Source organism: Nocardia sp. NPDC050412, assembly GCF_044458825.1.
In the GTDB taxonomy this organism is placed as follows: Bacteria; Actinomycetota; Actinomycetes; order Mycobacteriales; family Mycobacteriaceae; genus Nocardia.
Genome location: NZ_JBITIJ010000028.1, coordinates 1 through 48,132 on the forward strand (window position 1 = coordinate 1; position 48,132 = coordinate 48,132).

Consider the following 48,132-nt stretch of genomic DNA (forward strand, 5'->3'; position numbering starts at 1 on the left):
GGATCTCCGGAAGCGTGATCGACCGCGGTGGCCACGCCTTTGCGGAAGGTGCGAGGGGTCACCCAGGCGAATTCGCTGCCGCGTGCGGCGCGCCAGATGCGGCCGAAGTTGTTGGGGTTGCGCACCGACCCGTTGCGCGCAGGAAACAACAGCCGGTCAGGGTTGGGGCAATCGGTGACCTCGAGGTCCTTGATCGCCTCGCGCACGGCTTCGACGGTGTGCTCGGGCAATAGGATCCGCCGCCATCCGTTGTCGGACTTCGGTGCGGGTTTTCGCACCCAGCCGCCCGCACCGGCACCCTTGACTTCCACTAGGGTGCCAGTGACATCGAGGTAGGGGTCGCTGGCATCGAGGTCTATGTCATCGAGCAGTAGCGCGAACACCTCGTGCGGGCGCATCCCGGTTCCGGTGATCACATCCACCACTCAGACCACCGTCCAATCCCGCGCCGGTCCGCGCGTATAGGCGGGTGTGCCGGGGATGGCCTCACCGCGTGCCCACGCCCGTACCTGGGCTCGGAACTGCGGCAGCGCGGTGTGGTCTTGTACCTTGGCCTCGGGCCGGGTTCCGACGGCGCACGAAGGCGCCGACCCCATCCACAGGGTTTGTCTCCAGTGCGCCGTGACGGACTGCGATCTGCATCATTGCCCGCAGAATGATCTTGTGCTGCTTGGCCTTCCGTCGCAGCCCGAGCGCGACCAGCCGTTTGAGGTGCCGGTCGATCTCCCCGGAAGTGGCCTGCCATACCTGCAGGTTCCCGACCGAGTTCTCGATCTTGATCGTTGCCCGGTTGGCGCGGCGATCCCTGGACACATAGACCTCGCGGCGATAATCCTCGATGTTGCCCTCGGTGTAGGCGTCGTCGTTGCTCAGCTCGAGCAGTAGTTCCGCGGCCAGGTCGATCAGCTTGGTTGTTCGGGTGATCCGTCCGTAGCCGATCTGTTCCCGATGATCTCGCATCGCCTCGGCCAGGCGATTGCGCGCTTCGTCGCGACGAACACCGATCCTGTCAGCCAGCCCCGGGCCAGCCATCTCCAACACTTACAGGCGATTCAATCGCAATGCTGCGTGCCGCTCTGATTGCTGCGGGCTTGAATGTCGTCGTCGTGGCGCCATCTGCCAATCAGAGTGGAATATCCCGGGCAGCAACCTACAAGAACCCCATCCGCGCAGCATTGATCGAGTCCGAGGGGGGCAAGGTGTACTCGGTTGCGGGCACGCCAGTCGATTGTGTGCGTATAGCCCTGGGCGGCGGTTTGGTGGCGGATGCCGACCTGGTGATTTCAGGCATCAACCATGGTGCCAATGTTGGTGACGACATCTACAATTCGGGCACTGTAGGGGCTGCAGTCGAGGCGGCGCTGTTCGACGTGGCTGCCATGGCGGTGTCGCAGCAGTCTCTTGTCGATCATTTCAACATCCTCGACCCCGTCGGGGTACCCACAGTCGGGTTCGAGCAGTCCGCTCGCTATGGTGTCGCAGTCGCTCGCGCGCTACTCGACAAGTCGGCGGCGACACGCACGGTCGTGAACGTCAACGTCCCGGCGGTGGTGCCATCGGGTATCGCTGTCACCCGGCTGGGAAAGCGCTTCTACCAACGCAATTCGCTCGAGCCGCTGGGGGAGCACGGCCCGTCGACCTACTATCTGGTGTACGGCAGCTCCGAGGGACAGGCGGCGCCCTTCGAGACAGCTGGCGGTACCGACTTCGCCGCGCTGCAGGAGGGGCTCGTCAGCGTTAGCCCGGTCGATTACGAACACGGTCTGGACGCGTCGTTCGAACTCGCCGATTGGGCCCAGGGCCTCGTTGGGCGTGCCGAAGAACATTTGGCGCTCTAGCCTCGATCGGTCACGGCAATTCCGGTGCTCCGCACCGGAATTGAAGAAAGGCGCCCCTACCTGCGACAATTCGACTTGTCTAGGATCGAATCGCAGGAACAGGAAGCACCTTTCTGGTGGCCAAGTCTACGTTGTCGTACCCGTCGCTGAAAGTTGACGGGCAAGGAACCGGTCTCGTCTCTCACGCCGGCACCACCGCACTGCTGGCCGTCGCCGAGAAAACAGGCCTCGAACCTGAGTTAGGACATTTGGCTTAGTGTGTCGGTCCCGCCGTCGATGGCGGCGAGTATTTCGGCTCGAGCTGCGGGAATGTCGGGTGGGAACGTTTGGCTGGTGCCGTTGATCGTGATCGTCGCCGACCGCAACGGCCGCAGTTGCTTGACCGCGTTCGCGATGGACAGGCCCGTGAGGGCCTGGACCCGGCGGGCGACCGCGAGCGCGGTGAACACGATGGTCAGGTGGGCCTCGATCGCATCCCGGGTCCGGTGGAACATCGGCCGCGCCTGCAGATCAGTCTTCGACATGCGAAAAGACTGCTCCACATGCCAAAGCTCGTGATATTTCGCCATCACTTCCGCGGCCGGCATCACCCCGACCGCGACGTTGGTGACGTAGCCTTTCAACCCGACCAGCGACCGCGCCCGCTGCAACGCCTTGTCGTCGAGAGCCCGGTCCTTGCCTGCGATTTTCACGAATCGCGTTGCCTTCACAGCCTTGTCGCCGGCGACCACGGCCCGGGCTTTGGCTTCCTGGGCGTTGAGCGTGATCGTGTCGCGTTTCGCCCGGGCCGCCGAGTAGTGCCAGATAGCCCGCCAAGCCCGCGTGTTGTCGGGGGACCAGACCGGTTCGGCACGTTTCTTGCGGTCGTTGACGTGGGTGTTGGAATGGCGCGGGGAGACAGTGTCGATGATCTGCCGGTCGTGGAAAAGGTCTCCGTGCCAATGGAAATGCGACGCCAGATCACCGGGCGCCTTCAGGGTGCGTGAGCCGACGATGAACGACATCCCGGCCGTGTCGAGCTCGGTCAGGTTGCCCACCGACAGCCTCCCGGCGTCGGCGGCGATCACCATCGGGGTATCGGCGAGGCCGTGGCGGGTGCGGAATGCCTCGATCACCGGCAAGATCGTGGTCGTTTCGGCTCGGTTCCCCTCGAAACAGGCGATCTCGAGGGGAAACCCGAACCTGTCCACCAGCAACCCGACCACGATCTGCGGATCAACCCGCCGCTCCTTCGAGTACCCCACTTTCCGCAGGCCGTCTTCTTTCTCGGCCTCGAAATACAGGGTCGTCACGTCGTAGAGCAGCAGACCCAACCCGCCACTGCCAGCGGCGTGGGCCAAGCACTTCCCGGCGATCAGGTCCCGATACCCGCCAGTCTGGACCTTGGCAAGGCGGCGTTGAATTGTCTTGTAGGACACCGGATCTGCACCCAGATCCGTCAAGACTCTCGCGGCGTCGGCTTTCGAGGTCGGCTCGACGATCCGGGCGATCACCAAGTCCGCCGAACACCGGATCGCTGACGACACCGAACCCGAGCCCATCGAACACCAAACCCAACGCGTCATACAGCAGTCTGGAACTGGTCCCGGTTGTCCGCCCCGACTCGACGCAAGCGACCGGTGATTTCGGGCGCGGTCCCAGCATGCCGGCCGTCCAGTCCGCGACCTCGTCGATCCGCGCGACCGGCGTCGGGACCTCGAAGTCCAGGGTCTGCTGACCAGCAGCGATGATGTCTTCCGCGCGCGCCAGCAGAACACCGAGCTCGGCGTCGGTATGCGCCGAACCGAGGTGCTGCACAACCACATCGCGGCCACCGGACCGGCGCCCGAGCTGGACCGCCACCGCACCCGACGCCGTCCGCACTTTCCGCACGAACACGGAGGCGACCTTACCCGGTTAGTGTGTCAACCAGCACCCACCAGGAAGAGAATCAGCAGGTCACGCGATCGCCGACCCAAATTCTCGAGAAAGGTGTCCCAACTCAGGAGCAGCTCTTCGGGGGTGTAGTCGGCCATCGCCTGAAACAGCACCGCGCGGTCTTCGGCACCGATCGCCTCGCCCCGACCGGTACGCGACTTCACCGGGGCGGCAAGCGATTCCCGCGCACCGGCCTGGTATTTACGCCACCACGTACCCACCGACCGCTGCGAAACACCGAACATCTCGGCGGCCTCGCGGTAGCCGCTCACCCACCCCGACTCCAGCGCAGCCACCACCCGCAACCGCACCACCTCCTGCGCCGCAGGCGACAACCGCCGCAGGTCCACATCACTCACACACCCTCAACGACCAAGGCAACCAAGAAGTTTCGGTTCAATATTTAAATAACTGCTTGTAGCCGACCGCGATGTCCTCGGCCGACAGCTTCGGATCTGAGCAGCTCAGCAGGTTTCTGCCTTGATCTCGGCTGGTCGCCGCGCAGCTTCCCAGCCGGTGTGACGCGCAGTAACCGCGCCAGGCCGGGCATGCCGGAGATCTTCCCGCGCAGCTCCTCGCGTTCGAAGTCGGTCAGCGAATCCGAGCTGGCGATCAGTTCATCCAGCTGGGCAACGAAGCGTTCGCCGGTGAGCCGGTCGCGATCGGCGGCTTCGGGGTTGTGGCAGATCACGAACCGTTCCGGCACCGAGACACGGACTTCCTCGACCCGCATGTTCTCGGTGATCTCCAGGTAGCGGCCCTGGCGCGCGGTTCCGTCAGGGGCCGAGCAGATCGTCCCGATGGGCCGAGAGCCATTCCCGAACGCTCGTGGGCCGGCGTCCGATCGTCCGTTCGACGAAGTCGTTGCGCGCCCATACGACTTCGTTGTCCTGCTCGTACTGGAAGAATTCCCACAGATAAGCGAGTCGGACTTCCCCCATTGCGGCATACTCTGCAAAGAATCCGGCCCTGCTTCCGTCATAGGTGATCGGCTCACACCAGACTTCGGACATCAATTCGGCAACCTCACCGAACCGGAGGATATCCTGTCCGTTATTCATCGTGTGGAATTGTCCGATGTGGCGCTGATTGTCCGACAGGAACAGGCGTGCGGCCACTTCGGCTATGTCGGATGGATCGATATAAGGGATCAGCCGATCGGGCCATACGAGCGTCCGTCGATCGCGCAATCCGTTCGCCATCCACCGGAAATTGTCGATGAATGTGGCGCCGCTGTTGAGGAAGGTGACCGGAAGGCCGCTGTCGCTGAGCACCGCCTTTGCGATCGGGTGCTGGATCGGCAGGCCCAATCCGTGATCGCGCAGGGATCGCGGGATGCGACGCGGGTCAGCTTCCGGCTGCATCCCGACCAGGCGTATCACATGCGGGCTGACACGGGACGATCGGCATGCCTCGACGAGACTCGTCATCGCCGGCCCTTCGTCCGTACCGCTCGGCGTCAGGACGAAAATTCCCTCTATGTCGCGCACCGCCGCCTCGAGCGATGCGGGATCGGTATAGTCCGCCTGCACGACCTCGGCTCGCGGGAACTGCGCCTGAAGCGTGGCAGCCCTTGCCGTATCGCTCGAGGCGAGGCGCAGGCGGATCATCGGTGCCTCCCGCGCCATGAAGCGGGCGAGCGGCCCGCCGATATGGCCGCTCGCGCCGAAGATCAGGACGCTGCTGGGGACCGGCTTGCGATTGTAGGACACCTATTCTCCTCTACTCGACTTTCGAACATGATCAGCGGCCTCCGGCCCACCTCGGCGCCGGCCTTGCCGCGCGGAAGTCGAGCACGTTGGGTCCGCGCAACTGTGCGCAGCACTGATCCCCTTGCACGCCAGGTGCTTTCGGAGAAATATCGGAATACGGTCCCGACGAAAGGCGACGTCGACGATCCTTCTGATCCTCGCGCTCCGGCTGCAGACCCGCAACATCACCGGCCCACCCGGCTTTCGAGCACTGGCCGACCCGCTGATCGCTCCCGCCATCACCCTGATCCATGCCGACCCCGGGCATTCCTGGTCGGTCGCTTCGCTCGCGTCGGCCTGCGGCCTGTCACGATCGGCCTTCGCCGCCCGGTTCGCCGAGGTGGTCGGCGAAACCCCGCACTCCTATCTCATCCGATGGCGAATGGCGACCGCCGCGAAACTCCTCGCCACGACCGACATGGCCGTCGCCCGTGTCGCGGCTACTGTCGGGTACATCAGCGAGGCTGCCTTCCGACGCGCTTTCGCCGATCATCTCGGTAGTACCCCACGCGAATATCACAAACGTCACCGGTGAGCAGCCTGGCCGCCGATGCTTTGCACCGGTGGTCCGCCCGCCCATCGATGATGTCCAGTGGTCGGCGACAGCCCGAAGCTCGCTACTGTCCAGCACCGAACTCTGCGCCGGACCCGATGTCGCCGGCGAGCATGGTGAGCGCGGCCTCATGAGTCTCCCGCCTGTGGCGCGCGAGGATCCGCAGGCACAGGGCCCGGTCTCGAGCAGCGAGTGCGTCAATGAGCTGATCGTGTTCATCGGTGGCGATCGCGGCATCCGTGGTGGCTACGTGCAGCAGGCGGTACGGCTCGGACATGGTCCAAAACTTCTCCGCCTCAGCGAGATACACCCCCATCGGTGACAGCCGGAAGATCTCGCGGTGCAGGGCCCCGTTGAGCCGGTTGACCGCCGAGATATCACGCGCCACTGCGGCCATGGCGATCTCGCGGTTGATGCCCCGCAACAGCGCCACCTCGTCGTCGGTGGGCCAGCGAACCGTCCGGATCAGCTCCGTCTCCAGGAACGCGAGCATATTGCCGATCTGACCGAGCTCCTCGGCGTTCAGCCTCGTGACGAAATAGCCCTGGTGCGGCCGATGTACCAACAAGCCTTCTGTTGTGAGCACCCGGAGCGCTTCCCGCAGCGGCACCCGGCTGATCCCCAGCACGCGTGCCATTTCCTCCTGGCGGATCTGCTGCCCCGGAAGGAGGGCGCGATTGATGATCATGTCCCGTAACCGGTTGATCACGCTCGCGACGCTCCGGTTCTCGACACTGGACGCGGACGCGATCGTAACCACCTTCCTCGGCGTGCCCGGCCCCTGCTCGCTGTGCGTCACCGCTCGCACTATAGCAGCGGTAGGCTTCCCCACTGACGGACGAGAGCTCATGGCAGACCGTAGATCGCTACGGTGGTCTCGCCATCACGCAGCCGCTGGATGTACTCGGTCTCGGTTCGTTCGCGCTCGATGGACCTGGTCCTGATGTCGTCGGCACTCGCCGCCGGAATGCACACGACTCCGTCGGCGTCGGCGACGACGAGGTCGCCGAGACCGACGATGACGTCGCCCAACTGGACGGGTTCGCCCAGTTCGCCGTCGCCGCGAGGGTTCTTCGCGGTCCCACGGACGCAGAGGCGTTCAGCGAAGACAGGCCAGCCGAGCTCGATGAGCCGCCGGGAGTCGCGGACACCGCCATTGATCACCAGGCCCGCGAGCCCGCGGGCGATCGCGGCCTCGGCCAGGATCTCACCCCAGTAGCCGTACTCGAGGCCGCCACCCGTGTCGACGACCAGCACCTCACCACGGCGGGCCGCGTACACCGCGCGGTGCAGCCAGAGGTTGTCCCCCGGTGGCACCCGGACGGGAAACGCCGGTGCCTCTAGGTGCATGTCCGGTGACAACGGCTTGATCACCGACGGCAACGCACCGATACGGTCGGCCGCCTCGTGCACGGTGGCCGAAGTCAACTCGGGACCGCTCCCGCCGATCGGTGTCATGACGTCCGCCCCGTCAGGTACTGCAGGTCGTGATAGCCATGGGCACGGCGAGCTTCCCGCAGTGATGCTCCGGCCTCGACGGCCCGGCGAATGCCGTCTTCCGCGCGCTCGATCTCCTCCGCTGCCGCCAGCACCTCCTCGGCACGGGCGACGGGGATCGCCACCAATCCGTCACCGTCGCCGAGCAGCAGGTCACCCGGCTCGACGCGGACACCGCCGACGGACACCGCCACCCGAGTGGCTTCGACACGGACGCGATCCTTGCCGGTGCGCATCCAATTGCCCCGGGAGAAGAGCGGGTAGCCGAGCGTGAGGCTGCGGTCCACGTCACGGCAGACACCGTCGATAACCGTTCCGGCGACGCCCCGGCTATGGGCAGTTGCCGTCAGCAAGTCACCCCACACGGTGGCGTCGAGGCGACCCTGGTTGTCGAGCACGACGACATCGTCTGGGCCGAGGTCGTCGATATAGTCACCGACCGTGCCACGATCCTGCCCGACGGGCCCGTATCGTACCGTCCAGGCGTGCCCGACCAGCCGGAACGACCGGTCGAGGGGCACGATGCCCAGCGCCTGACCGGCGATGCCGAGGCGATCCAGTGCGTCGGAGACCGCGGAGGTCGACAATGCGGCCAACCGGGTTTTCAGCGTCTGCTCAGCGGTCCCCATCGGTCAGCTCCTCGTATCTCGTGCCCATCACGGTGGACACCGGTGTCCCCGCCTGGATCGCGGTGGCCATAGCCGACTCTGTGGCCGCGATCCGCTCCGCAGTGGCCAGCACGTCCTGCGCCCGGTCCGCCGGGACTATCACTACGCCGCCGGTATCACCGAGGACCAGGTCACCGGGGGCGACGGGTACTCCGCCAATCTCGACCGGCTCGCCCCAGGCCAGCTCGACTGCCCGCCCCCGGGCGGTGACGGGGGAAGCGGCATGCGCGAACACCGGCAATCCCACCTCGCTCGCCTCGGTCAGGTCGCGGGCCGCCCCATCGACCACTACGCCCTCGACGCCACGTACTGCGGCGGCACGTGACAACAGGCCACCCCAGCCCGCGCAGTCGATCCGCCCCTGGTGGGCAACCACGACGACCTCATCCGGGCCGGAAGCGTCGACGGCGGCGGTTCCGAGATGTCGCCGCGGCGATCCGGCGTGATGAGCGGGTGGCGGGCCCAGCAGGACGGTGACCGCCCGGCCCGCCAGGGGCCGGTCGGCGGCGAGCGACCGCACCCCGTGGACAACGCCGGTGAGACCGTGCCGGTCCAGAGCGTCGGACACGGCGCAGGTATCCAACGCGCGGAGTCGTTTCACCAGGTTGTTCATGGGCGACCCGCCACGTTCTTCAGGGCGGGGAACACCAGCCGCGCGTTGCCCTCGAATATCGCGCTGCGATCGGTGTCCGAAAGGAATCCGAAGCCCTCGATGACGGGTTTGATGTCGTCGAAGTCGCGGCCCGTGTCCGGGTTGGGGGCGCTGCCGCTGCCCGGCTTCTCGGTCCCGAACAGCACACGATCGGCACCGACGGTGCGCAACAGCAACTCCAGCGACGGTGGGTGGTGCAGCACGCTGTCGAACCAGAATCTGCGCAACGAGGTCTCGAACCGCTCCGACTCGGGGCTGCCGCCCAGCGCCGGGTGCAGGACCTCGGCCTGCCAGCGCCCGATCTGGTACGGCACGGAGCCGCCGCCATGGGAAATCATCACACGCAGCGAAGGAAAGTCGGCGAAGACTGAGCTGCGCAGCATGGACAGGATCGCGATGGATTCCTCGGTGACGAAATGCTCGCTGTATGTCTCGCGCTCGCTGTAGCAACCCGCGGAATGGATGTGCATGGGGAGGTCGCGCTCAACGAGCTTCTCGTACAACCCATACCAGTACCGGTCCCCGAGTGTCGGTGTAGTGCCACGGCCCTCGTGCAGATCGGGGTTGATCAGCACGCCGACGAAGCCCAGGTCCACCACGCGGTCGAGCTCGGCGAAGGCGACATCCACGGAGCGGTCCGGTACGAGTGGAAGCGCGCCGACTCCAGCGAACCGGTCCGGGTACAGGGCGACGGTCCGGGCGATGGTGTCGTTGTTCGCGCGGACCCACGGGTCCACCAGCCGATCCGGCTGCATCGAGCTGCCGAGATGGAAGGGGCGGGGCGACAGGAGCTGCAGGTCGGTCCCTACCGAATCCATCACGGCCACATTGCCCGCGGCCGTCTGCGCCAGCACGTCGTCGGGGATCTTGGGCTGGCCGGCATGGTAGCCGCCGTCAGCGATCAGGGCCGCTCGGTAGGCGTAGAGCCCGTCCGGGGCGACGAGATGGGCGTGTGCGTCGATGATCATAGGTGTCAGCCTTTGTTCAGCAGGGCGAGGATCTCGAGTTGGATCTGCAGCGGCTCGGCCAGGTCGATCCGCAGTGTGTGCCGGGCCGGCCTGCTCGCCTCGTCGGGAAACATCTCGATCCAGTACTTGTCGATGACAGGGCGAATTGCCTTGTCGCGCACGAAGACCGTGCACTTGGCCATGTCCTCCGGGCCGCCGCCGGCGGCCTCGAGGATTCGGCGGGCGTTCGCGAACACCAGCTGCACCTGCGCCTCGGTGTCATCCGGCACCGCTCCGGTCGCCGGGTCGAGCGGAGAGATCCCGCTGGAGGCCAGCAGATTGCCTACCATGCAGGCCTGCGGGATCGGCAGACCACCGTGATGCAGGCCGGGTACCTCGATCGAATGTCGCGCCACGTTATGTCTCTCCTTCTAGTGCCAGCTCAGAAAGCCCATGCCGCAGCCGGTTCCAGCGGCCGACCGCACGATGGGCACGTACTCGGACCAGTCGACTGCCCGGCCCTCCATGGCGCCGGCCACGGTGATCCAGTTCCGGATCTCGGAGGAACCGCTGTTGAGCAGAGCGGCCGGTAACCCGCACAGCGCCTCGCTGTCCTTGTTCGTGATCGCGTCGAGTACCCGCCGATCCAGGTCTTCGTTCACGACGAAGTGACTCATGCCACCGGAGGCGAGAACGGCGATCCGGGTATCGATCGGTGACGCCGCGGCAGCCGCACGCACAGCACGCCCGAGTTCGAAGCATCGCTTGGGGCTCGGCTGGTTGGGCGGGTAGTAGGTGTTGAGCATGAAGGGAATCACCGGAATGGGGTCCGGTTGCAGGAACTTGTGAATCGGAAAGCCGTAGGCATGACCGAAGCCGGTTCCGGGCGGCGCGGCGGCCATCCAGCCGATATCGAAGCCCTCGGTCATCAAACCCCGGACCAGATCCTCCGCCAGCGCCGCATGCCCGGCGAAGGTGAACTCGGCGTCCATCAGGTAGCTACGGGCCGCCTCCTGGAGGAATTCCGAGTCGTGGTCGTCGAGCACTCCGGTTGTCATCGTCGCGGCCGCGGAGATCGCCATGGCCGGCTGGTTGGTTTCGGTGAACAGCTCACGCTGGTCGTCGCCGACGATCAGGACGACGTCCGGGGCGACGCGGCGGAAATCCGCCCGCAACCTCTCGAGCGCCGCCTCACAACGCCGCCAGTTCTCCTCCCAGACGGCGGGTGTGCCACTGAATGCGAACCGGTCCCCGGCTGCGGCCGCGAGGTCATCGAAGCTCCGGATGACCCCCGAGGCATCGTAGAGTTCGGGGTTCGCGCGATCCTGATCTGCGCGCTCGGCCCACATATTCGGTGGCACGGCCAGCAGCGGACTGTGTGAAGTCGCCGCACCGAAAACGATTTCTGCCATGGAAATTCCTCCTGATAGGCCTCATTCGAGGACAGTGAACAAGCGCGGATCATGTGCGGACCCCACTCGAAGTGCCTCACCGGCATCGGTGATCCCGGCCAGGTCGCGACGGACTCCTACCAGGGCCGACACGGGGCGTACCAGTAGCCGCAGAGCGGCGGCCAGCTCGGTGGCGGGATCGGCGGGAACCGTCGCGACGCGCCATGCGACGTGCCGATCCGGGCGCACGAGCAGGGCCCCGTCTGGGGCGGTGCCGCGCACGGACGTCCACGCCCCCGACGGGTCGGCCAGTGCGCCGCCCACCTCGACGAGGGTGAGCCGGACCCCGTCGACGGTCTCGGCCGCACGCCGCCAAGCCGCCGCGTGCGCCACATCGACGAACAGTGTCATCCCCTCGGGCGCCACGAGATCCGATGTGGAGACTCGCTGACCATCTCGGTCCAGCCAGACATGCGGAATGTGGTGCCCCGGCCTCGCCGTCGGGTGGAACTCGGTCGCGGAATCGTGCCCAGGGGGTGGCGGCGTGCCGTCGGGGATGACAGCACCAGCCTCGTAGGCGAACCCGGCTTCGATATTGAGCTGGCCGTAGTCCTCCGCGTTATGCGCCACCGCCGACTCCGCGGCGACTCGCCGCCGCGCACCCTCAGGCGTATCGGCGGCCCATACAGCGATCTGCGCCCAGCCTTCCTCTTCCGACTGCCCCTTCACCAGGCCCAGTGCGGCGGCCACCGGCGCGTGCCGTCCCGCGTTGCGCAGCGAGTGCTCCACGTTCCGAGCCGCGACCGGCATCCGTTCGCTCTCGTAGCTGTCCAGCAGCGTCTCGTCGGCCTCACCCTTCAGGACCGCCGCGACCTTCCACGCCAGATTCGTCACGTCACCGATCGCGGTGTTCAATCCCAGGCCCCCGGTAGGGGGATGGCGGTGCGCGGCATCGCCGACCAGGAACACCGGGCCGACCCGGAAACGGTCGGCGACCACACCCTCGAACTGCCAGTGACTGATCGCGTGCACGTCGATATCCAGGTCGGGAAGGCCGAGGATGCCCCGTGCCTGCCGGAGGATCGCGTCCGTGTCGTGCGCCGTCGGGTCGCCGATGCGGTACGTCATGCTCAGCGACCATTCCGGCGACTGCGCACCCCACCGGCCCGGGCCGAGCGCCAGCAGCGCCCCGGCGAAACTCCCCTGACCGGACGGTGAGACGAAGTAGGTGAGCAGCGCCTCCGGGTCGGCGTAGGAGGAGAGGTCGGCGGCGAAGTACACGCTGACGACATCCAGGAGAGCCCGCGGCCCGGTGACCCCGACACCCAGCAGCCCCGCACACGTCCGCCCACCGTCGGCGGCGATCACGAAACGGGCGCGGACCCGGTACGAGCGGCCGCTGTCACGGTCGACGACCGTCGCCGTCGCGCCGGTGTCGTCGAGGTCCAAGCCGATGAGTTCCTGCTGCGATCGGACTTGCCCCGGCCAGGCGCGCGCAGCATGGTCGGCGAGGATCATGTCGAGCCGCAACTGGGGCAGATTCGCGAACCTCCGTGGGCTCGCGGCGGCGTAACGAGCCGCGTCCTTTCCACCGCCCCATGCCGGGACCTCGCCGACCTTGCGGCCGTGCAAGGGGCTTGGGCCGGCGAGCGAGGTGTACCAGGCGCACTTGTGCCATTGATCCTCGGGCGGCGACTCCTGGTAGACCTGCTCGGCCACTCCCACGTCATGGAATGTCTCCATCGTACGAACGTTGAGCAAGTGGGCCCGCGGAAAGTGGGCCGTGAAGGCGCGCCGCTCCACCAGTAGACCATCAATCCCGCGTCTGGCCAGCTCCAGCGCGGCCGTGAGCCCGGCCGGGCCTCCGCCGACGATCAGGACCGGGACGTCGAGGTCGGCGCCACCCTGCGCCACGGGTTGGTTCATCTGCATCCTCCGGTGACAGCTGCATATTCATAGGCAAGATTGGTAGCCAATATGCCGCCTAGAGACTATCTGCGCAAGAGGTCGACGAAAACAAATTTGCCCATCTACCCGGATAATCCGCCAGCAGAGGCGAGCCGGACCGAATCGATCAACTCTTGACTCGTCCAATTGGCTCCAATATTGTCTTCCAATATCGGTGACTTGAATCACCAGATGAGTCGGGCGGCCCCTCGGTGCGGCCCGTCCCCAACCCGAGGAGGGGTAGATGGCGATGTCGCCATTCGTACGAGACTCCCCAAACCGCGCTACGTCGCGCTGCCGAGAGATCTCGGCGCGACGATCGAGTTCCGCGGTGTCCTCCGGCACGGCATGGTCGCGACCCCTGATTCCGACGAGCCTCTCCCGCAGAGGAGGATCCGACCGAACTCTCCAGTCCGCCGCCGGAGCCGATGGCCCAGCGTGCTCGGCCGTTTCGCGTACCCGCCGGCTACCACCGGCCGAGTACGCGGTCTTCGCCGACTGATCCTCGACACCCCAGCGGCAAGATCCCGAAGAACGAACTGCGCCGACCAATACGGAATCGGCCGAGGAGTCATGATGAAAACCAGCTTCCGGATGGATGACGTACCGACACTCGACATCGACCCGTACGACCACGATGTTCTTCGTGAGCCGCACGAGTTCCATGAGCGGCTCCGTGAGGCGGGGCCGTTGGTGTGGCTTCCCCGATACGGAGTCTATGCGTGCGGCAGGTTCGACCAGGTGCACGCCGGCCTGCGGCAGTGGCAGGATCTGATATCCAGTGCAGGAGTCGGACTCGGGGACCTGAGAAGCGGTCAGTACTGGCGCACACCGAGTGTGCTGATCGAGGCCGATCCGCCCGCCCACACGCCGCGCCGCGCGGTGGTCAACAAGATCCTGTCCCAGCGAGCATTGCGGAACTTGCAGGAGGACTTCACGATAGCTGCGAACCGAATGGTCGACGAACTCCTCGAGCGTGGGACCGTCGACGCGGTAGCAGAACTGGCCGAGGCGTTCCCGCTGACCGTGTTCCCGGCAGCAGTCGGACTCGGTGAGCAGGTCCGGCCACACCTGCTCGTCTACGGCGACCTCGTCTTCAACAGCGGCGGACCCGAGAACGACCTGTTTGCCAACGCGATGGCAAAAGCACCCGAGGCCATAGCAGCCATCACACAACAAACCCGCAGGGAGACTTTGCGGCCAGGTGGGCTCGGCGCGCAGATCTGGGATGCCGTCGACCGCGGCGAGCTTCCCGAAGACGAGGCGCCCCTGCTCGTCCGCTCGCTGCTCACCGCGGGTGTTGACACGACCGTCGCAGCTATCGCGGCGGCGATCCACTGCCTGGCCACCAATCCGGAGCAGTGGCAGCTACTCAAGCAGGAGCCGACGCGCGCACGTATGGCGTTCGAGGAGGCGATCCGGTTCGAGTCACCTGTCCAAACCTTCTACCGCACAGCGGTGTCCGACACCGACATCGCCGGCGTCACAGTACCGGCTGATGCGAAGGTGCTGCTCCAACTCGCCGCGGCCAACCGCGACCCTCGCCGATTCGACCAACCGCACCGCTACGACCTGAACCGGCGAGTCTCCGGCCACGTCGGTTTCGGTATGGGCATGCACCAGTGTGTGGGGCAACACCTAGCGCGGATGGAGGGCGAGGCCGTGCTGTCGGCACTTGCGACGAAAGTCGGCGCGGTTGAACTCGCCGGGACACCGACCCGACGGCTGAACAACACCCTCCGGTCCTGGGAACGAATCCCGGTGCACCTCACGCCGGCCTGAAGTGCCGTGTGCCATCAGTTACGAATCCTCCATTCAGCCACTGGCCCGCCGCCCATATCCCGTAGCCCATGGCCCGGGCGGAGATGCCGTGACGGACCTGAACGCGCGTACCAACTCATGGTCGGACAAGTGGCCGTTCCGGTCCCTGCCCGCCGAGCTCGCCGACGTGATGCGCACCGACACGGCCTCCGCGGACTCCCCATCGTCAGCACGTTATCTCCACCTCCAGGAAGGAATCCCGATGACCAGCGACGCCGTTACCCAGGCCCGCCAGCACTCCGTGGGCGATCTGTTGCGCCGGACCGCGTCGCGTTATCCGGCCAAAGTCGCCGTCATCGACGGGGAGCGATCCATGACGTACGCGGAGTTCGACGCGAGCGTAACCCGGTGTGCGCACGCGTTGGCCGACCGCGGGCTGGGCAAGGGCGACCGATTGGCGTTGCTGTCGCACAACTGCCGGCACTACGTAGTGCTGGCCTTCGCGACCGCTCGCCTCGGCGCAGTGCTCGTGCCCATCAACTTCATGCTCGGCGCGGAGGAAGTGGCCTATATTCTGTCCCACTCCGGAGCGAGCGGCCTGGTCACCGAAGACACCCTCGCCCCGATCGCGGAGAAGGCTATCGCTGCTGCGGGCCTCACCGGCGGAATCCGTGGCTGGATCGGGTTGTCCCCGACAGCAGCGACCGGCGAGTGGGAGAACATCGATAGCTGGATCGACACCGGCGACCCGGCCCCGGTCGAAGTCCTGGTCGCCGACGACGATCCGCTGCGGCTCATGTACACCTCCGGCACCGAATCCCGGCCCAAAGGCGTCATGCTGTCCAGCCGCTCGCTGATCGCCCAGTATGTGTCCTGCGCCATCGACGGCGGGATGAGCGCCGACGACATCGAAGTGCATGCGCTGCCGATGTACCACTGTGCCCAGTTGGACTGTTTCTTCTCCGTCGACGTCTATCTCGGCGCCACCAGCATCATCCTGCCTGGGCCGGAACCGGCCGCGCTGCTGGCGACCATCGAGCGGGAAAAGGCAACAAAGCTGTTCTGCCCACCGACGGTCTGGATCTCCCTGCTACGTCATCCCGACTTCGACTCGACGGATCTGTCCAGCCTGCGCAAGGGCTACTACGGCGCCTCCCCCATGCCGGTGGAGGTACTGCGGGAGCTGCGAGAGCGCCTGCCCGAAGTTCGTCTGTGGAATTTCTACGGCCAGACGGAGATGGCGCCGGTCGCCACGATCCTTCGCCCGCATGAGCAGTTGGAGCGTGCGGGCAGTGCCGGCAAGGCCGCAATCAACGTCGAGACAATGGTCGTCGACGACGGTGGTAACCCGGTGCCGCCCGGTGAGATCGGGGAGATCGTCCACCGCAGCCCGCACGCCGCGCTCGGCTACTACCGCGACGAGGCCAGAACCGCCGAGGCCTTTCGCGGTGGCTGGTTCCACTCAGGCGATCTGGGCCTCATAACCGAGGACGGCTATCTGTCCGTTGTGGACCGTAAGAAGGACATGATCAAAACCGGCGGCGAGAACGTCGCGTCTCGCGAGGTCGAGGAGGCCATCTACCAGCTTGACGGTGTCGCCGAGGTCGCCGTTTTCGGAATCAACCACCCTCGATGGATCGAAGCCGTCACCGCGGTGATCGTCCCCAAACCCGGTAGCACACTCACCGTTGACCGGGTCGACGCCCACGCGCGCAAACTCCTGGCAGGCTACAAGCGACCGAAATACGTGGTGCTCGTGGAGCAGCTGCCCAAGAACCCCAGCGGCAAGATCCTCAAGAAAGATCTGAGGACCGCCTATGCGGGACTGGCCAAGGGCCATCATGACACCCGATAGGTTCCGCTCAACCCGAATGCCTGTGGCCGTAGCGCTGCAGGTGCTCGCGATGCGCACTGGTCAACCGCCGCACAAGGAACTTTCCCAGCCCCTGCGTAGACAACCCCGAGACCCAAACTTCATCCACAAGCGGACTCTCACCAGGTACATCCTGACGGGATCGGGGCACTACCCAGCTCTGGAATCGAACTCCACGCAGTCATACCGGTCCATGCTGGACTGGGTCGGCTCGGTACTCAGCCGCGGACGCCGCTCGCCAGTTTCGCATCGCAGCCACCAAGGAATCGCATCGTGAACACCCCCTCTCGAGCCGAGTTAGCGCTCGTCGTCGCGGATCGCCGTGAGGCCGCAAACGAGGTCGTCACGCTCATCCTCGAGCACCCCGCGCGCCGCGACCTGTCGGCATGGGCGCCAGGTGCCCACATAGACCTCGTGCTGCCTGACAAGACGACACGCCAGTACTCCCTCTGCGGCGACATCGCCGACAGGACGCACTGGCGGGTCGCCGTACTCCGAGAACCCGATGGGCGCGGCGGCTCGGCCTATATCCATGACAAGCTCGATCTCGGCGATACCGTGCGGGTACGCGGTCCGCGCAACCACTTCGCGCTCGAGCCCGCGCGCCGCTACCGGTTCATCGCCGGGGGCATCGGAATCACCCCGATCCTGCCGATGCTGGCAGCCGTGACCACTGCCGGTGTCGAGTGGACACTCACCTACGGCGGCCGCGCGCGCGAATCGATGGCGTTCCTCGACGAACTCGCCACCTATGGTGACCGCGTGACGATCCATCCCCAGGACGAGGGCGGCTTGCTCGACCTCGATGCCCTGCTCGCCGACCCGGACGAAGATACGCTCGTTTACTGTTGCGGCCCAGGATCGCTGCTCGACGCAGTCGAGCAGCGCTGCTCCACATGGCCGCGTGGAGCATTGCACGTGGAGCGGTTCACACCCAGGGAGCAGGGTGCGCCTGTTCTCTCCAGTTCCTTCGAGGTCGAACTCGCCACCACCGGGACAATTTTGACTGTCCCGCCCGACCGCTCGATCCTCGACGTCATCGAGGACGTCGGCGTCCAGGTACTCTCGTCCTGCCAGGAAGGAACGTGCGGAACGTGCGAAACCCGCGTTCTCGCAGGAACCGTCGACCACCGTGATTCCTTGCTCACCGACGAGGAGAAGGCCGCCAACGACACCATGCTCATCTGCGTCTCACGTGCCGCCTGTCCCCGACTCGTCCTCGACCTATGACACCGTGATCCCATCACGTGCTCGCCAACCCCAGCGACCCCGAGTGCGGAGATGCTGCTGCACATCGGGGCCTACGCCGGTGTGCCCGCCGCCAACGTTGCGTTCGCGATCGGGCAGCAGGTGCTGGCCGAGGACCAGCCATCCGATCCACAAGGCCGTGGTCTGTCTCACCCGATGCTCCTCGGCGTAAGCCGCCGCGGCAGCGCCCGTCCACTGCGCGCTCTGCACGCGCTGAAATCTTTGCTGCTACTACGTATTACGACGGTCCGAGCTTGCCGCTCATCGTGAGAATCTACCGAGTCGCCCCACATCTACTCCCCGCACAGTCGATGATGGCACGGTCTAGCGAGTCTCGCGGCGGTTCAGCGGGGTGGGCGGAGGAACTTCAGGGCGCCCACCCGAAAACCGCAGTTCATCCAGTTCCCATGTTCGATACGCCCCGCCCGGGGCACGAACCTGCGGCAACCGGACCAGAACCGTCACGCCATCGCTATTTGCCGATGACCAGCAGTTTTCGGTGTCGTAGGAGGTTGGCGTACTGGTCGATACCCCCTCCGGACACCAGTGTCAGCGGCCATGAAATCCTGGCTGGCCATTGACACACCAGTGCTAACCACACAGGGGTTAGTACTGCAACTGGTGCGCCCAGAGATCAGGAGGTGATCGTTTTGCGGTCATGACCTGTGTCGGAAGCTCGTCGTCGCCTGCCGGTGTGAGTCCGGTCCGGGTAGCTGCCAGGAGGCCCGGTAGCAGGCTGGCGGCTCGGTCTGGAAACGGGTCGGGTCGAAGCCCAGCGTCGAAAGCCCTTGTAGGGGAAGCGACTGAGCGGTCCGTAGCGGAAGCGAAGCCTGCCGCGTCGTTAGACATTGAGGGAGAGCCGAGCCGGGCTGTTCACGGTGAAGGCCATGGAAGCGGTGAAGAGCCTGGATGCGCAGCCGTGAAGGACTCCCCGGCGTAGAGGGCGCGGAACGTTCAGAAGGTGACGGCGGGAACTGGGGAGGCCCTCCCCGGCCGAAATGCACTGCGAATTGTGTGGAAAGGCTTGTCCTATAACCGGTGTGGAGCCGGGAAGTGGATCGGGTGCCGGGAGGGAGTCGGAGGCGGTCGTAGTACCGATCGAGCCGGGCGGACAACATAACCGCCGGTGAGGGAAGGGCCGCTGCTTCGTTCACGCGTTGTGTCTGGAAAGGATGGGCCCGGTGAGTGCCGGTCAGGCTAATTCCACCGCTGTGGGGTCGTTGGACCCGGTTCGAGCCTTGCAGCACACGCTTTACCGGTCGGCCAAGGCTGATCCGGGACGACGGTTTCATGCGTTGCGGGACAAGGTCTATCGCAGAGACGTCCTGTGGCGTGCGTGGGTGGCGGTGCGCCGCAACAATGGTGCGCCGGGTGTCGATGAGACCACCCTGGGGCAGATCGAGGACTACGGTGTCGAGAGATTCCTCGACGAGCTGGCCGAGGACTTGCAGAACGAGCGGTGGCGGCCGTTGCCCGCGCGTCGGGTGCTCATCCCCAAGTCGGGGTCTAGTGAGAAGCGGCCGTTGTCGATTCCTGTGGTTGGTGATCGTGTGGTGCAGGCTGCGGTGAAGATCGTGCTCGAGCCGATCTTCGAGGCGCAGTTCCTGCCGTGCAGTTTCGGGTTCCGCCCGAAGCGGTCGACACACGATGCGCTGCAGGTGCTCGTCGACGAGTCCTGGCGAGGCAACCGATGGGTGGTGGAAACTGATATCGCCAACTGCTTCTCGGCGATTGGGCACGAGAAGCTGATGGCAGCGGTCGAGGAACGCGTCAGTGACCAGGGCATGCTGAAGCTGCTGCGCGCGGTGTTGCGCGCGGGAGTGATGGCCGGCGGTTCGGTGCGCCGTGAGGTGACCGGAGCCGCGCAAGGCGGACCGCTTTCGCCGTTGTTGTGCAACGTGTATCTGCACCGGCTCGACCGGGCATGGGACACGAATGCGCACGGAGTGCTGGTCCGATACTGCGATGACCTGGTGGTGATGTGCCGATCGCGTCGGCAGGCCGAGGCCGCGCTTGCGCGGCTGGTAGTTCTGCTGGGTGAGCTCGGGCTCGAGGTCAAGGAGTCCAAGACCCGGATCGTGCATCTGGTCGAGGGCGGCAAGGGAGTGGACTTCCTGGGCTTCCACAATCGGCTGGTGCGCGGGTGGACTCCCCGGTCGGCGCATCTGGTGTTCCTTGCTCGTTGGCCCTCACGCAAGGCGGTGCAGCATGCTCGGGACCGGATCCGGTCGATCACGGCCCGGCACCGGATGCTGCTGCCGACCGAACACATCGTGGGAGAGCTGAACCTGTTCCTGCGGGGATGGGCCGGATACTTCCGTTATGGGAACTCGGCTCTGCTGTTCGGTCAGATCAGAAACTATGCCCTCTCGCGTCTGGCGTTGCTGTTGTCCAAGCGGGGCAACCGGCGACACGCATGGGGATGGGGCATGGCCCAGGTGCTGGCGTCGCCGGACCACCTCGGGCTGATCAGCCTCGATGGAATCGTCGTGCCGCCCAGGCCCTTTCGGACCTGGAAGGGTTGAATGCCGCCGGTGAAGAACGTCGGTAAGCCGTGTGCGGGAGAACCGCATGCACGGTTTGACGGGCGGGAGCTGGAAACGGATCGAATGGCCGGTCATGGTGGGGCAGAAGAACGATCAAGCGGGAAAACCGTTCGGTCACAGTGGCTTCCACACCTACAACCGCTCACGACACCGCGCCAGTTCCCGACCCAACCCACTCAGGTGAGTGGGTGGCCGCGTCGCCGGTAGTGCGACAGACGGGCTTGGTGTTGTCGGCGTCGTCGCCAGCGTGACCAGGCCCAGATGTGGTCGGCGGCGTGTAGTGGGGTGAGCACGAACGCGATGAGTAAGCGGCGGATCTCCGGTAGCGTGAGAGCGATCATGCCTTCTTCGCTGGCGGCGAGTCCCCCTTTGCAGCAAGGGTTTTCGTGGCGGCGAGCCAGGCCAGGGCGAGCATCGACAGGGTGATGTGGGCATACCAGGCGCGCCATTTGCGGGCCTGGTAGTGATCCAGCCCGGCCTCGCCTTTGGCCTGCTGAAACGCTTCTTCCACGTGCCAGCGTGACCCGGCGGTCCAGGCCAGATCGACCAGCCGCGCGGTGGCCGGGCCATAGCAGATGTAGTAGGCGATCTCGGTGGGGTCGCTGATCGAGCGGCGCGCCAGCAGCCAGTGCCCGCGTCCGGTCTTCCATGTGCCGTCGATCTGGCGGCGTGCCCAGTCGTATTCGCGGGGGCCGTGCGCGCCGGCACCGACCGACAACCGTTGCCAGGTGCGGTCGCCGAACTCCGTGACCAGCTCGTCGGCGCGGGCGATGCGGTCGGCGCGTGTGGTCAACTGGTGGTCGCAGCGGGTGGCCATCACGTAGAACACGTCGTGGTCTTCGCACCAAGCCCGCAGGTAGCCGGCCTGACCGTAGGCTTCGTCGGCGGTGAACCACGCGAACGGTACCTTCGCCGCCAGCGCGCGCTCCAGCATGGCGATCATCTGCCGCGGCTTTGTCGCGAACTCGACCTCGTCGGGAATCCCAGCGTCACGGCACCGCTCACGATCGCAGGTCCACGACTGCGGGACGTAGAGCTCCCGGTCGATCAGGGCGTGCCCGCGGGAGGACGCATACGCCAGAAACACACCGATCTGACAATTCTCCGTACGCCCGGCCGTTCCGGAGTACTGCCGTTGCACACCAGCGGATCTGGTTGAGTATGTGTCGGGGCTGGTCGCGGGCCTGGAACGCAAGAACGGGTGGACGTTGGCGGAACGCGCTGGTGAGAGCACTCCGGATGGGATGCAGCGGCTGCTGCGCGCCGCCGACTGGGATGTCGACGGGGTGCGTGACGACGTGCGCGACTACGTGGTCGAACACCTCGGCGACCCAGCCGCCGTGCTGGCCGGTGATGAGACCGGTTTCCTGAAGAAGGGCACCGCCCGCCCCCGCGGCTCAGCGCGGGTGAACCGTTCCCCGATCCTCGCCATCAACGAATCCAGTTCGGCCACAGCACGATCCAACACCACGCAACAGGTCTACCAGGAACGAACCACGCGAGTGCAGTTGCAGTACTAAGCGACGTCTCGTTCTGCTCCGACGAGGCACGGCCGCGAGGGTGGCCGGGCGATCACTCCTGTTGCGCCAGGCGTGGCGGCCCGCTCCCTGAACGACGACGTCGTGCTGCTCGAGCAGGAGCTCCTGATCGTCGTCGAGGACGAGGCGGGATCTGGAGTGTCCTGGACGGAGGTTTTGGAGCAGGCTCAGGCGGAGGCGGATGCCGCGCGGTAGCGGGCCGAGCGGGCTCGGGTGGGGCGTGAGGAGTTGGCGTTGCCGTCTGGTACCGGGAGGACGGAGATCTGTCGGAGAAATCAGGTGGCCTGGCAGTACGGCGAGTTCACAGTGCGTCTGGTGGGAGTCGAAGCCGCGCTTGGCTCAGGGTGCGCACCTCGGCTCTTCGCGAGGCACTACTGCGCGGCTATCGAGCGCCGTCGTGCGATGGTGTACTGGGAACCCACAAGCCCACCTGCACGTCAGGTGACGTCCGGCACTGACCGTGTCAGGTGGTGTTGACACCCCAGGTGTGGGCGAGTGCAGCGGCCTCCCCTCGCGTGTCCACTCCCAGCTTGTCGAGGATGTTCGCCACGTGGAACTTCACGGTGGACTCACTGATGTGCAACTCTTCGGCGATGTGCCGGTTGCGTCTGCCGCGCGCGAGGTGTCCGAGGACTTCGAGTTCTCGGTCTCCCAGTACGGTGAGCGGGTCGTTGCGCGGCCCCTGCGGCGGCTCCAGTGGGACCGTGGCGGTGACTGTCGTTCCCCAGCCGGGGACGGCGTCCACTTCCAGCCGCCCGTCCAGGGCTGCCAGTCGTTCGACGACCCGGCGGTTCTGCAATGCGGCGCGTGACAGGACACCGGAACCGTCGTCCCGTACGGTCGCCCGCAGCTCGTTCTCTGCGATTTTCCAGCTGATGTGTACTCGGCTGATCGAATCCGATCCTGGGCCCTGTTCGTTCAGCAGGGCGGACACTACGGATCGCACGGCCGCCCGCGCGGCATGGGCGACGTCGGCGGGCAGGTGCCGGTCGGCGCCTTCCTCCGTGCCGGGAGGGCCCAGATCCAGCCGCACGCCCCGCCCGAGAAACATCGGTTGTAGCGAGTCGGCGAGCCGGGCGAAGCCGTCGCCGGCGGCTTCCTCGGCGAGCGCTCTGTCCTGGTCGGCGCCGGCCCGCAACTCCGCCAGCGCGGAGAGGGCCAGATCGATGGCCCGCTCCCTGGCCCTGTGATCGTCGAGGTCGCGGCGTCGCAGTACGCCGAGCAGCCCGGACAGGACGCCACCGTGGGTGTCCACGAGTTCGGTGATGGCTGCGGCCCGGGCACCGGCTGCCACCCGCGAGAGCGCCAGCGGCCCGGGTACTGCTTCGGAGACGATGCGTGCGCTGTATGCGGTCACCAGATCCCACAGGGTCTGGACGGCGGTGAGGTCGGGGCCCGCGATTGCTGCCTCGTCGGAGCGCAGGAGGACGAGGAGAGCGCCGCGCTCGGCCGCGTCGCTGGCAACGGCGAGCACCGGATTCTCGGTTCCGGCGACCAGGGCTTGTCCCTGCCACGGCTGACCCGGCCGCGCCTGCTTGGTGAGGGCGGCCAGTTCGGCGGTGGTTACCGCCCAGCCGCCTGCTCCGACGGTGTGGATCTTGACGGGTGAGTGCGCACAACTGCCGGACAGCTGCGCGAGCGCCCGGTGCGGGACGGTATCGGCCAAGGCTGCGGACAACCGTGGCAGGATCTCGCGCAGAGGTGCCCGAATGATGTCGGCCGCTGCCGTGAGGTTCATACCATCAGCGTAAACGGCTGCCCGGAACCACCTCCCCCTCCGTTCGGATAGGCGGAACCAGCCGAAAGGCCGGCTGCGATTCGGGGAGCGCCGCGCGACTGTGCCCCAGCCGCAGCTCAGGACCTGTCGCTAGCGAAGCCACTCCCAGGCAATCCGCTCGTCGCTGCCGGCGGCCGGACGAGTGAGCACCGCTGCCGTTACCGTCACTGTCCGGCTGGCTAGGAGAAACTGTCCGAGAGGCCAGGCTCTTGGCGCGGTCAACCGCGCGATCCTGGTTAAGACGGGCCGGGCCGACAGCCCCCGGCGACCTTCGTCGACGGAGCCTGAGCGGTTGCTCGGGCCAGTTCGGACAACGATCAGCACCTGGAGGTGGGCTATGAAAGCCGTGAAGTTCGATGGGCACGGAGACCTTGACGTCCTGGAGGTCCGCAAGGTCGATGACCCCATCGCCGAGCCGGGAGGCGTCGTGGTCCGAGTCGAGGCTGCGGCGATCAACCCGGGCGATATCAAGGTCATCGCAGGAAAGTCGAAGCATTGGGGTGAGCTGACGTTCCCTTCCGGGGTGGGGGCGAGCTTCGCCGGCACGATCGACGCTGTGGGTGTCGGCGTGACCGACTGGGCGGTCGGCGATGGGGTGTACGGCTGGAGTGCCCGCAAGGAGGCCCTGGCCGAGCTTGTGTCCGTGCCCGCCGAGCACTTGGTGGCCAAGCCGGCCGACCTGTCCTGGGAGGTCGCCGGCACGCTGTTCGGCGCGCCGTCGGCCGCCTGGTCCGCCGTCCAAGCCGTGGGCGCGGCCCCAGGGGACACGATCGTCGTCTCCGCTGCTGCCGGGGGCGCTGGCGGCTTCGCCGCTCAGTTTGCGCGCACCAAGGGCGCGACGGTGATCGGGCTCGCGAGCGAGCACAACCACGAGTGGCTGCGTTCGCGCGGGGTCGTTCCGGTGCAGTACGGCCAGGGGCAGCTCGAGCGCATTCGTGATGCCGCACCCGGCGGTGTCGACGCGTTCGTAGACACCTTCGGCGGCGGCTACATCGACCTGGCGGTCGAGCTGGGGGTCGACGTCGACCGGATCAACACGATCGTTGACTTCGCCGGCGCCGCACGACTGGGCGTCAAGACCAAGGGCAGCGGCTCGCCTGCGGATCCGCGGGGAGCCCTCGCCGAGATCGCAGCGGCCATCGCGGACGGCTCCATCGAACTCCCGATCGCGCGCACCTACCCACTCGAGCAGGTCCGCGAAGCGTACGAGGAGCTGGGCAAGCGCCACACGCGTGGCAAGATCGTCCTCCACCCCTGAGCCGGGCATCTTCCCGAGCAGCAGCTAACCACCGACGCACTATTACCCCCAAGCCAGTGCCGGGTTGTGAGGCCGGCCCCGGGTGGCGTCTCGGCGACTGCCTTGCCGAAAACCGTCAAGGAGTTCCAGGCAGGCAAACCTCGTTCTCAGCCGCCGCGGTCCGACCCTGATCATCCGGCCCGGACCGGCTCGATCCGTCCCGTGTGACCGTTTCGACGCCGCGGCCGGTCTTCTCTCAGCGTCCCGGCTGCCCGCCCACTGAAGACCCTCTGCCACAGAACCACCCTTGGGGTGCGGGCCAAAAGGGTCATCCCGTTATGTCCAGCCGAGCAGGCTTCCGACAGGTAGCCGATTGAGTCATTACATGAAAGGCACTTCATGAGCACGCACGGTCCTGCCGTTTTCCTTCACGGTGGCCCAGAGGTCTCGGCCGTCTGGGGTCTCCTGCTCGAGCACCTGGAGCGAGACGACGTCTTCCTCCTGTCACCTCCCGGGTTCGGCACGCCCCTACCGGACGGCTTCGACGCGACCTTGGACGGCTACCTCGCCTGGCTGACCGCCCGCCTGGAAGCATTCGGACAGCCCGTCGACCTCGTGGGCCACGACTGGGGCGGAGTACACACCTTCAACCTCGCCATGAACCGCCCCGATCTGATCCGCAGCTGGGTCTGTGACGTGGTCGGCATCTTCCACCCCGACTACGAGTGGCACCACATCGCCCAGACCGTCCAGACCCCGGAACTCGGCGAGCTCTGGGCGGACGAGCTGGCCAACGCACCGATGGAGAAGCGTCTGGAGAGATGGCATGAGTGGGGAGCTTCCGATCCTCTGGCCACGCGGCTGGCCGCCGGACAGGACGCACACATGGGGCAGGCGATCCTCTCCCTCTACCGCTCTTGCGCACAGCCCGTGCTGGCAAAGACCGGGCGGAACGCCTCGGCCGCCTCGGCCTGGCCATCTCCGTGACGGAGATCTGGCCACCGGCACTTACGAGACGCGGCGTGAAGTGGCCACTGAAGCCGGCGCCTCGATCGCCGTCCTGGACGGGCCCGGCCACTTCTGGATGACTCAGGAACCCGCCGCGGGTGCACGCATCCTGAACGACTTCTGGGCAGGACTGCCGTAGCGGGATTAGCACTCACGTCAGCCGCAGATAGCTTCGTCGAGTATCGCTGTCGTCGGAGTTGTACGCCTCCACCAGAATCTCGATGATCTGCCGACGATTCTCCTTACTGAACTGAGCTGCGAGCCAACGATTCAACGGCCCAGCGACATGCGATTCTCTGAGGTTCACAGTCTTCGGATGATCGGCTAGCGCCTCGCTTCCGGGCGCAAGAGTGCGCGCGATGCACCGATAGTAGACATTGCCGTGCGGCATCGCGGGCTGCATCTTCCGACCACAGCCCGTGCAGCGGATTCTGCCCCGCGGTGGCTTGACTGTGGGAGTGTGGTTACCGGTGAGCTTTCCAGGTGTCTGAGCTGTGCCCGTGCCGACTGTGGAGCAGTTGCTGCTGATGCTGGCGGAGCGGGATCGGGTGATCGAGGAGTTGCGTGCCGAGGTCGCGGAGTTGAAGCGGCAGCTGGGGCAGAACTCGGGGAATTCGTCCCGACCGCTATCGGGAGATCGGTTGCAGCGCAGTCCTTCTCGTGTGGAGCGGGGTAAGGCTGGCCGGAAGCCGGGCAAGCAGCCTGGCGGTGAGGGTTTCGCGTTGTGGCGCGAGGCGATTGCTGACCGCATCGAAGAGTATCGGCCGTCGGCGTGTGGTGGGTGTGGCGGTGATCTCGCCGGTGGTCGGACGGTGAAAATCGTTGCCTGGCAGGTGTGTGACCTGCCCGAGGTCATCGCTGCGGAGTTCATCGAGCACAGGGTGCATTCGGTTCGGTGCGGATGCGGGCATGTCACCGCTGCCGCAGCGCCGGCCGGGGTGGGTGCGCCGGTGTCCTATGGGCCCCGGCTGCGGGCACTGGCGTCGGATCTCGTTTTGTCGTTGCAGCAGAACAGATTTCAACAGGCCGCGAGTTTCGGGAGCACGACCTCGGCGGCCTTGCGGCCGGGGACGGTGACCGTCTGTTCGGGCAGGGCGGCCCAGATTTCCTCGGCCAAGCGTGCGCCCATGCGAGGTGCGTGCTTGACGGCGAGGGCGGTGAGCTTGCGTTTCCCGGTGGCGCGGATGCCTTCGGGGCCGCCGCAGCGGGACAGGATTTCCAGCACGGCCGGATGCGCGACGCGGGGGCCGAGGACTCGTTCGAGGGCAGGATGGATGCTGGTGAGCAGGCCGCGGATGCGGTTGCTGGTGCGGGTGGCTTCCACGCTTCGTCGCCGACATCGACCCGGCGCAGCGTGTGCGGCATGGCGCGGGCAGTGTCGGCGATGATGAACGCATCCAGGGCATCGGTTTCGCCTGTCCCGGATAGAGATCGGCGATGCGGCACATCGACAGGCCGGGCAGATAGGCCACGTCGTGGCCGCAGGCACGGGCGACGGTGACCGGCAGTACGCCGATTCCGCGCGTCCAGCGGCATGGGTACATGCACAACGGCGAGACTTCCCATGCTCAATGCGGTGTCCAGAAGCCCCCGGGCTCCGACCGGATTATCCTGCGGCGAGTCCGGACAGATCCCCCTGGTCACGGGCGAGCATGGTCAGCGCGGCCGCATGCGTCTCGCGCCGGTGGTGTGCCAGGAGGCGCAGGCACAGACCTCGGTCCTGGGCGGCGAGCGCGTCGATGAGCTGCTCGTGTTGCTCGATGGCGACCGTGGCGTCGGTGGTGGCAACATGCAGGAGGCGGTAGGGCTCCGACAGTGTCCAGAACTTCTCGGCCTCGGTGAGGTAGATGCCCAGCGACGAGAGGCGGAAGATCTGTGTGTGAAGCTGGCGATTGAGGGTGTTGACCGCCGAGACGTCGGCGTCGTGCGCCGCTTTCACGATCTTCCGGTTGATCGCGTGTAACTGCGCGAGCTCGTCCTCATTGGGCCAGCGGACCGTCCGGAGCAACTCGGTCTCGAGGAATTCGAGCAAGTTCCCGATCTGTTCGAGTTCCTCGGCACTCAGTCTCGTGATGAAGTAGCCCTGGTGTGGCCGGTGCGTCAACAGCCCTTCCGTTGTGAGCACACGGAGCGCTTCGCGCAGCGGCACGCGGCTGATGCCGAGGACGCGCGCCATTTCCTCCTGGCGGATCTGCTGTCCGGGAAGGAGGCGACGATTGATGATCATGTCGCGCAGTTGGTTGATCACGCTCGCGACGCTTCGGCTTCGCATCGCGGACGTGACCAGCTCCGTTGGCCTCACCGGCCGTTGTTCGTCGTCCGCCACCGCTCCGAATATAGCAGCGGGCTGTGTGTCGCCCGCCTGGTCGCGGATCACGGCAGCTGGTAGATCGCGAGGGTGGTCTCGCCGGCTCGCAAGCGCCGGATATGGTCGGCCTCATCCTGTTCTCGCCGATCGGCCTTGTCTCGGACGTCGTCGGCGACAGCCGCGGGAACGCACACCACCCCGTCGGCATCGCCGACGACGAGGTCCCCGAGGCGTACCGTGACGTCGCCCAGCCGGACCGGCTCGCCCAGATCACCGTCGCCGTTCGGGTCCTTGGCGGTGCCCCGAACGCAGAGACGTTCGGCGAAAACCGGCCAGCCGAGTTCGACGAGCCGCCGCGAATCGCGAACGCCGCCGTGGATCACGAGGCCGACGAGGCCGCGGGCGATCGCGGCTTCGGCGAGGATCTCACCCCAGTAGCCGTACTCGAAGCCGCCGCCCGTCTCGACCACGAGCACCTCGCCACGGCTGGCGGCGTACACGGCGCGGTGCAGCCAGAGGTTGTCGCCGGATGGCACCCGGACCGGGAAGGCCGGACCCGCAATGTGCATCTCGGGGGAGAGCGGCTTGATCTGCGCGGGCAATGCGCCGATCCGGCCGGCCGCCTCGTGCACAGTGGCCGAGCTGAGCCGCATGCCGGTCGCCGTCATGACGTCCTCCCCGATCGGGTCTGCAGGTCGTGGTAGCCGACGGCGCGGCGTGCCTCGAGTAGGGTGGCGCCGTTCTCAATGGCCGCCCGGATGGCGTCCTCGGCGCGCTCGATCTCCTCGGCGGCCGTCAGGACGTCGTCGGCCCGGGAAGCGGGAAGGACGACCAGGCCGTCGCCGTCACCGAGGAGCAGATCGCCCGGTTCGACGCGAATCCCGCCGATGGACACCGGAACCTGCGTGGCCTCGACGCGGACCCGGTCCTTGCCGGTACGCATCCAATTGCCGCGGGAGAAGATCGGGTAGCGGAGGGTGAGGCTGCGGTCGACGTCTCGGCAGACGCCGTCGATGACCGTCCCGGCGACGCCGCGGTGGTGGGCGGTGGTGGTGAGCAGGTCGCCCCACACCGTGGCGTCGAGACGTCCTTGGTTGTCGAGTACGACGACGTCGTTGGGGCCGAGGTCGTCGATGTAGTCGCCGACACTGCCCCGGTCCTGTCCGACCGGTCCGTAGCGCAGCGTCCAGGCTCGGCCTACGAGGCGGAAATTTCGGTCGAGTGGGGCGATACCCAGAGCTTGTCCGGCGATTCCGAGGCGGTCGAGCGCGTCGGAGACCGCAGAGGTGGAAAGCGCCGCCACCCGGGCTTGATATGTCTGCTCAGTGGTGACCATAGGTCAGCTCCTCGTAGGTCTTGCCCATGACTTCGGATACCGGCGTGCCGGCCTCGATCGCGGTTGCCATGGCCGCCTCGGTCGCGGCGATCCGTTCGGCGGTGGCCAGCACTTCGTCCGCATGCGCCGCCGGAATGACGACGACCCCGCCTGAATCGCCGAGGACGAGGTCGCCGGGAATGACGGTCACCCCGCCGAGTTCGACCGGCTGGCCCCAGGAGTGTTCGGTCGTCCGCCCGCGCGCGGTGACCGGCGTTGCGGCACGGGCCATCACGGGCAGTCCGGCCTCGGCCGCCTCGGCCAGGTCCCGGGCGGCGCCGTCGACCACCACGCCTTCGACACCACGGCCCGCGGCGGCCCGCGACAGCAGACCACCCCACCCGGCGCAGTCGGTCCGGCCCTGGTGGGCGACGGCGATGACGTCGCCCGGCCCGGCGGACTCGACAGCCGCGGTGCCGAGATGCCGCTTCGTGGGCGCGGCCGACTGGCCGGATGGCGGGCCGAGTAACACCGTGACGGCGCGACCGGCGAGCGGCCGCTGAGCCGCGAGCGGGCGGAGCCCGTCGACAACGCCGGTGAGACCGTGCCGGTCAAGGGCATCAGACACCGCGCAGGTGTCGAGCGCCCGTAACCGTTTCACGAGATCGCTCACTAGGGCACCATCCTTTCTGCAGCCGGGGAAACACGAGACGTGCGTTGTCCTCGAACACTGCGTGCCGGTCGGTGTCCGATTAGGAACCCGAAGCCTTCGATGACGGGTTTGAGGTCGTCGAAGTCGCGGCCGGTGTCCGGGTTGGGGGCGCTGCCGCTGCCCGGTTTCTCGGTGCCGAACAGCACCCGGTCCGCGCCCACGGTGCGCAGCAGGAGTTCCAGCGACGGCGGATGGTGCAGCACGGTGTCGAACCAGAACCTGCGCAACGAGGTCTCGAACCGCTCCGTCGCGGGGCCGCCGCCGAGCGCCGGGTGCAGGACTTCGGCCTGCCAGCGGCCGATCTGGTAGGGCACGGAGCCGCCGCCGTGCGAGATCAACACGCGAAGCGTGGGGAAGTCGGTGAACATCGGGCTGCGCAGCATCGACAGGATCGCGATGGATTCCTCGGTGATGAAATGCTCGCTGTAGGTCTCGCGCTCGCTGTAGCAGCCCGCGGAGTGGACGTGCATCGGCAGGTCGTAGTCGACCAGTTTCTCATACAGCGGGTACCAGTACCGGTCGCCGAGCGGGGGAGTGGCGCCCCGGCCCTCGTGCAAGTCGGGGTTGACCAGCACACCGACGAAGCCGAGGTCCACGGTGCGGTCGAGTTCGGCGAAGGCCACCTCGACGGGCTGGTCGGGCACCAGCGGCAGCGCGCCGACCCCGGCGAACCGGTCCGGGTGCAGCGCGACGGTTCGGGCGATGGTGTCGTTGTTCGCGCGGATCCACGGTGCCACCAGCCTGGCGGGGCTCATGGAGGTGCCCAGGTGGAATGGGCGCGGGGACAACAGCTGCAGATCGGTCCCCACCGAGTCCATGATGGACACGTTGCCCGCGGCGGCCTGTGCCAGCGCGTCATCGGGAACCTTGGGTTTGCCCGCGTGATAGCCGCCGTCGGCGATCAGCGCGGCACGGTAGGCGTAGAGCCCGTCCGGCGCGACGACGTGGGCGTGTGAGTCAATGATCATGAATGGTCAGCCTTCTCCCAGCACGGCGATGATTTCGAGTTGGATCTGCAGCGGATCGGCCAGGTCGATGCGCAGCGTGTGCCGCGCCGGTCTGCTGGCCTCGTCGGGAAACGTCTCGGTCCAGTACTTGTCGATCACCGGGCGGATCGCCTTGTCCCGCACGAAGACCGTGCACTTGGCCACATCTTCGGGTCGGCCACCGGCTGCCTCCAGCACCCGCCGCAGGTTCGCGAACACCAGTTCCACTTGTTCCTCGGTGCCTTCCGGCACGGAACCGGTGGCCGGGTCGAGCGGGGAGATCCCGCTGGAGGTCAGCAGGTTGCCCACCACGCACGCCTGCGGGATCGGCAGACCGCCGTGATGCAGACCGGGCACTTCGATCGAACGTCGAGCCATGATGTTGTCCTTCCTCCCTAACGCCAGCTGAGAAAGCCCATGCCGCACCCGGTTCCGGCGGCGGACCGCACGATGGGCACGTACTCGGACCAGTCGACCGGCCTGCCTCCATCGCGCCGGCGGCGGTGATCCAGTTCCGGATCTCCGACGATCCGCTGTTGAGCAGGGCGGCCGGCAGGGCGCACAGGGCTTCGGCGTCCTTGCTCACGATCGCGCTGAGCACCTGCCGGTCCAGTGCCTCGTCGACGACGAAATGGCTCAGTCCCCCGGACGCGAGGACGGCGATGCGGGCATCGATGGGCGAGGCGGCGGCCGCCGCGCGCAGGGCACGCCCGAGCTCGAAGCAGCGGCGCGGACTCGGCTGGTTGGGCGGGTAGTAGGTGTTGAGCATGAACGGGATGACCGCGACCGGATCAGGTTGCAGGAACTTGTGAATCGGGAAGCCATAAGCGTGCCCGAACCCGGTCCCGGGCGGCGCGGCGTTCATCCAGGCGATGTCGAAGCCCTCGTTCGTCAGGCCACGAGCCAGGTCATCGGCGAGCGCCGCGTGCCCGGCGAAGGCGAACTCGTCGTCCATCAGGTAACTGCGCGCCGCATCCTTGAGGAACTCCGAATCGTGGTCGTCGAGCAAACCTGTCGACATCGCCGGGGCCGCCGAGATGGCCATCGCCGGCTGGTTGCTCTCGCTGAACAGCTCGCGTTGGTCGTCGCCGACGATCAGCACGACGTCCGGGGCGACGCGCCGGAAGTCCTCGCGCAACCTCGTCAGCGCCGCCTGACAACGCCGCCAGTCGTCCTCCCAGACTTCGGGCGTGCAGCGCTCGTCGAACCGACTCCCTGCCGCTTCCGCGAGCTCGTCGAAGCTGCGAATCACCCCGGTGCTGTCGTAGAGCTCAGGATTGGCGCGATCGTGCTCGGCTCGTTCGGCCCACCAGTGCGGCGGCGCGGCCAGCAGCACACTGTGCGAGGTCGCCGCCCCGAAAACGATCTCTGCCATGGCAATACCCTTCCGTTAGAGTCTGTTTCGACGTGGCTTGCGTGTCACTCGACCACGGTGAACAGCTGCGGATCGCGTGTCGGGGTCGTTCGCAGGGCCTCGCCGGCATCGGTGATCCCCCCGAGATCACCGCCGGCCCCCGACGGCGCCGGCCCGGAATGCAGCAGATGACGCAGGACCTCGGTCAGTTCGGCGCCCAGAGCGGCGGCGGCGCGCCACGCGACATGACGGTCGGGCCGCACGAGCAGCGCACCATCGCTGCCGGTGCCGCGTACGGACGCCCACTCGCCCGACAGGTCGGCTAGCTCGCCGCCGACCTCGACAACGGTGAGCCGGACATCTGTGACGGTCTCGGCCGCGCGCCGCCAGACCGGCCCGCCCGCCGCATCCACGAACAATGTCATGCCCAACGGCGCAACCAGGTCCGATGTGGACACTCGCTGACCGCCGCGGTCCAGCCAGACGTGCGGGATGTGGTGCCCGGGCCGGGCAGTCGGGTGGAATTCGGTGGCGGAGTTGTGTCCGGGCGGTGGTGAGCTGCCGTCAGGGATGACGGCGCCGACTTCGTATGCGAAGCCGGCCTCGATGTTGAGCTGGCTGTAGTCCTCGGCGTTGTGCGCCACCGCGACTGCTGCGGCGTCCCGTCGCCGTGTGCCCTCGGGGGTGTCACTCGCCCATACCGAGATCTGCGCCCAACCGTCCTGTTCGGACTGCCCGTTCTCGAGGCCGAGCGCGGCGGCGACCGGCGCGTGCCGGCCCGCGTTGCGCAGCGAGTGCTCCACGTTGCGCGCGGCGACCGGCATGCGCTCGGACTCGTAGCTGTCCAGCAACGCATCGGAGGCCTCACCGGCGAGGACGGCCGCGATCTTCCAAGCCGGGTTCGCCACATCGCCGATTGCCGTGTTCAGCCCGAAGCCGCCGGTCGGTGGGTGGCGGTGCGCGGCATCGCCGACCAGGAACCGCACTTGTGCCACCGATCCTCCGAAGGGGATTCCCGGTAGATCTGTTCAGCCACTCCGATGTCGTGGAAGGTCTCCATGGTGCGGACGTTGAGCAGATGCGCCCGTGGGAAGTGGGTGGTGAACGCCCGCCGCTCGACCAGTAGGCCACCGACGCCACGCCGCGCTAGCTCCAGAGCGGCAGTCAGCCCGGCCGGGCCCCCGCCGACGATCAGAACCGGGACGTCCACATCGGCGTCGCCGTGCGGCGCGGATCCGCTCATGCGTGAGCTCCACTCAATGACTCTGCCTAGCACGACAGTTGTATTTCGTTGTTTCATAATCGGTTTCGTTGATGTCGGAGGTTGCGGACGTAGGTCTGGTGGCGTCGGCGCCATCGGCAGACAGCGAGTGCGTGGGTGAGGGTGCGGGCTGGGTGAAGGACTATCGCCAGGAGACGGCGGATGTCGGCGACTGTGATTCGGCCCAGCCCGCGTGAGCTTTTGGGTCGGTGGCGGCGGTGACGGCGAGGAAGGCGTGGGCGAGCATGGCCAGGGTGATGTGGCGGTACCAGGGGTGCCATTTGCGGACCTGGTAGTGGTCCAGGCCGCATTGGTCCTTGGCGGCTTGGAAGCATTCTTCGACCGCCCACCTGGCGCCTGCGACGGCCACGACTTGCTCACGGGTGACGGTGGCGGGGTGAAAACACAGGTAGTAGGTGATATCGGTGGGGTCCTCGAGGCTGCGACGGGCCAGCAGGGTCCGCGCGAATCCGGCGGGTAGATCACCGAAGGACGGCAGGGTGGCCCACGCTCAGTCGTATACGCGTTCACCCCGCTCACCGAGCCCGGCCGACACCCTGTGCCATGCTTCGGCGGGTGCGCGGCCGACGAGGGTGTCGACGCGGCGGCGGCCGTCCAGATCGTCCACCGTCTGCCGGATTGGAACTTCCAGGACGTAGGACAGTCGGCGGGTTTCGCAGAAGGCCCGGAACTTCCCGTCGCGCCCGTAGGCCGCATCGGCGGCGACCCATCCGGCGGCCACACCGGCGTCCAGGGTGCGGGCGATCATTGCCTCTGCCAGTCGCGGTTTCGTCAAAACCCCTTGATTGCAACGGGTTTCGGGTATTCCAGCTTCTCGACATCGATCCGGATCACCGATCCACGCCTCGGGGAGATAAAGCTCTCGATCGATCAGGGCACGCCCGGACTTGCCGGCGTAAGCCAGGAACACACCGAGCTGAGAATTTTCCACACGTCCCGCTGTGCCGGAGTATTGCCGCTGGACACCGGCCGATTTCACACCCTTCTTGAGGAATCCCGTCTCGTCCGGCACCAGGACGCCATCCGGGCAGGCCAGCGCCTCGGCCACATACGAGCGCAGACGATCACGCAACTCGTCGGCCTCCCACCGGGCACGGTTCAGCAAATGCTGCAGCCCGTCCGGCCCCACCGCGCCCGCAGCATCGGCCAGCTGCCAGGAGTTCTTGCGCTCCACCGGCGCTAGCAAACCGGTCAGATACGACCGCGCCCACCGCCGCGGCTCGGACCGGAAGAACACTCCCGCCACCCGCGCGAACAGCTCGTCGAACGCCGCCCGCCACGCCGAAACATCCTCGGCTACAACATCATCCAGCACAGACCGACAAACTACCGCAGGATCGAACATCCTGCATCACAACGAAATACAACTGTCGTGCTAGGACTATTGGTAGCCAATATGCCTCTTCTGCGAGGGGTGCGCAAGGGTGAAGTTCCGATCTACCTTGGACAGAAGCTCTTGACAACCGCGGATTGGATACCAATCATGGCTTCCATACTTGCGTTTTGAGATCTCGCCCACATTTGAGAGGAGATTCGATGGCAGTGTCGCCATCCGACCACGATCCGCGCCGTGTGGCCGTACCGAGTTATGCAGGCGATCTGACATGGTCGACGCGATTTCTCTTCCTGGGAGAGGAAAGGACTTCCCGATGACTCCCACTGCCCATGCGACGGAACGTTCCGCGTCGGCCAAGGCGCGGGCACCCGGCGCGCTCGCCCCGCTGGTGCGCGAGGCGTGGTACGTCCTGGCTGCGCGAAACGAGTTCGACCGGTCCCTCAAGCAGCGCTGGATACTGGGTGAGCCGGTCTGCTTCTTCGAGGCCACCGACGGGCAGCTTGTCGTGCTCGACGATCGCTGTGCGCATCGGCGCTTCCCGCTGTCGCGTAGCCATTTGGAAGGCGACGTGATCCGGTGCGGCTATCACGGTTTCGCCTACGGTCCGGACGGGCGATGCCGGTCCGTTCCCGGCGCCGACCCAGGGTCGATCAGCGTGCGCCGCTACCCGACGCTCCAGCGTGGTCCGTGGTCCGTGGGTCTGGATCTGGACCGGTGGCGATCCCGATGCGGCCGACCCCGGCCTGATCCCGTGGCCAGAGCGGGAACTCGACGGCGGCGACTTCGTCACCGGGTACATCCTGAACGCGGCCAACTATGCGATGGTTCACGAGAATCTGCTCGATCTGACGCACCTGGAACACCTGCATGGGATCGGTGAGTCGGAGTTCACCGAGACGGTGCCGGAGCTGTTGCCTGCCGACGAGTTCCCAGCGAGGTTCGCGGACCTGTCCGTGGGGTACTGCAAGGACCTCGAGACCACGCTCAACGCGTTCGCCGCGCCCGCTGGGTGCAACCCCTTGGTGCCGATCCGGCGATCCGGCCGCATGATGTCGGTCACCCCCGCGCTGGACTACGCCATCGAGCGGCTCGAGCCATACGATCCGGCCGCCGCCGACATCCGCAAGGTCGTGATCGCCCACTGTGTCACGCCGGCGGATGAGTCCTCGGCACAACCAGTTCTGGATGTGGTGGCAGGATGTGCCCTTCGCCATCGAGCATGCCGAGATGATCGCGTACGTCCAGCGAGTGTTCGACGAAGACGTCGAGGCTCTGGAATGGATTCAGCAGTACGTGGAGCGCGACGCCAGGCCGGGTGTCGTCGAGCAGAGCGTTCCGGCCGACGTGCCCGGGCTGCGGTTTCGCCGCCTACTTCACCGGCTGGCGACGGCCGAGCAGCGCTGAGCGCAAATCCCAGGCGACAAGGAGCCCCTGATGTCATTGCCCGCCGAGTTCCCGCGTGAGTCCTGGTACGTCGCCGCCCACTCGGAGGAGATCGGGCCGCACCTGCTTGCCCGGACCGTCATGGACGAGCCGATCGTCTTCTACCGCACCGCGAACGGCGAGGTCACGGCGCTGGCCGACCGGTGCGTGCACCGCCGGTACCCGCTCAGCAAGGGCACGCTGTCCGGCGACAGCATTGTCTGCGGCTACCACGGGTTCACCTACGACCCGGCCGGCCGGTGCACAGCCGTCCCGGCGCAGCAGCGGATTCCCCGGACGGCTCGGGTACCGCGATACCCACTCGTGGAACAGGACATGCTGGTCTGGGTGTGGATCGGCGATCCGGAACGAGCGGATCCCGCCGACATTCCGCGGGCGCCCTGGCTCGGTGCCCCCGGGTGGGCTGTCGTGCGCGGGATGGCCCCGCTCGCGGCGCGCGCGGGCCTGTTGCTGGACAACCTGATGGACCTGTCACACGAGACGTACCTGCACGCCGACTACATCGGTAGTGCCGAGGTCGCCGAGACCCCGATCCTGACGACCGTCGACGAGGGCACCGGCGTCGTCCGGGTCGGCCGCCACATGGACGATGCCGAATGTCCGCCCGCCTACCGAGCGACAACGGGGCTACCCGACCGCATTACGCGCTGGCAAGACATCGAGTACCACGCCCCCGGCCTGTACCTGCTGCACTCCCGCGTTGCGCCCATCGGCACCAGCCCGGAACCCGACGGCACGGACCCGGCCGGGTTCCACAACGAGATCGTCTACGCGATCACGCCTGAGACCCGGCGCAGTGCACACGACTTCTGGGCGGTGGCGCGGGATTTTGCGGTCGACAACGACGAGCTGTCGCGCAAGATCGCCGCCGCGCAGACGGCTGTCGTGCAGCAGGATGTGGACGCGCTCGAACTCCTGGAACAGGTAATCAGCGACGAGGCAGCGGGCTACCGGGAACTCAGTGTCAACCTCGACACCGGTGGTCTGGCCGCGCGCCGCCGGCTGGCCCAGCTGACGGTGGGTCGCGAGCGAGGAGCGCCCCGGTGAGTGGGCGCACCTGCCGCGTCCGGTGGGTTCCGGGGACCGACACCCTGCTCGGCACATGTCACTGCTCGGCCCAGCACATCACCGAAGACCCGGTCGACCTGTGGCAGTGGATGGACAGCCATCACCACAATCCCCCCGGCCCGCCACAGGGCGCCGAACCCACCGGCTGGGATCAAGACCTACTCCTTGCAACGAACGGACTCCCGACATGACCGCACTACGGCCCACCCTCATTTTCGTACACGGCGCCTGGCACGGCCCCTGGGCCTGGGACAGGCTCCGCACCGAACTCGGCGACTTCACCACGACCGGCGTCTCCCTCCCCTCCTCCGGACCCGATCCGAGCGCACTCGGCAGCTTCTCCGACGACGTCGCCGCGGTCCGGGCGGCCGTCTCGGCAGTGAACGGTCCCGCGGTCGTGATCGCCCACTCCTACGGTGGAGTACCCGCAACCGAGGCCGCCTGCGGTCTGGAGAACGTCGCCGGAGTGATCTACGTGGCCGCGTTCGTCCTGGACGTCGGCCAGCCCGCGGCTGCGGTGGCGGCCGGCGGGGGCATCCCGGAGTGGTGGGACGTGCATCCCGACGAGGGGTATGTCGATGCCCGGCGGGCAGAGGAGATCTTCTACGGTGATCTCCCCGCGCCCAGCGCCACGGAATATGCCGCGCGGCTCACGCACCAGAGCCTCGCCTCAGGAGCCCAGCCCCTGACCGACGCGGCCTGGAAGTACGTCCCGACGAGCTACGTCGTGTGCGACCTCGACGCCAGCCTGCCGCCCGCGGCCCAGGACGAGATGGCGCAGCGGACCGGGCGCGTGCACCACCTCGCGGCCGGGCACTCGCCGTTCCTGTCCCGACCCGCTGAACTCGCCGAACTGATCCGCGCGGACGTGGCGGACTTCGCGGACTCCCCCATCGTCAACTCATGACCCGCGCCGACAGGAAGGATATCCCGATGACCAGCGACGCCATCGCCCGGGCCTGCCAGCACTCCGTGGGCGATCTCTTGCGCCGCACCGCTTCGCGCTATCCGAGCAAGGTCGCCGTCATCGCCGGGGAACGGCGCGTGACGTACGCGGAGTTCGACGCGAGCGTGAACCGGTGCGCGCACGCATTGGCCGACCGCGGGCTGGGCAAGGGCGACCGGTTGGCGTTGCTGTCGCACAGGGTGGCTCCGGTTCAGCTGCGGCGCTTCTCGGCCACCTCGGTCATGCCGTGCATGAGCTTCTCCAATAGGCCGATGAAGATCGTCTGCTCGGGTTTGGTCAGGGTTCCGGCCCAGGCGCTTTCGCGCCGATTGTGCTCGCGGAAGGCGTCGGTGATGGCGTCGAGGCCGCGATCGGTCAGTGTGATCTGTACCGCCCTCCGATCGTGCTCAGCCTTTTCCCGGGTCACCAGGCCGTCGCGTTCCAGGGTGTTGACCAGCGCCGACACCGTGGCCCGGCTGTTGCCGGAAAGTTCGGCCACGCGCTTGGCCTCGGTGGGACCGGCCAGCCACAGCACGAAGAGGATGCGGAAGCCGGGCCAGCTCCAGCCGCGCGGCCGGTGCACCGAGGATTCCAGGTCGTAGACCAGCGCGCTGGTCACCCGGTGCAGCGTCAGCACCATCCGCATCGCCGTCGGGTCGACCTGGGGGAGTTCCCGATTGGCCTTGTCCACCGCGTAGTCGACGAAGGTCAGGTAGTCGAGGTCGCTGGGGGATTCCGGAGCGGTGGTCATGAGCACAGGGTAATGACGTCTGCCTGGTGCGCGGTGTGACGGGGAGCAGGTCTTGCCATCGGTGTGGTTGGGGCTACACTCGACCCAAATTAATCAAACCATTGACTAATAGAGGGCTGATGACCACGAAGGCTTTCGCCTCGTCGGCGGATCTCGGCGAGAAGGTGCAGACGCTCGAGGTGCTCGCCAACGGTGTGTACGCGCTGACCGCCGAGGGTGACCCCAATATCGGCGCGATCGAGGGCGAGGATTTCGTCGTCTGCTTCGAGGCACTGGCCACCCCGGTCGCGGCGCGCCAGTGGCTGGCCAAGCTGCGTGAGCACACCGATAAGCCGGTCAAATATCTGATCCTGTCGCACTATCACGCGGTGCGAACGCTCGGTGCGAGTGCCTATGACGCGGAAGTGGTCATCGCGCACGACAAGCTCGTCAATCGGTGCCTGCCGTTCGAGACCTTCGCTGGTGTCGTGTACGTGCTCTTCAAATCCGAGAAGGCCAAATGGGCCGCGTAAACTTACCCGCGACCACCTGATGGTGGCGGGGATGCCGCATCGACCTGCCGTTGTGGGCCCGGCCCGAGCACTACGGGCCGGGCTGGCGGCGCATTGTGGGTCAATGACCCACGACATTGCGGTCCGGTTCCTCCCGCCCGGTCGAGTCGAGCAGTCCATCCGTTGTTCGACGACCGGTGACGGTGTTCCTGATTGATGACCGGGAACCCGGACGGCCACCCCGCGCTGCGATACGCTGGGCGTTGTTGAAAGGTGAGCGCACCTGTTGCCTGTGTCCGAGCCTGTGCTGAGTGGATTGCACACAGCTGATGACCGACGATGATTTGTTCCGGACACGCCGCGACGTCATGACTCCGGTCGCGGCGGAATTGAACCTGGCTGGTTTCGAGGACGCAGAAGAGATCGGTCACGGTGGATTCGGCGTGGTCTATCGCTGCGTGCAGGTGGCCCTCGACCGTACGGTCGCGGTGAAGTTGCTGACCGCCGAGTTGGACGAGGAGAACCAGGCGCGGTTCTTCCGCGAGCAGCGGGCGATGGGCCAGCTGACCGGACATCCGAACATCGTCACCGTGCTCCAAACCGGTCTCACCGCGAGCGGCCGTCCCTATCTCGTCATGCCTTACCACCCATTGGATTCGCTGGATGCTTGGATCCGTCGGCAGGGTCCGCTGCGAGCGGAGGAGGTGTTGCGGATCGGAGTGAAGATCGCCGGCGCGCTCGATAGCGCGCACCGGCTCGGGATCGTGCACCGGGATGTGAAGCCGGGAAATATTCTGATCACCGAATACGGCGAGCCGGCTCTCACCGATTTCGGTATCGCACGCATTGCCAGCGGGTTCCAAACAGCTGGCGACAAGTTGACCGGGTCACCGGCGTTCACGGCCCCGGAAGTGCTCGAGGGCGAGGCCCCGGTCCCGGCCGCGGACGTCTACGGGCTCGGCGCCACCCTGTTCTGTGCACTCACCGGACATGCCGCGTTCGAACGGCGTAGCGGAGAGAACGTGGTGGCCCAGTTCGTGCGAATCACCACGCAGCCGGTTCCGCACCTGCGCGCGAGCGGCATTCCCGACGACCTGTCGGCAGCTGTAGCGACGGCAATGAGCCGGGATCCACGCGAGCGGCCCTCGGCCGCGGCGTTCGGGCAAGCCCTCCAGCAAATACAACTGCGCCACGAGTTCAAGATCGACGAGATGGCGTTGCACCTGAAATCTACCGACGAGCAGCAAGACCACCCATCATCAATCCGGGTATGGGCGCCGCCGTCTACGGCGGGAGATTTCGGTAGCATCGCCGAGCTGCCGCTGGAGCTGACCAGTTTCGTCGACCGCCGCGCCGAGATGGCGGAGGTGAAAAGTCTGTTGTCCACCCATCGACTGGTGACGTTGGCCGGGATCGGTGGCGTCGGCAAGACCCGGCTGGCGCTGCGAGCGGCGGCGAACGCTCGACGCGATTTCGCCGATGGGGTGTCGATGATCGAGCTGGCCGACGTGCGCGACCCGTCGATGCTGGTCGAAATCGTGGCGGCCACCTTGGGCCTGAGAGACGATTCGGACGAGCCGATCCATGCGGTTCTGCTCCAGCACCTGTCCTCGCGGGAAATGCTGCTGGTTCTCGACAACTGCGAACAAGTGGTGGCGGCCTCGGCGGAGTTGGTCGAGAAGCTGTTGCTGGCCTGTCCGAATCTGCGGATTCTCGTCACCAGCCGCGAGCCGCTGGATATCGCCGGGGAAGCGACCGTGCGGGTCTCGCCGCTGACGGTCCCGGATCCCGACCACGAGCCCGCATTTCGGGGACTGCCCAAATACGACGCCGTGACATTGTTCGCCGACCGCGCCGCCGCAGTGGTGCCGGGCTTCGAACTCTCCGAGGACAACAAGACCACCGTGGCTCGGATCTGTTCCCGGCTGGACGGATTGCCGCTGGCGATCGAACTCGCGGCGGCTCGGATGCGCGCCATGTCGCCCGAACAGATCCTGCAGCGGCTCACCGACCGGTACGCGCTGCTCACCCGCGGTAGCCGCACCGCGCCGACGCGACAGCAGACGCTGCGGTGGTGCATCGACTGGAGCTACCAGCTGTGCACACCGGTCGAGCAGCGGATATGGGCCCAGTTATCGGTATTCACGAGCGGCTTCGAACTCGATGCCGTCGAGCAGGTGTGCGGTGCCGACTTGGCGCCGGAAAGCCTGCTCGATGCGCTGTCCTCCCTGGTGGACAAGTCGATCGTGATCCGGGAGGAACTCGATGGCGTCGTGCGCTTCCGGATGTTCGAGACCATGCGCGACTACGGTCGGGAGAAGCTGCAGGAGAGCGGCGAGTACCGGGATCTGCGTCGACGCCACCGCGACTGGTACGAGCGATTGGCCCTGGATTCGGAGGCGGGGTGGATCGGCGACCGGCAGCTGGGCTGGCTCGCGCGGCTCGACCGTGAACAACCGAATTTCCGGGAAATGCTCGAGTTCTGCCTTGCCGAAGACAGTGCGGAGGCCGCCGAAGCCGGGCTGCGCACGGCCAACGCCCTACACCTGTATTGGGGCTATCTGGGCCAGTACGGCGAAGGGCGACGTTGGCTCGACCGCATCCTGTCCCATCCCGCCGCGCATTCGATACCCGATCGCGTCAAAGCACTCCATGCGAGCGCAATCATGGCGGCGGTCCAGGGGAACCTAGAACGCGCAGGCGCCCTCGTGGAGCAGGCACACGAGTACGCCGACCACGATTCCAGTCCAATGGTCAAGGCGCTGGTCGACTATGCCGAGGGTGCCACGGCGTTATATCGAGGTGAACCTGCTCGCGCAGTCTCCTTCCTCGAGGCTGTAGTCGAGGTGGCCGGTTCGAACCCGCGAGAGTATCTGTACTTAGCAGCGTCGATCTCGCTCGCTTGGGCGTACGCACTTCAGGGCGATATAGCGCGTGCAATAGAGCATCACGAGCGAGTACTTTCCATCACCGAAGCGTGCGGCGAATCGCTGTTTCGATCGACCACGCTGTGGGGGATCGGCATTACCAGGTGGCAGCAAAGTCGGCGGTCCGACGCACAAGATTTGCTGCTGGAATCGCTGCGAGTCAGCCGGGGGTTGCACAGCCCTTTCGTTGCGTCGCTCGCCCTTGAGGGGCTGGCCTGGACGGTCGCCGACGATAATGGTGAGCGCGCGGCCATTCTGATGGGCGCTGTGCAAAATCTATCGCGGTCCACCTCAGGCACCAAGCTTTTTGCCAACGAGCTATCCCGCTATCACGAGGCATGCGAGCGCACGGTGCGCCGCGCACTGAGTGACCGAGGATTCGATGCGGCATTCCGGCGCGGCCGGACCATGGGGATGAACGCTGCGGTGTCCTATGCCCTGGGTGAACCGCCAACCGCCACACCACACGATTCGGGAATGGCATTGACCAAGCGCGAACTGGAGGTTGCGCACCTCGTCGCCCAAGGACTCACCAACAAACAGATCGCCGCGAAATTGGTGCTCTCCCAACGTACCGCCCAGCACCACGTCGAACACATCCTGAGCAAACTCGGATTCACGTCCCGCACCCAGATCGCGGCCTGGATCGTGGACGACGCCAGACACGACAATCCTTGATCGTCAGACCCGCAATGCTGTTTCGTGCGCAAGCGATCGACGGATTCGGCACACGGCAGGCCTAACGCGCGCCGCGCCGACGGAATTGACTGCGCTGGAACGGTCCGACGTGTTCACCGAAGCCTCGGTATCAAGAATCGGCGATCGGCGAGCTCGCGAGAAGCCGAGTTAGTGCCGTTCCTGGCGGATCGAGGGGCTTCAGCGGTGGTGTGTGCTGCCGCTCCTGGGTCCGCTGCCTGGCGGCTGGGGCAGAGTTTCGAGTGGTCGAGCACATGCTGCCGCGCGCCAAGCGGTCTTGCTTGGCGCGATAGAGCTGCCGGTCCGCCGCGTCCAGCAGCTGTTCGGGTCCCGAGCCGGCGATGCTTGCCACGACCGTGCCGACACTGGCCGAGACCGCGATCTCGCATCCTTCGACGACGACGGGCGCTGACAGTGCTGTCAGGAGCGCGTCGGCTGCGGTGGCGACGCAGTCTTCGTCGACCGGTGATGGTACGAGCACGACGAACTCGTCGCCGCCGAGGCGGGCGATCGTGCAATCCTGGCGGATCCGGGCACTATGAAGGCGATCGGCAACGATGCGCAAGACCTCGTCGCCGATGCGGTGGCCGTAGTGGTCATTGATTTGTTTGAAGTGATCCAGGTCCGCGAAACACAGGCCGATGAGGTCTGCGCTGGTAGCGGTGTCGGCGAGCGCGTCCATCCGTTCGAGTAGATGGCGACGGTTGGGCAGGCCGGTGAGCGGGTCGTGCCGGGCCTGCTTGTGCAGCTCTTCCTCAAGCAGGTGGCGTTCGGTCACGTCCTCGCCAACAGCCAGCAGATAATCGGCCTGCGTACCGGATCCCCGGACATAGGAGATGGTGAACGCTACCCATTTCGTGCTGCCGTCCGGGTTGAGCGCGCGGCTCTCGATCTTCACCATGCCGCCCCGCGCCCGAACCAGCTTGTCGTACACCAATGTGTTGATCTTGGCGGTATCCAAGGGATGTGCGAAGTGACGTACCGAAATCCCTCTCAGTTTCTCGACGGGGACGCCGATCATCTGCGCCAGGCCACGGTTGGCGTCGATCAGGGTGCCACGAATATCGCCAACAGCAATCGCTACGGCCGTGTTGTCGAGTAGGAGGCGCAGGAAATCGCCGGCACTGTGGCGGTCGCGCCAGACATCGTCGCGCTTCCCTGCGGTCGGCGCCTGCTGGAACCGCTCCTGGAAGCCGCACCCGACAGCGGCGAGCAGGGCAGCTACGCGGGCTACGGCATCGGGCCGTCCGCTGTCGTCGGCCACTTGGCACAGTACCCGCGCGGATGCGACGGGCACGGCCGGATCGAGCAGTCCCGCCGCGGCCAGTGCGTATCCGACTGCCGCGCCGATCCTCTCGTCGAAGGGATCGGCCTCTACCCCCGCTGTGAACACATCGTATAGCTGTCCCAGCAACGTTGCGGCATCCGATGTCGGACCGGGCGCACCGGCGATGTCGAGAGCACGCTGCCATTGCGCGATCAGCGCGGAACGTCGCTGTTCCTGCATGGTGGTTCCTTGCTTGTAGCCGCTGAGGGCATAAACCGCTGGTGAGAGAACCCACGATAAAGGTCGGCGGTGCGCGGAGATGGGATTTCGGTGAGCTTGCAAACCGATGGGTCGGATCGGCACTGGACTTAAGGTCGAGGCGGCGTGGCCCTCTTCGGCCTCGGCGAGCTCGGCCTCGACAAGCGGAATGTTGACGGTCACGTGACTTCGCTTGCAGCAGTGGGCTTTTGCTCGATTCCTTGGTGCGTCGAGGTCGCAAGAACGCAGGCCATGCCGTGCCGACATTGATCGAAGAAGGTGTAGGTGCTGAATCTGACCGAGGTCATATTGCTGCCAAGGTGCGCGCGCTCGGTGATGCACTCACCGCACGCTATGCCACCTCCGAGACCCGGGCAGCCGCGCGCGGCGAGTGCGAAACGCTGGCGCGTGCGATGACCGCGGAGAATTCAGAGCACCGGAAGACCAGGAACGAACCTGAGAGATCCGGAGGTTCCTTAACGAGATCTGGCGATGATCCCGCCCTCGTCACAGCGCACATCGATGTCATGGGCGACTTCATGACCCAGGTCTGTCGGCTTCGCCGACTGTGGCACAGGATTCGGCGGATCCATTCGGATAGCCGCTCGCACTCAGCGCATTCCCCAAGCGATTTGGAGCACATCGAATATCGCTGAATTTCGACGCAAAGCCGGCACATCGAGTATCTGAGACTCACGCTTCGTATGTCATAAGTCGACCGGCGGCATTCTTGAGTATGCAATTCCGGCGTTCGGGGGTGTCGGGTGATCTCGTAGGGAACGAACATCTCGAATTCTTAGGGTTCAGGCGCAGCGTGGCCGAGAAAGTGCTCGTCGACGATGTTGCGTTGAAGTTCGGATGTTTCGCCCGCGATCATGCCGAGTTGCGGCCTCCGGATCGGCACCCACGAACGTTGACAGCGCATCACGCTTCGTGGGTTTCGGCGCCGCACTAGGTTGTGTCTCCCAATGAGATGGATCGGTCGGCCCCATGTTCGGGGTCGATCGTGCATCATGTTCGCCGTGGCGACCGCGATCAGTGATCGATGCCGGGTTCTGACCGACAAACAGTGGGAATTGCTGGAGTTGCTGCTGCCGAAATCCGAAGGCCACGTGGGCCGTAACTTCGCCAACAACCGCCTGGTGGTCGAGGGAATGCTGTACCGGCTGCGCACCCGCCTGCCGTGGCGGGACCTGCCCGAGCACTTCGGGCCCTGGCAGACAGTGTGGAAACGACACGGCCGCTATGCCGCCGACGGCACCTGGGACCGGGTGCTGACAGCGCTGGTCGCGTCGGCTGATACCACCGGCGACCTGGACTGGGTGGTGTCGGTCGACTCGACGATCGTGCGGGCGCACCAGCACGCCGCCGGCGCGGCCGCCGACTCGGTGAGCGGGCTATGAACCGACCGACCACGCGATCGGGCGCTCCCGCGGCGGGTTGAGCACCAAAGTGCATCTGGCCACCGACGGCGCTGGTCGCGGCCTGGCCGTGCTGCTCACGCCCGGCCAAACCAACGACTCGCCGTTGCTGCCGCCACTGCTGGACGCGATCGCGGTGCCGCGCCCTGCAGGGCGGGCCGCCGCGACACAATCCGGATGTGGTGATCGCCGACCGTGCCTACTCCGCGGCGTCGAACCGAACCCTGCTGCGGCGCACGCGCGTCCAGACCCGTGATACCCGAACGCTGCGATCAGGTCGCCAATCGCAAGCGCAAGGGCCGCAACGGTGGTCGCGCACCGCCCTTCGATGCTGAGATCTACAAGCGGCGCAACGTCATCGAACGCGCCTTCAACAGGGCCAAACACTGGCGCGCGGTCGCCACGCGCTTCGACAAGCTCGCGATCACCTACCGTGCCGGATTCGTCCTAGCCCTCATGGTCGAATGGCTCAAATCATTGGGAGACACAACCTAGCGCGGTGGATACCGGCGGCTCGAAGGACGATGCGGGGCCTGTCGGCTGGAGTGGTGGACCACGATCAAAGCGAACGGCCCGGGGAACACGCTGGGAAGCACTGCTTCCGACGTCATGCCCCGGGCCTACTCGGCGGGTGGCGCGTTACGCGCAGGTCGACCGAATCTTATTGAGGGAACTGAGGATCTGTGGGGCCGCAGACGGCGAGCTAGCCGCCTGAACAGCGCTGATATATGAGTCGAGTGCAGCTTGCCCCTCGGCGGTGACGAGACTGGAGCGCTGCCCCTGCAGCTGCCCGACGTACGAATCCCGGGCAGCTGTTGCTTCGTCCACCGGCAGACTCTGCAGCGGGGTCAGGGTTGTGATGGCGTTGGCGGCTATCGGGGTGAGGACCGCGCAATCCGATGCGAGATCGCCGGTCGGTTCGGCCTGGACGGTTGATGACACGGCACCGGTAAGCGCGATAGCGGTGGCCACTGCCGCCATGAATCCCATGGCGTTTCATTTTATCATAGCAATCTCCATTGATGGCGTCGCTCGCCTGCCGTGTTGATCCGCTGGAATACGCGGCCGGGAGCGTAAGAAAACGGTTTTGTAGACTATGTCGCCAGGCACGCATATTCGGATCGAGATTCGATCGTGCCTAATAATTGGCCGGGCTGTCCTTCTCTCCGAGCCTTCCTTATGACCGATTACCGACCACCACCCGAGCGCGACCAGTGAATCGTATCGGCTCCAGTTCGGGGCCGTCTACCTTTATCGGTTGTCATGACACACAGGTTGCTACCGATGTTTTTCTGTTATTCCACACCGACCTTCCGGCGCTGCGTTCGACCGGCCCTTCATGGCGAACCCTCGATGCCGAGCGGATCGGCGGATGACCCGAGTCGGCCCGCCTGCGGTAAGTGCGGGCGACGAGCGCGGAGT

General features: G+C 66.3%; 44 protein-coding genes and 10 pseudogenes. 22 read left to right on the forward strand and 32 right to left on the reverse strand.

The features are described from left to right. Both ACIBI6_RS39935 and ACIBI6_RS39940 read right to left on the reverse strand, forming a co-directional pair. Positions 1–425: pseudogene (locus ACIBI6_RS39935) on the reverse strand (hypothetical protein); the annotation flags it as partial. Between the two features lie 61 nt (positions 426–486). Continuing rightward, positions 487–1,032 (reverse strand): hypothetical protein, encoded by a 546-nt coding sequence (locus tag ACIBI6_RS39940; protein ID WP_396960341.1) that lies wholly within the window; start codon positions 1,030–1,032, stop codon positions 487–489. A gap of 29 nt (positions 1,033–1,061) precedes the next feature. On the opposite strand from ACIBI6_RS39940, the gene surE reads away from it, so the two are divergent. Further along, entirely contained in the window at positions 1,062–1,838 is a 777-nt protein-coding gene (surE, locus tag ACIBI6_RS39945) for a 5'/3'-nucleotidase SurE (protein ID WP_329406681.1), read from the forward strand. A gap of 239 nt (positions 1,839–2,077) precedes the next feature. Here the strand turns inward: surE and ACIBI6_RS39950 are convergent. The 4 genes and pseudogenes from ACIBI6_RS39950 to ACIBI6_RS39965 form a co-directional block, all read right to left on the reverse strand. Next, a pseudogene (locus ACIBI6_RS39950) lies at positions 2,078–3,716 on the reverse strand (IS1634 family transposase). Positions 3,717–3,742: 26 nt separating this feature from the next. After that, the gene (locus ACIBI6_RS39955) at positions 3,743–4,114 is read right to left on the reverse strand and encodes a helix-turn-helix domain-containing protein (RefSeq protein WP_329406684.1); all 372 of its coding nucleotides are present in this window, start codon (positions 4,112–4,114) and stop codon (positions 3,743–3,745) included. Positions 4,115–4,158: 44 nt separating this feature from the next. Then, positions 4,159–4,488, reverse strand: a complete 330-nt coding sequence (locus ACIBI6_RS39960) for a hypothetical protein (RefSeq protein WP_396960344.1) — start codon at positions 4,486–4,488, stop codon at positions 4,159–4,161. A 43-nt stretch (positions 4,489–4,531) separates the two neighbouring features. Continuing rightward, entirely contained in the window at positions 4,532–5,467 is a 936-nt protein-coding gene (locus ACIBI6_RS39965) for an SDR family oxidoreductase (protein WP_396960346.1), read from the reverse strand. 121 nt (positions 5,468–5,588) lie between these two features. Between ACIBI6_RS39965 and ACIBI6_RS39970 the strand changes: the two genes are divergently transcribed. After that, on the forward strand, positions 5,589–6,041 hold the full coding sequence (locus ACIBI6_RS39970) for an AraC family transcriptional regulator (protein ID WP_329406691.1): 453 nt from the start codon (positions 5,589–5,591) through the stop codon (positions 6,039–6,041). 82 nt (positions 6,042–6,123) lie between these two features. Here the strand turns inward: ACIBI6_RS39970 and ACIBI6_RS39975 are convergent, their stop codons facing one another. Genes ACIBI6_RS39975 through ACIBI6_RS40010 form a run of 8 tightly spaced genes read right to left on the reverse strand, consistent with a single transcriptional unit; the run spans position 6,124 to position 13,140 of the window. After that, complete coding sequence (locus ACIBI6_RS39975; RefSeq protein ID WP_364359233.1) at positions 6,124–6,858, reverse strand: GntR family transcriptional regulator; 735 nt, start codon at positions 6,856–6,858, stop codon at positions 6,124–6,126. A gap of 47 nt (positions 6,859–6,905) precedes the next feature. Then, positions 6,906–7,517 carry an RraA family protein gene (locus ACIBI6_RS39980; RefSeq protein WP_329406697.1) on the reverse strand — a complete coding sequence of 204 codons (612 nt, stop codon included), beginning with the start codon at positions 7,515–7,517 and terminating at the stop codon, positions 6,906–6,908. Further along, entirely contained in the window at positions 7,514–8,185 is a 672-nt protein-coding gene (locus ACIBI6_RS39985; RefSeq protein WP_364359238.1) for an RraA family protein, read from the reverse strand. Before ACIBI6_RS39985 ends, ACIBI6_RS39980 begins: the two co-directional genes overlap by 4 nt. Continuing rightward, positions 8,172–8,837, reverse strand: a complete 666-nt coding sequence (locus ACIBI6_RS39990) for a 4-carboxy-4-hydroxy-2-oxoadipate aldolase/oxaloacetate decarboxylase (RefSeq protein ID WP_364359241.1) — start codon at positions 8,835–8,837, stop codon at positions 8,172–8,174. Before ACIBI6_RS39990 ends, ACIBI6_RS39985 begins: the two co-directional genes overlap by 14 nt. Continuing rightward, entirely contained in the window at positions 8,834–9,844 is a 1,011-nt protein-coding gene (locus ACIBI6_RS39995) for an amidohydrolase family protein (RefSeq protein ID WP_364359244.1), read from the reverse strand. Before ACIBI6_RS39995 ends, ACIBI6_RS39990 begins: the two co-directional genes overlap by 4 nt. 5 nt (positions 9,845–9,849) lie before the next feature. Further along, on the reverse strand, positions 9,850–10,239 hold the full coding sequence (locus ACIBI6_RS40000; protein WP_329406705.1) for a RidA family protein: 390 nt from the start codon (positions 10,237–10,239) through the stop codon (positions 9,850–9,852). A gap of 15 nt (positions 10,240–10,254) precedes the next feature. Beyond that, positions 10,255–11,235: a hypothetical protein gene (locus tag ACIBI6_RS40005; protein WP_364359248.1), complete on the reverse strand. Its 981-nt coding sequence runs from the start codon at positions 11,233–11,235 to the stop codon at positions 10,255–10,257. Between the two features lie 21 nt (positions 11,236–11,256). After that, positions 11,257–13,140 carry an FAD-dependent monooxygenase gene (locus ACIBI6_RS40010; protein WP_364359251.1) on the reverse strand — a complete coding sequence of 628 codons (1,884 nt, stop codon included), beginning with the start codon at positions 13,138–13,140 and terminating at the stop codon, positions 11,257–11,259. Positions 13,141–13,737: 597 nt separating this feature from the next. On the opposite strand from ACIBI6_RS40010, the gene ACIBI6_RS40015 reads away from it, so the two are divergent. From ACIBI6_RS40015 to ltrA, 5 genes are all read left to right on the forward strand, one after another. Then, on the forward strand, positions 13,738–14,943 hold the full coding sequence (locus ACIBI6_RS40015) for a cytochrome P450 (RefSeq protein WP_364359254.1): 1,206 nt from the start codon (positions 13,738–13,740) through the stop codon (positions 14,941–14,943). A 241-nt stretch (positions 14,944–15,184) separates the two neighbouring features. Then, the gene (locus ACIBI6_RS40020) at positions 15,185–16,777 is read left to right on the forward strand and encodes an acyl-CoA synthetase (RefSeq protein ID WP_364359257.1); all 1,593 of its coding nucleotides are present in this window, start codon (positions 15,185–15,187) and stop codon (positions 16,775–16,777) included. Between the two features lie 291 nt (positions 16,778–17,068). Further along, entirely contained in the window at positions 17,069–18,025 is a 957-nt protein-coding gene (locus tag ACIBI6_RS40025; RefSeq protein WP_329406716.1) for a PDR/VanB family oxidoreductase, read from the forward strand. A 51-nt stretch (positions 18,026–18,076) separates the two neighbouring features. Beyond that, the gene (locus tag ACIBI6_RS40030; RefSeq protein ID WP_329406719.1) at positions 18,077–18,313 is read left to right on the forward strand and encodes a hypothetical protein; all 237 of its coding nucleotides are present in this window, start codon (positions 18,077–18,079) and stop codon (positions 18,311–18,313) included. 911 nt (positions 18,314–19,224) lie between these two features. Then, a complete protein-coding gene (gene ltrA, locus ACIBI6_RS40035) occupies positions 19,225–20,568 on the forward strand; it encodes a group II intron reverse transcriptase/maturase (RefSeq protein WP_364360330.1) in 1,344 nt (447 codons plus the stop codon). A gap of 197 nt (positions 20,569–20,765) precedes the next feature. On the opposite strand, the gene ACIBI6_RS40040 is transcribed toward ltrA, so the two are convergent. Together ACIBI6_RS40040 and ACIBI6_RS40045 are read right to left on the reverse strand one after the other, a co-directional pair. Continuing rightward, positions 20,766–20,930: a hypothetical protein gene (locus ACIBI6_RS40040; RefSeq protein ID WP_328401500.1), complete on the reverse strand. Its 165-nt coding sequence runs from the start codon at positions 20,928–20,930 to the stop codon at positions 20,766–20,768. Beyond that, positions 20,927–21,730, reverse strand: coding sequence for an IS701 family transposase (locus ACIBI6_RS40045; protein ID WP_396960354.1), 804 nt, complete (start codon positions 21,728–21,730; stop codon positions 20,927–20,929). Before ACIBI6_RS40045 ends, ACIBI6_RS40040 begins: the two co-directional genes overlap by 4 nt. A 19-nt stretch (positions 21,731–21,749) precedes the next feature. Between ACIBI6_RS40045 and ACIBI6_RS40050 the strand changes: the two are divergent. Together ACIBI6_RS40050 and ACIBI6_RS40055 are read left to right on the forward strand one after the other, a co-directional pair. After that, a pseudogene (locus tag ACIBI6_RS40050) lies at positions 21,750–21,968 on the forward strand (transposase); the annotation flags it as partial. A gap of 213 nt (positions 21,969–22,181) precedes the next feature. Beyond that, positions 22,182–22,322: a hypothetical protein gene (locus ACIBI6_RS40055; protein WP_364359958.1), complete on the forward strand. Its 141-nt coding sequence runs from the start codon at positions 22,182–22,184 to the stop codon at positions 22,320–22,322. 268 nt (positions 22,323–22,590) lie between these two features. Here the strand turns inward: ACIBI6_RS40055 and ACIBI6_RS40060 are convergent, their stop codons facing one another. Then, complete coding sequence (locus ACIBI6_RS40060) at positions 22,591–23,865, reverse strand: LuxR C-terminal-related transcriptional regulator (RefSeq protein ID WP_396960357.1); 1,275 nt, start codon at positions 23,863–23,865, stop codon at positions 22,591–22,593. 376 nt (positions 23,866–24,241) lie between these two features. Between ACIBI6_RS40060 and ACIBI6_RS40065 the strand changes: the two genes are divergently transcribed. Together ACIBI6_RS40065 and ACIBI6_RS40070 are read left to right on the forward strand one after the other, a co-directional pair. Next, entirely contained in the window at positions 24,242–25,162 is a 921-nt protein-coding gene (locus ACIBI6_RS40065) for an NADP-dependent oxidoreductase (protein ID WP_329406729.1), read from the forward strand. Positions 25,163–25,540: 378 nt separating this feature from the next. Continuing rightward, positions 25,541–26,128: an alpha/beta fold hydrolase gene (locus ACIBI6_RS40070; RefSeq protein ID WP_396960359.1), complete on the forward strand. Its 588-nt coding sequence runs from the start codon at positions 25,541–25,543 to the stop codon at positions 26,126–26,128. A 172-nt stretch (positions 26,129–26,300) separates the two neighbouring features. Here the strand turns inward: ACIBI6_RS40070 and ACIBI6_RS40075 are convergent, their stop codons facing one another. Further along, positions 26,301–26,552: a hypothetical protein gene (locus tag ACIBI6_RS40075; protein WP_364359950.1), complete on the reverse strand. Its 252-nt coding sequence runs from the start codon at positions 26,550–26,552 to the stop codon at positions 26,301–26,303. A gap of 124 nt (positions 26,553–26,676) precedes the next feature. On the opposite strand from ACIBI6_RS40075, the pseudogene ACIBI6_RS40080 reads away from it, so the two are divergent. Next, a pseudogene (locus ACIBI6_RS40080) lies at positions 26,677–26,853 on the forward strand (DUF6444 domain-containing protein); the annotation flags it as partial. Between the two features lie 323 nt (positions 26,854–27,176). Here ACIBI6_RS40080 and ACIBI6_RS40085 read toward each other — a convergent pair. From ACIBI6_RS40085 to ACIBI6_RS40135, 11 genes and pseudogenes are all read right to left on the reverse strand, one after another. After that, a pseudogene (locus tag ACIBI6_RS40085) lies at positions 27,177–27,666 on the reverse strand (transposase); the annotation flags it as partial. An 89-nt stretch (positions 27,667–27,755) separates the two neighbouring features. Then, positions 27,756–28,475, reverse strand: a complete 720-nt coding sequence (locus ACIBI6_RS40090; protein ID WP_329406736.1) for a GntR family transcriptional regulator — start codon at positions 28,473–28,475, stop codon at positions 27,756–27,758. A 47-nt stretch (positions 28,476–28,522) separates the two neighbouring features. Continuing rightward, positions 28,523–29,125, reverse strand: a complete 603-nt coding sequence (locus tag ACIBI6_RS40095) for a 4-hydroxy-4-methyl-2-oxoglutarate aldolase (RefSeq protein WP_329406738.1) — start codon at positions 29,123–29,125, stop codon at positions 28,523–28,525. Beyond that, complete coding sequence (locus ACIBI6_RS40100; RefSeq protein WP_329406741.1) at positions 29,122–29,793, reverse strand: RraA family protein; 672 nt, start codon at positions 29,791–29,793, stop codon at positions 29,122–29,124. Before ACIBI6_RS40100 ends, ACIBI6_RS40095 begins: the two co-directional genes overlap by 4 nt. Then, positions 29,780–30,445 carry an RraA family protein gene (locus tag ACIBI6_RS40105; RefSeq protein WP_396960362.1) on the reverse strand — a complete coding sequence of 222 codons (666 nt, stop codon included), beginning with the start codon at positions 30,443–30,445 and terminating at the stop codon, positions 29,780–29,782. The genes ACIBI6_RS40100 and ACIBI6_RS40105 overlap by 14 nt, the downstream gene beginning before the upstream one ends. Beyond that, a complete protein-coding gene (locus ACIBI6_RS40110) occupies positions 30,445–31,452 on the reverse strand; it encodes an amidohydrolase family protein (protein WP_329406746.1) in 1,008 nt (335 codons plus the stop codon). The genes ACIBI6_RS40105 and ACIBI6_RS40110 overlap by 1 nt, the downstream gene beginning before the upstream one ends. A gap of 6 nt (positions 31,453–31,458) precedes the next feature. Continuing rightward, the gene (locus tag ACIBI6_RS40115; protein WP_329406748.1) at positions 31,459–31,848 is read right to left on the reverse strand and encodes a RidA family protein; all 390 of its coding nucleotides are present in this window, start codon (positions 31,846–31,848) and stop codon (positions 31,459–31,461) included. Between the two features lie 115 nt (positions 31,849–31,963). Further along, positions 31,964–32,845: pseudogene (locus ACIBI6_RS40120) on the reverse strand (hypothetical protein); the annotation flags it as partial. A gap of 44 nt (positions 32,846–32,889) precedes the next feature. After that, positions 32,890–33,819 (reverse strand): FAD-dependent monooxygenase, encoded by a 930-nt coding sequence (locus ACIBI6_RS40125; RefSeq protein WP_396960365.1) that lies wholly within the window; start codon positions 33,817–33,819, stop codon positions 32,890–32,892. Further along, positions 33,750–34,067 carry an FAD-dependent monooxygenase gene (locus ACIBI6_RS40130; RefSeq protein WP_329406754.1) on the reverse strand — a complete coding sequence of 106 codons (318 nt, stop codon included), beginning with the start codon at positions 34,065–34,067 and terminating at the stop codon, positions 33,750–33,752. The genes ACIBI6_RS40125 and ACIBI6_RS40130 overlap by 70 nt, the downstream gene beginning before the upstream one ends. A 160-nt stretch (positions 34,068–34,227) precedes the next feature. Next, positions 34,228–35,421: pseudogene (locus ACIBI6_RS40135) on the reverse strand (IS701 family transposase). Positions 35,422–35,755: 334 nt separating this feature from the next. On the opposite strand from ACIBI6_RS40135, the gene ACIBI6_RS40140 reads away from it, so the two are divergent. The 7 genes and pseudogenes from ACIBI6_RS40140 to ACIBI6_RS40170 form a co-directional block, all read left to right on the forward strand. Next, on the forward strand, positions 35,756–36,322 hold the full coding sequence (locus ACIBI6_RS40140) for a Rieske 2Fe-2S domain-containing protein (RefSeq protein WP_396960368.1): 567 nt from the start codon (positions 35,756–35,758) through the stop codon (positions 36,320–36,322). Beyond that, positions 36,264–36,551 (forward strand): annotated as a pseudogene (locus ACIBI6_RS40145) (hypothetical protein); the annotation flags it as partial. The gene ACIBI6_RS40140 and the pseudogene ACIBI6_RS40145, both read left to right, overlap by 59 nt. Positions 36,552–36,600: 49 nt before the next feature. Beyond that, positions 36,601–36,846 carry a hypothetical protein gene (locus ACIBI6_RS40150; RefSeq protein WP_329406760.1) on the forward strand — a complete coding sequence of 82 codons (246 nt, stop codon included), beginning with the start codon at positions 36,601–36,603 and terminating at the stop codon, positions 36,844–36,846. Between the two features lie 30 nt (positions 36,847–36,876). After that, a complete protein-coding gene (locus tag ACIBI6_RS40155; protein ID WP_364359888.1) occupies positions 36,877–37,932 on the forward strand; it encodes an aromatic ring-hydroxylating dioxygenase subunit alpha in 1,056 nt (351 codons plus the stop codon). Beyond that, a complete protein-coding gene (locus tag ACIBI6_RS40160) occupies positions 37,929–38,144 on the forward strand; it encodes a hypothetical protein (RefSeq protein ID WP_329406765.1) in 216 nt (71 codons plus the stop codon). The genes ACIBI6_RS40155 and ACIBI6_RS40160 overlap by 4 nt, the downstream gene beginning before the upstream one ends. Beyond that, on the forward strand, positions 38,141–38,860 hold the full coding sequence (locus tag ACIBI6_RS40165; RefSeq protein ID WP_396960371.1) for an alpha/beta hydrolase: 720 nt from the start codon (positions 38,141–38,143) through the stop codon (positions 38,858–38,860). The genes ACIBI6_RS40160 and ACIBI6_RS40165 overlap by 4 nt, the downstream gene beginning before the upstream one ends. Before the next feature lie 26 nt (positions 38,861–38,886). Further along, positions 38,887–39,090: pseudogene (locus ACIBI6_RS40170) on the forward strand (AMP-binding protein); the annotation flags it as partial. Positions 39,091–39,110: 20 nt separating this feature from the next. Here the strand turns inward: ACIBI6_RS40170 and ACIBI6_RS40175 are convergent. After that, positions 39,111–39,650, reverse strand: a complete 540-nt coding sequence (locus ACIBI6_RS40175; protein ID WP_327099060.1) for a MarR family transcriptional regulator — start codon at positions 39,648–39,650, stop codon at positions 39,111–39,113. A gap of 119 nt (positions 39,651–39,769) precedes the next feature. On the opposite strand from ACIBI6_RS40175, the gene ACIBI6_RS40180 reads away from it, so the two are divergent. Together ACIBI6_RS40180 and ACIBI6_RS40185 are read left to right on the forward strand one after the other, a co-directional pair. Further along, a complete protein-coding gene (locus ACIBI6_RS40180) occupies positions 39,770–40,162 on the forward strand; it encodes a hypothetical protein (RefSeq protein ID WP_396960373.1) in 393 nt (130 codons plus the stop codon). Between the two features lie 308 nt (positions 40,163–40,470). Beyond that, positions 40,471–43,746: a protein kinase gene (locus ACIBI6_RS40185; RefSeq protein ID WP_329406775.1), complete on the forward strand. Its 3,276-nt coding sequence runs from the start codon at positions 40,471–40,473 to the stop codon at positions 43,744–43,746. Between the two features lie 130 nt (positions 43,747–43,876). On the opposite strand, the gene ACIBI6_RS40190 is transcribed toward ACIBI6_RS40185, so the two are convergent. Next, a complete protein-coding gene (locus ACIBI6_RS40190; protein ID WP_329406777.1) occupies positions 43,877–45,472 on the reverse strand; it encodes a sensor domain-containing diguanylate cyclase in 1,596 nt (531 codons plus the stop codon). An 830-nt stretch (positions 45,473–46,302) separates the two neighbouring features. Here ACIBI6_RS40190 and ACIBI6_RS40195 point away from each other — a divergent pair. Continuing rightward, positions 46,303–47,205: pseudogene (locus ACIBI6_RS40195) on the forward strand (IS5 family transposase). A gap of 144 nt (positions 47,206–47,349) precedes the next feature. Here the strand turns inward: ACIBI6_RS40195 and ACIBI6_RS40200 are convergent. Further along, the gene (locus tag ACIBI6_RS40200) at positions 47,350–47,700 is read right to left on the reverse strand and encodes a hypothetical protein (RefSeq protein ID WP_396960376.1); all 351 of its coding nucleotides are present in this window, start codon (positions 47,698–47,700) and stop codon (positions 47,350–47,352) included. Positions 47,701–48,132 lie beyond the last annotated feature (432 nt).

What these genes read in the sequence shown, in the direction of transcription:
- ACIBI6_RS40040 (WP_328401500.1), bottom strand. Translation starts at nt 20,930, where the DNA reads ATGATCGCTCTCACGCTACCGGAGATCCGCCGCTTACTCATCGCGTTC.
- ACIBI6_RS40165 (WP_396960371.1), top strand. Translation starts at nt 38,141, where the DNA reads ATGACCGCACTACGGCCCACCCTCATTTTCGTACACGGCGCCTGGCAC.
- ACIBI6_RS40115 (WP_329406748.1), bottom strand. Translation starts at nt 31,848, where the DNA reads ATGGCTCGACGTTCGATCGAAGTGCCCGGTCTGCATCACGGCGGTCTG.
- ACIBI6_RS40180 (WP_396960373.1), top strand. Translation starts at nt 39,770, where the DNA reads ATGACCACGAAGGCTTTCGCCTCGTCGGCGGATCTCGGCGAGAAGGTG.
- ACIBI6_RS40070 (WP_396960359.1), top strand. Translation starts at nt 25,541, where the DNA reads ATGAGCACGCACGGTCCTGCCGTTTTCCTTCACGGTGGCCCAGAGGTC.
- ACIBI6_RS40130 (WP_329406754.1), bottom strand. Translation starts at nt 34,067, where the DNA reads ATGAGCGGATCCGCGCCGCACGGCGACGCCGATGTGGACGTCCCGGTT.
- ACIBI6_RS40155 (WP_364359888.1), top strand. Translation starts at nt 36,877, where the DNA reads ATGTCATTGCCCGCCGAGTTCCCGCGTGAGTCCTGGTACGTCGCCGCC.
- ACIBI6_RS40185 (WP_329406775.1), top strand. Translation starts at nt 40,471, where the DNA reads ATGACCGACGATGATTTGTTCCGGACACGCCGCGACGTCATGACTCCG.
- ACIBI6_RS40075 (WP_364359950.1), bottom strand. Translation starts at nt 26,552, where the DNA reads ATGCAGCCCGCGATGCCGCACGGCAATGTCTACTATCGGTGCATCGCG.
- ACIBI6_RS40200 (WP_396960376.1), bottom strand. Translation starts at nt 47,700, where the DNA reads ATGGGATTCATGGCGGCAGTGGCCACCGCTATCGCGCTTACCGGTGCC.
- ACIBI6_RS40100 (WP_329406741.1), bottom strand. Translation starts at nt 29,793, where the DNA reads ATGGTCACCACTGAGCAGACATATCAAGCCCGGGTGGCGGCGCTTTCC.
- ACIBI6_RS40020 (WP_364359257.1), top strand. Translation starts at nt 15,185, where the DNA reads ATGACCAGCGACGCCGTTACCCAGGCCCGCCAGCACTCCGTGGGCGAT.
- ACIBI6_RS40010 (WP_364359251.1), bottom strand. Translation starts at nt 13,140, where the DNA reads ATGAACCAACCCGTGGCGCAGGGTGGCGCCGACCTCGACGTCCCGGTC.
- ACIBI6_RS39940 (WP_396960341.1), bottom strand. Translation starts at nt 1,032, where the DNA reads ATGGCTGGCCCGGGGCTGGCTGACAGGATCGGTGTTCGTCGCGACGAA.
- ACIBI6_RS40110 (WP_329406746.1), bottom strand. Translation starts at nt 31,452, where the DNA reads ATGATCATTGACTCACACGCCCACGTCGTCGCGCCGGACGGGCTCTAC.
- ACIBI6_RS40015 (WP_364359254.1), top strand. Translation starts at nt 13,738, where the DNA reads ATGAAAACCAGCTTCCGGATGGATGACGTACCGACACTCGACATCGAC.
- ACIBI6_RS39995 (WP_364359244.1), bottom strand. Translation starts at nt 9,844, where the DNA reads ATGATCATCGACGCACACGCCCATCTCGTCGCCCCGGACGGGCTCTAC.
- ACIBI6_RS39960 (WP_396960344.1), bottom strand. Translation starts at nt 4,488, where the DNA reads ATGCGGGTCGAGGAAGTCCGTGTCTCGGTGCCGGAACGGTTCGTGATC.
- surE (WP_329406681.1), top strand. Translation starts at nt 1,062, where the DNA reads ATGCTGCGTGCCGCTCTGATTGCTGCGGGCTTGAATGTCGTCGTCGTG.
- ACIBI6_RS39990 (WP_364359241.1), bottom strand. Translation starts at nt 8,837, where the DNA reads ATGAACAACCTGGTGAAACGACTCCGCGCGTTGGATACCTGCGCCGTG.
- ACIBI6_RS39980 (WP_329406697.1), bottom strand. Translation starts at nt 7,517, where the DNA reads ATGACACCGATCGGCGGGAGCGGTCCCGAGTTGACTTCGGCCACCGTG.
- ACIBI6_RS39985 (WP_364359238.1), bottom strand. Translation starts at nt 8,185, where the DNA reads ATGGGGACCGCTGAGCAGACGCTGAAAACCCGGTTGGCCGCATTGTCG.
- ACIBI6_RS40005 (WP_364359248.1), bottom strand. Translation starts at nt 11,235, where the DNA reads ATGGCAGAAATCGTTTTCGGTGCGGCGACTTCACACAGTCCGCTGCTG.
- ACIBI6_RS40060 (WP_396960357.1), bottom strand. Translation starts at nt 23,865, where the DNA reads ATGAACCTCACGGCAGCGGCCGACATCATTCGGGCACCTCTGCGCGAG.
- ACIBI6_RS40065 (WP_329406729.1), top strand. Translation starts at nt 24,242, where the DNA reads ATGAAAGCCGTGAAGTTCGATGGGCACGGAGACCTTGACGTCCTGGAG.
- ACIBI6_RS40095 (WP_329406738.1), bottom strand. Translation starts at nt 29,125, where the DNA reads ATGACGGCGACCGGCATGCGGCTCAGCTCGGCCACTGTGCACGAGGCG.
- ACIBI6_RS40140 (WP_396960368.1), top strand. Translation starts at nt 35,756, where the DNA reads ATGACTCCCACTGCCCATGCGACGGAACGTTCCGCGTCGGCCAAGGCG.
- ACIBI6_RS40150 (WP_329406760.1), top strand. Translation starts at nt 36,601, where the DNA reads ATGAGTCCTCGGCACAACCAGTTCTGGATGTGGTGGCAGGATGTGCCC.
- ACIBI6_RS40030 (WP_329406719.1), top strand. Translation starts at nt 18,077, where the DNA reads ATGCTGCTGCACATCGGGGCCTACGCCGGTGTGCCCGCCGCCAACGTT.
- ACIBI6_RS40175 (WP_327099060.1), bottom strand. Translation starts at nt 39,650, where the DNA reads ATGACCACCGCTCCGGAATCCCCCAGCGACCTCGACTACCTGACCTTC.